At 38.1% G+C, this 57,671-nt stretch carries 49 protein-coding genes (1 of these 49 running past the window's edge); 23 read left to right on the top strand and 26 right to left on the bottom strand.

The window, feature by feature from the left end:
• A protein-coding gene (gene nadB, locus J7E57_RS14415) for an L-aspartate oxidase (protein ID WP_215165121.1) crosses the window boundary here: on the top strand, window positions 1–718 show its end. It extends 869 nt beyond the left edge of the window; 718 of the gene's 1,587 nt are visible here — the last part of the coding sequence; its start codon lies off the left edge, out of view; the stop codon is at window positions 716–718.
• 100 nt (window positions 719–818) lie between these two features.
• Entirely contained in the window at window positions 819–1,331 is a 513-nt protein-coding gene (locus J7E57_RS14410) for a gamma carbonic anhydrase family protein (protein WP_215165120.1), read from the top strand.
• 104 nt (window positions 1,332–1,435) lie between these two features.
• On the opposite strand, the gene J7E57_RS14405 is transcribed toward J7E57_RS14410, so the two are convergent.
• The 7 genes from J7E57_RS14405 to J7E57_RS14375 form a co-directional block, all read right to left on the bottom strand.
• The gene (locus J7E57_RS14405) at window positions 1,436–3,079 is read right to left on the bottom strand and encodes an Ig-like domain-containing protein (RefSeq protein ID WP_215165115.1); all 1,644 of its coding nucleotides are present in this window, start codon (window positions 3,077–3,079) and stop codon (window positions 1,436–1,438) included.
• A 122-nt stretch (window positions 3,080–3,201) separates the two neighbouring features.
• On the bottom strand, window positions 3,202–5,064 hold the full coding sequence (gene mnmG / locus J7E57_RS14400) for a tRNA uridine-5-carboxymethylaminomethyl(34) synthesis enzyme MnmG (protein WP_215165113.1): 1,863 nt from the start codon (window positions 5,062–5,064) through the stop codon (window positions 3,202–3,204).
• 145 nt (window positions 5,065–5,209) lie between these two features.
• Window positions 5,210–7,072 (bottom strand): ABC-F family ATP-binding cassette domain-containing protein, encoded by a 1,863-nt coding sequence (locus tag J7E57_RS14395; protein ID WP_215165112.1) that lies wholly within the window; start codon window positions 7,070–7,072, stop codon window positions 5,210–5,212.
• Between the two features lie 840 nt (window positions 7,073–7,912).
• Window positions 7,913–8,350, bottom strand: coding sequence for an rRNA maturation RNase YbeY (ybeY, locus tag J7E57_RS14390; RefSeq protein ID WP_215165110.1), 438 nt, complete (start codon window positions 8,348–8,350; stop codon window positions 7,913–7,915).
• 68 nt (window positions 8,351–8,418) lie between these two features.
• Window positions 8,419–8,712 (bottom strand): type II toxin-antitoxin system RelE/ParE family toxin, encoded by a 294-nt coding sequence (locus tag J7E57_RS14385; protein WP_215165098.1) that lies wholly within the window; start codon window positions 8,710–8,712, stop codon window positions 8,419–8,421.
• Window positions 8,712–8,951, bottom strand: a complete 240-nt coding sequence (locus J7E57_RS14380; RefSeq protein WP_215165096.1) for a hypothetical protein — start codon at window positions 8,949–8,951, stop codon at window positions 8,712–8,714. The genes J7E57_RS14385 and J7E57_RS14380 overlap by 1 nt, the downstream gene beginning before the upstream one ends.
• A 30-nt stretch (window positions 8,952–8,981) precedes the next feature.
• On the bottom strand, window positions 8,982–12,299 hold the full coding sequence (locus J7E57_RS14375) for a DUF4175 family protein (RefSeq protein ID WP_215165094.1): 3,318 nt from the start codon (window positions 12,297–12,299) through the stop codon (window positions 8,982–8,984).
• A 270-nt stretch (window positions 12,300–12,569) separates the two neighbouring features.
• Here J7E57_RS14375 and J7E57_RS14370 point away from each other — a divergent pair, with 270 nt between their 5' ends.
• The 9 genes from J7E57_RS14370 (at window position 12,570) to J7E57_RS14330 (ending at window position 27,209) form a co-directional block, all read left to right on the top strand.
• Window positions 12,570–14,075 (top strand): glycerophosphodiester phosphodiesterase family protein, encoded by a 1,506-nt coding sequence (locus J7E57_RS14370; protein WP_215165092.1) that lies wholly within the window; start codon window positions 12,570–12,572, stop codon window positions 14,073–14,075.
• Between the two features lie 170 nt (window positions 14,076–14,245).
• Window positions 14,246–16,618, top strand: coding sequence for a phosphocholine-specific phospholipase C (locus tag J7E57_RS14365; RefSeq protein WP_215165090.1), 2,373 nt, complete (start codon window positions 14,246–14,248; stop codon window positions 16,616–16,618).
• Window positions 16,619–16,725: 107 nt separating this feature from the next.
• Window positions 16,726–19,590 carry a two-component regulator propeller domain-containing protein gene (locus J7E57_RS14360; RefSeq protein ID WP_215165082.1) on the top strand — a complete coding sequence of 955 codons (2,865 nt, stop codon included), beginning with the start codon at window positions 16,726–16,728 and terminating at the stop codon, window positions 19,588–19,590.
• A 35-nt stretch (window positions 19,591–19,625) separates the two neighbouring features.
• Window positions 19,626–20,252: a response regulator transcription factor gene (locus J7E57_RS14355; RefSeq protein ID WP_215165074.1), complete on the top strand. Its 627-nt coding sequence runs from the start codon at window positions 19,626–19,628 to the stop codon at window positions 20,250–20,252.
• Between the two features lie 105 nt (window positions 20,253–20,357).
• The gene (locus tag J7E57_RS14350; protein ID WP_029278084.1) at window positions 20,358–20,723 is read left to right on the top strand and encodes a VOC family protein; all 366 of its coding nucleotides are present in this window, start codon (window positions 20,358–20,360) and stop codon (window positions 20,721–20,723) included.
• A gap of 4 nt (window positions 20,724–20,727) precedes the next feature.
• A complete protein-coding gene (locus J7E57_RS14345; protein ID WP_215165072.1) occupies window positions 20,728–21,594 on the top strand; it encodes a helix-turn-helix domain-containing protein in 867 nt (288 codons plus the stop codon).
• Between the two features lie 291 nt (window positions 21,595–21,885).
• Window positions 21,886–25,062: a SusC/RagA family TonB-linked outer membrane protein gene (locus tag J7E57_RS14340; protein WP_215165071.1), complete on the top strand. Its 3,177-nt coding sequence runs from the start codon at window positions 21,886–21,888 to the stop codon at window positions 25,060–25,062.
• Between the two features lie 11 nt (window positions 25,063–25,073).
• Window positions 25,074–26,582: a RagB/SusD family nutrient uptake outer membrane protein gene (locus tag J7E57_RS14335; RefSeq protein ID WP_215165069.1), complete on the top strand. Its 1,509-nt coding sequence runs from the start codon at window positions 25,074–25,076 to the stop codon at window positions 26,580–26,582.
• A gap of 162 nt (window positions 26,583–26,744) precedes the next feature.
• A complete protein-coding gene (locus J7E57_RS14330; RefSeq protein WP_215165062.1) occupies window positions 26,745–27,209 on the top strand; it encodes a nuclear transport factor 2 family protein in 465 nt (154 codons plus the stop codon).
• A 192-nt stretch (window positions 27,210–27,401) separates the two neighbouring features.
• Here J7E57_RS14330 and J7E57_RS14325 read toward each other — a convergent pair whose 3' ends face one another.
• The 3 genes from J7E57_RS14325 to J7E57_RS14315 all read right to left on the bottom strand — a co-directional run bounded on the left by J7E57_RS14325 (window position 27,402) and on the right by J7E57_RS14315 (window position 30,867).
• Window positions 27,402–27,971, bottom strand: coding sequence for a DUF2911 domain-containing protein (locus J7E57_RS14325; RefSeq protein WP_215165060.1), 570 nt, complete (start codon window positions 27,969–27,971; stop codon window positions 27,402–27,404).
• A gap of 133 nt (window positions 27,972–28,104) precedes the next feature.
• The gene (locus J7E57_RS14320) at window positions 28,105–28,290 is read right to left on the bottom strand and encodes a hypothetical protein (protein ID WP_025141696.1); all 186 of its coding nucleotides are present in this window, start codon (window positions 28,288–28,290) and stop codon (window positions 28,105–28,107) included.
• A 72-nt stretch (window positions 28,291–28,362) separates the two neighbouring features.
• Window positions 28,363–30,867, bottom strand: a complete 2,505-nt coding sequence (locus J7E57_RS14315) for a glycoside hydrolase family 9 protein (RefSeq protein ID WP_215165058.1) — start codon at window positions 30,865–30,867, stop codon at window positions 28,363–28,365.
• Window positions 30,868–30,983: 116 nt separating this feature from the next.
• Here J7E57_RS14315 and J7E57_RS14310 point away from each other — a divergent pair, with 116 nt between their 5' ends.
• From J7E57_RS14310 to J7E57_RS14290, 5 genes are all read left to right on the top strand, one after another.
• Window positions 30,984–31,610, top strand: coding sequence for a TetR/AcrR family transcriptional regulator (locus J7E57_RS14310; RefSeq protein WP_215165056.1), 627 nt, complete (start codon window positions 30,984–30,986; stop codon window positions 31,608–31,610).
• On the top strand, window positions 31,607–32,926 hold the full coding sequence (locus J7E57_RS14305) for a TolC family protein (protein WP_215165054.1): 1,320 nt from the start codon (window positions 31,607–31,609) through the stop codon (window positions 32,924–32,926). Before J7E57_RS14310 ends, J7E57_RS14305 begins: the two co-directional genes overlap by 4 nt.
• Before the next feature lie 8 nt (window positions 32,927–32,934).
• The gene (locus J7E57_RS14300; protein WP_215165052.1) at window positions 32,935–34,014 is read left to right on the top strand and encodes an HlyD family secretion protein; all 1,080 of its coding nucleotides are present in this window, start codon (window positions 32,935–32,937) and stop codon (window positions 34,012–34,014) included.
• A gap of 8 nt (window positions 34,015–34,022) precedes the next feature.
• Entirely contained in the window at window positions 34,023–35,570 is a 1,548-nt protein-coding gene (locus J7E57_RS14295; protein WP_215165050.1) for a DHA2 family efflux MFS transporter permease subunit, read from the top strand.
• A 262-nt stretch (window positions 35,571–35,832) separates the two neighbouring features.
• A complete protein-coding gene (locus J7E57_RS14290) occupies window positions 35,833–38,418 on the top strand; it encodes a phosphoenolpyruvate carboxylase (RefSeq protein WP_215165048.1) in 2,586 nt (861 codons plus the stop codon).
• Window positions 38,419–38,686: 268 nt separating this feature from the next.
• Here J7E57_RS14290 and J7E57_RS14285 read toward each other — a convergent pair whose 3' ends face one another.
• The 6 genes from J7E57_RS14285 to J7E57_RS14260 form a co-directional block, all read right to left on the bottom strand.
• Complete coding sequence (locus J7E57_RS14285; RefSeq protein ID WP_215165046.1) at window positions 38,687–38,878, bottom strand: hypothetical protein; 192 nt, start codon at window positions 38,876–38,878, stop codon at window positions 38,687–38,689.
• A 50-nt stretch (window positions 38,879–38,928) separates the two neighbouring features.
• Window positions 38,929–39,177 (bottom strand): DUF6952 family protein, encoded by a 249-nt coding sequence (locus J7E57_RS14280; protein WP_215165044.1) that lies wholly within the window; start codon window positions 39,175–39,177, stop codon window positions 38,929–38,931.
• Window positions 39,177–39,485, bottom strand: coding sequence for a thioredoxin family protein (locus tag J7E57_RS14275; protein ID WP_025141703.1), 309 nt, complete (start codon window positions 39,483–39,485; stop codon window positions 39,177–39,179). The genes J7E57_RS14280 and J7E57_RS14275 overlap by 1 nt, the downstream gene beginning before the upstream one ends.
• A gap of 14 nt (window positions 39,486–39,499) precedes the next feature.
• The gene (locus tag J7E57_RS14270) at window positions 39,500–40,132 is read right to left on the bottom strand and encodes a peroxiredoxin (RefSeq protein WP_025141704.1); all 633 of its coding nucleotides are present in this window, start codon (window positions 40,130–40,132) and stop codon (window positions 39,500–39,502) included.
• A 276-nt stretch (window positions 40,133–40,408) separates the two neighbouring features.
• Window positions 40,409–42,793, bottom strand: a complete 2,385-nt coding sequence (locus J7E57_RS14265) for a S9 family peptidase (protein ID WP_251029924.1) — start codon at window positions 42,791–42,793, stop codon at window positions 40,409–40,411.
• A 171-nt stretch (window positions 42,794–42,964) separates the two neighbouring features.
• On the bottom strand, window positions 42,965–44,152 hold the full coding sequence (locus J7E57_RS14260) for a hypothetical protein (protein ID WP_215165042.1): 1,188 nt from the start codon (window positions 44,150–44,152) through the stop codon (window positions 42,965–42,967).
• A 187-nt stretch (window positions 44,153–44,339) separates the two neighbouring features.
• Here J7E57_RS14260 and J7E57_RS14255 point away from each other — a divergent pair, with 187 nt between their 5' ends.
• The 3 genes from J7E57_RS14255 to J7E57_RS14245 all read left to right on the top strand — a co-directional run bounded on the left by J7E57_RS14255 (window position 44,340) and on the right by J7E57_RS14245 (window position 46,871).
• Window positions 44,340–45,737: an aldehyde dehydrogenase family protein gene (locus tag J7E57_RS14255; RefSeq protein WP_215165040.1), complete on the top strand. Its 1,398-nt coding sequence runs from the start codon at window positions 44,340–44,342 to the stop codon at window positions 45,735–45,737.
• Window positions 45,738–45,873: 136 nt separating this feature from the next.
• Window positions 45,874–46,398, top strand: a complete 525-nt coding sequence (locus J7E57_RS14250) for a YfiT family bacillithiol transferase (protein ID WP_215165038.1) — start codon at window positions 45,874–45,876, stop codon at window positions 46,396–46,398.
• Window positions 46,395–46,871 (top strand): DUF6265 family protein, encoded by a 477-nt coding sequence (locus J7E57_RS14245; RefSeq protein WP_215165036.1) that lies wholly within the window; start codon window positions 46,395–46,397, stop codon window positions 46,869–46,871. The genes J7E57_RS14250 and J7E57_RS14245 overlap by 4 nt, the downstream gene beginning before the upstream one ends.
• 1 nt (window position 46,872) lies before the next feature.
• On the opposite strand, the gene J7E57_RS14240 is transcribed toward J7E57_RS14245, so the two are convergent.
• The 8 genes from J7E57_RS14240 to J7E57_RS14205 form a co-directional block, all read right to left on the bottom strand.
• The gene (locus J7E57_RS14240) at window positions 46,873–47,592 is read right to left on the bottom strand and encodes a heavy-metal-associated domain-containing protein (protein WP_215165034.1); all 720 of its coding nucleotides are present in this window, start codon (window positions 47,590–47,592) and stop codon (window positions 46,873–46,875) included.
• A 294-nt stretch (window positions 47,593–47,886) separates the two neighbouring features.
• A complete protein-coding gene (gene ygiD / locus J7E57_RS14235) occupies window positions 47,887–48,699 on the bottom strand; it encodes a 4,5-DOPA dioxygenase extradiol (protein ID WP_251029923.1) in 813 nt (270 codons plus the stop codon).
• A gap of 120 nt (window positions 48,700–48,819) precedes the next feature.
• Window positions 48,820–49,392: a YceI family protein gene (locus tag J7E57_RS14230; protein WP_215165032.1), complete on the bottom strand. Its 573-nt coding sequence runs from the start codon at window positions 49,390–49,392 to the stop codon at window positions 48,820–48,822.
• Window positions 49,393–49,514: 122 nt separating this feature from the next.
• Window positions 49,515–50,075, bottom strand: coding sequence for a helix-turn-helix domain-containing protein (locus J7E57_RS14225; protein WP_215165030.1), 561 nt, complete (start codon window positions 50,073–50,075; stop codon window positions 49,515–49,517).
• On the bottom strand, window positions 50,075–50,578 hold the full coding sequence (locus tag J7E57_RS14220) for a DUF3347 domain-containing protein (RefSeq protein WP_215165023.1): 504 nt from the start codon (window positions 50,576–50,578) through the stop codon (window positions 50,075–50,077). Before J7E57_RS14220 ends, J7E57_RS14225 begins: the two co-directional genes overlap by 1 nt.
• Window positions 50,579–50,589: 11 nt before the next feature.
• Window positions 50,590–51,402 (bottom strand): transporter, encoded by an 813-nt coding sequence (locus J7E57_RS14215; RefSeq protein WP_215165021.1) that lies wholly within the window; start codon window positions 51,400–51,402, stop codon window positions 50,590–50,592.
• 1 nt (window position 51,403) lies between these two features.
• Window positions 51,404–51,940: a heavy-metal-associated domain-containing protein gene (locus J7E57_RS14210; RefSeq protein WP_215165012.1), complete on the bottom strand. Its 537-nt coding sequence runs from the start codon at window positions 51,938–51,940 to the stop codon at window positions 51,404–51,406.
• Between the two features lie 114 nt (window positions 51,941–52,054).
• Window positions 52,055–52,456 (bottom strand): HYC_CC_PP family protein, encoded by a 402-nt coding sequence (locus J7E57_RS14205; protein ID WP_215165004.1) that lies wholly within the window; start codon window positions 52,454–52,456, stop codon window positions 52,055–52,057.
• Window positions 52,457–52,550: 94 nt separating this feature from the next.
• Between J7E57_RS14205 and J7E57_RS14200 the strand changes: the two genes are divergently transcribed.
• The 4 genes from J7E57_RS14200 to J7E57_RS14185 all read left to right on the top strand — a co-directional run bounded on the left by J7E57_RS14200 (window position 52,551) and on the right by J7E57_RS14185 (window position 56,541).
• The gene (locus tag J7E57_RS14200) at window positions 52,551–53,249 is read left to right on the top strand and encodes a peptidylprolyl isomerase (RefSeq protein ID WP_215165002.1); all 699 of its coding nucleotides are present in this window, start codon (window positions 52,551–52,553) and stop codon (window positions 53,247–53,249) included.
• A 213-nt stretch (window positions 53,250–53,462) separates the two neighbouring features.
• Window positions 53,463–54,230, top strand: a complete 768-nt coding sequence (locus J7E57_RS14195; protein WP_215165001.1) for an exodeoxyribonuclease III — start codon at window positions 53,463–53,465, stop codon at window positions 54,228–54,230.
• Between the two features lie 99 nt (window positions 54,231–54,329).
• Window positions 54,330–55,571: an imidazolonepropionase gene (gene hutI, locus J7E57_RS14190; RefSeq protein ID WP_215164999.1), complete on the top strand. Its 1,242-nt coding sequence runs from the start codon at window positions 54,330–54,332 to the stop codon at window positions 55,569–55,571.
• A 10-nt stretch (window positions 55,572–55,581) separates the two neighbouring features.
• Window positions 55,582–56,541 carry a formimidoylglutamase gene (locus tag J7E57_RS14185; protein WP_215164998.1) on the top strand — a complete coding sequence of 320 codons (960 nt, stop codon included), beginning with the start codon at window positions 55,582–55,584 and terminating at the stop codon, window positions 56,539–56,541.
• Between the two features lie 233 nt (window positions 56,542–56,774).
• Here J7E57_RS14185 and J7E57_RS14180 read toward each other — a convergent pair whose 3' ends face one another.
• On the bottom strand, window positions 56,775–56,933 hold the full coding sequence (locus tag J7E57_RS14180) for a hypothetical protein (RefSeq protein ID WP_157255332.1): 159 nt from the start codon (window positions 56,931–56,933) through the stop codon (window positions 56,775–56,777).
• 10 nt (window positions 56,934–56,943) lie between these two features.
• The gene (locus tag J7E57_RS14175; protein WP_215164997.1) at window positions 56,944–57,504 is read right to left on the bottom strand and encodes a 5-formyltetrahydrofolate cyclo-ligase; all 561 of its coding nucleotides are present in this window, start codon (window positions 57,502–57,504) and stop codon (window positions 56,944–56,946) included.
• Window positions 57,505–57,671 lie beyond the last annotated feature (167 nt).

Below are 57,671 nucleotides of genomic sequence, written 5' to 3'. Positions count from 1 at the left end.
AGCCCGTGCAGTAGATAATGAAATGAAGAAATCAGGTGATGACTTTGTTTACCTTGATATTACCATGCGCAAGAAGGCTGACATTCTGAAACACTTTCCTAATATATATGCCAAATGTTTATCGATAGGGATAGATATGACGAAAGATTATATTCCTGTTACACCTGCATCTCATTATATGTGTGGTGGTATTCTGGTTGATGAATATGGTCGCTCTTCAATTAAAAATCTTTATGCCTGTGGCGAATGCTCTTCTACAGGTTTGCATGGCGCTAACCGTTTGGCATCCAATTCCTTATTAGAAGCTACGGTTTTTGCACATCGTATTTACCAGGATGCTATTGAAAGCTTTAAGAATAATGTTATTCCAGATCATATACCTGAATGGGATTCGAAAGGGGTTACCCAAAGCAATGAAGATGTATTGGTAACGCATAACCTTAGGGAACTACAAAAAGTTATGGGCGATTATGTCGGTATTGTCCGTTCTGATTTCCGTTTGGAAAGAGCACATCGTCGTTTATTTTTAATTTATCAGGAAACAGAAGAGTTTTATAAAAAGAATAAGGTTTCAGTTAAACTTTGTGAATTGCGTAATGTAATTCAAACAGCTTATCTGGTGATCAAATCTGCCATGCAACGAAAAGAAAGCAGGGGATTACATTATACTACCGATTATCCTGAACATGCAAAAGAACTGGTAGATACTGTTTTTTAATGTGGAATCGTCATGCTGAATTTAGTTCAGCATCTACGTATCATATATACAATACATAAAAACACCCTGAAATAAATTCAGGGTGACGTAAAATAGAGTTATGCCTTTAATACTACCCGTAAAAGATAAATACCCTGAAATTGGAAAAGACAATTTTATTGCAGAGAATGCCACTATAGTTGGCGATGTAGTGATAGGCGATAAATGTTCAGTATGGTTTAATGCCGTAATTAGAGGCGATGTAAATGCCATTACGATCGGAAATGAATCGAACATACAAGATGGTGCGGTAATTCATGCAACTTACTTAAAAGCTTCTACACACATCGGAAATAGAGTATCTGTAGGGCATAATGCTATTGTACATGGCTGTACCGTTCAGGATAATGTTTTAATCGGTATGGGGGCCATTGTAATGGATCATGCGGTTATAGAAGAGTATTGTATCATTGCAGCCGGATCTGTAGTACTAGAAAATACCATTTGTGAAACGGGTTATTTATATGCCGGTACACCTGCAAAAAAAATAAAGCCCATTACTGATGAGCAAAGGGCTTTATTAAATAAGTTGCCCGATAATTATATCATGTATGCGGGTTGGTTTACCACGTGATAGACGTCATTTCGAGCGGAGTGCAACGTAGCCGAGAAATCTGTATAGGTAGATCTCTCTCCCGAAAGTTCGGGACTGCACTTCAGTCGAGATAACGGCTTTTTTTACTTAGTTGGAGGTGCGGGTATCACCAATGGATCTTCACGTTCCCAGTTCGGTTTTAAATCCATTAAAGCTTTTAAATACCATACTTTTTCGGGCTGATATCCTTCTTTAACATTTCCGGTATCCCAGATTCCATTTTTATTATCATCATAAATTACCCTGAGCATATATTTGCCCGCCGGATATTTAGAAAAAGTAACTTTTGAGTTTTTGCTGACTGGAAAAGATTTTATGATATCCTTTTTTTCATTTAAAAACTGCACAACATATCTTTTCGAAGTATCTGGAACAGTTACATTTAATACCAGAGTGGTATAAGCATCCGAACTTTCGAGTGAAAAACGTTTGGTTACATCTTTATTTTTAGCATTGAATATAGTTGTAAAAGCACCTGCAGCTAACTTTAAATCATAGGTTCTTTTATTTTTCCAGGGATATTTAATGTAATATTTAAGAAAATCAACACTGTCTTTTACTACCTCAAAAGTCGTCCGTTTTACTGAGTCTTCTAAAAGTGTGATTTTAGATGGATCTGCAGCCGCCGTTGGAAAAGGAAAGGTTAGGGTTAACTGTTGGAAAGGGTTTAACTTGCCGCCCAATAAATTATCAGAAATAGTTACATCGCGTGTGTAAGTGTCTTTTTTACCCCGGGTAAAGTTTAAGGTCTGTAAAACTTTACCTTGATCTTGTATGGCAACTTTAACCGAATCGAAGCTTAAGTCTTTTAGCCATATTTTGGCGGTATCATTGTTTTTAGAGAAATGGACAAACTTGCCTACGTCTACAGCTGGTGGGTCTGTAATGGTTATTTTAGGGCTTTTAAGCTGCTGGTTAAAGGTGATTGATATACTGCCGTCATTATTTAGTTTTCGGTCTAATACGCGGAATTCTGGTGCTAACTCTTTAAAAATCTGCAGATCTACGTTCTCTATATTTTTATCTATTACAATAGGCTCTTTTACAAATCCAACTTCGTCCGAAATCTGCTGGTATATTTTATCACCTCCTCCGCTACTTTCTTTAACCGCATATACTTTATAAGTACCTTTTCTTAGGTTATTTAATTTGTACGTTCCGGCACTATCAGTAGTGGTATAAATTGACGGACGTTTTTTTCCAAAAATGGTATCTCTTTCTAAAGGCAGAATAAATACAGTAACTTCCTTCTCAGGTTCGTCTGTTAGCGAATTAATTACCTTGCCGCTTAATGATAACGAATCTATTTCTGGGCCGGTAGAAAAAACATAAGATAAATTTTTAACTACGTTTCCTTCGTTAACATCAGCTACAGACTTTCCGAAGTTTAAGGTATAGGTCGTATTTTTTTCTAAAGAATCCTTAAGATTAATTTCTAATCTTTTTTGCCTCTTTTTTAACTCAGGAGTTTTTTCCTGATCGGGTGAAATTGAAAATTCTTTAAACTCATCTTTAAGATTAAAATATTCATCAAACTCGATTACAATTTTTTTAGCATTAAAATTCCTCGTTTGATTTTTTGGAGTCATGCTTAAAACTTTTGGCGGCTTTGTATCTTTTGGCCCACCTTGTGGTGTTTGTATACTTGCACAACCAAAAAATAGGAGCAGGGTTGTAATAACCGCTAAATTTTTAAGGTTAAAATACTGAGCTTTTAAATTTGGCATATTTTAAACGTTCTGACGAATTTTTATACTTTTTGGAACCGTAATATTAAAAAATCTTTTTTTTGGTCTGTATCGCTTTATTTTAAGTCTGTTTTTAAAGTAGTTAAAGCATTGATAATCAATTACTTATTAATATAAACCATTAAAACTGATATATCTGAAGGTGAAACGCCTGAAATCCGTGATGCCTGACCTAAAGTACGCGGTTTGATCTTAAATAATTTTTCTCTGGCTTCTTTTGAAATGGAAACAATTTTATTGTAATCGAAATCTGGTTTAATTTCTTTGTCTTCCATCTTCAGCATCTTGGCTACAATTTCATTTTCCTTTTCAAAATAACTTTCGTATTTAATTTTGATTTCTGCTTGCTCAATCGTCTCGTTGTCTAAATCTTTTGTGGCTTCCGCAAGCGCTTTGCTTACTTTAATCAGATCAGGTAAACCAACATGAGGTCTGCCAACCAAACTGTGTATTTTTACATTTTGATTTAAAACGCTCGATCCTAAACTTTCTAGCATTGGATTCGCATCGCTCATTTCGATACCTTGGTTTCTGGTGAACTTAACCAAAGCATCAGCATTTGCAATTTTCTGATTTACCTTTTCTAAACGTTCATCCGAAATTAAGCCCAGCTCATGGCCGATAGGAGATAAGCGGATATCAGCATTGTCTTGCCTCAATAACAAACGGTGTTCGGCTCTCGATGTAAACATACGATAAGGTTCTTCTGTTCCTTTTGTTACCAGGTCATCAATTAAAACACCAATATAACTGTCAGATCTTTTCATGATCAGTTCATGTTTATCTGTGATTTTTTGATGTGCGTTTATACCAGCCATGAAACCCTGACAAGCTGCTTCTTCATATCCTGTAGTTCCATTGATCTGTCCGGCTAAAAATAAATTGCTGATCAATTTGGTTTCTAGTGTTAAAGACAATTGGGTAGGTGGGAAGAAATCGTATTCGATAGCATAGCCTGGTCTGAACATTTTTGCTTGTTCGAAACCTGGTATTAACCTTAGGGCTTTAAATTGTACATCTTCCGGAAGTGATGTTGAAAATCCGTTTACATAAATTTCACAAGTATTCCATCCTTCAGGTTCAACGAAAATCTGATGCCTGTCGCGTTCAGCAAAGCGGTTAATTTTATCTTCAATGGATGGGCAGTACCTTGGTCCTAAACCTTTAATTCTTCCAGTAAACATTGGTGATTTTTCGAAACCTTCTTTTAAAGTTTCATGAACATCTCCATTAGTGTAAGTGATCCAGCAACAACGTTGATCGGTCGACACTTCGGTATTAGTATATGAAAATTTACCTGGGTTTTCATCTCCCCACTGTTCTTCCATTTTGGTATAATCCAAACTTCTTCCATCCACACGTGGGGGAGTACCGGTTTTCATTCGACCTGCTTCCATGCCTAATTCAACCAGTTGTTCTGTAATTCCTGTTGATGCTCTTTCGGCAGTTCTACCTCCTCCAAATTTCTTTTCTCCAATATGCATTATGCCATTTAAGAAAGTTCCATTGGTAAGTACTACTGCTGTACTTTCTATCTCGATACCTAAAGATGTTTTAACACCATATACCGTATTATCTTTTACCAACAGTCCAACAACACTGTCCTGCCATATATCAAGGTTAGGTGTTCTTTCTAAAGCTAAACGCCATTCTTCTGCGAAACGCATTCTATCAATCTGTGCTCTTGGGCTCCACATGGCAGGGCCTTTTGACTTATTAAGCATTCTAAATTGAATAGTCGATTTATCAGAAATAATACCTGAATAACCACCCATGGCATCCACCTCGCGAACGATCTGTCCTTTAGCTACGCCACCCATGGCAGGGTTACAACTCATTTGGGCAATCGTGCCCATGTTCATTGTTATTAATAAAACAGATGATCCTAAATTGGCAGCGGCAGCAGCAGCTTCACAGCCTGCATGACCAGCACCAACAACAATCAAATCGTATTTTGAAAACATTTTATTTTATATTTCTTTAATGTTCCACGTGGAACAATTGGTTTTTATACTATATTACGTCGTGTTAAAAATAATTTTTGCACAGCGATTGTGTGATGTTCCACGTGAAACATAACGTGGAAAACATCTTTCAATTATACTTTGGTTATTCTGAAAGCTCGAGCCAACGTATGGTTAACTCGTCAAGCTTTGCCTGAAGCAATTCTATCTCGTTGGAAACTTCCTGAATTTTTACATAGTCGGTCGCGTCAATTTTAACTAAGCTTTCGTTAAGCGAAGCTATTTTATTCTCCGTTTCAGTAATGCCTTTTTCATTCTCTTCCAATTCTTTTTGCTCCTTGAAACTTAATTTTTTTGCTGCTTTAATTGGTGCTTGTTCTACAGCAGGGGCAGGGGTTTTCTTGGTTTCTGTTTTTGCTTTTGGTTGTTCTAAGCTTAAACGGTATTCAGAATAATTACCATTATAAATTTTAACCACACCTTCGCCTTCCATGATAAATAGTTGATCACTCATTTTATCAAGCAGGTATCTATCGTGAGAAACCAGCATTAATATACCAGGGAAGTTTTCTAAAAATTCTTCAAGAACGTTTAGGGTGTCGATGTCAAGATCGTTTGTTGGCTCATCCAAAATTAAAAAATTTGGATTTTGCATTAGCACTTTCATCAAGTTCAAACGTTTCTTTTCACCACCACTTAATTTCTCAACCATACCATGTTGTTTCTTCGGAGGGAAGAGAAATAGGGTTAATAGGGCAGAGGCCGTAATCACCGAACCGTCAGCCATCTTAATATATTCAGCATCCGATTTTACAATATCAATTACTCTTTCTTTTGGATCGAAAGTTAAACCACCTTGTTTGTAATAACCAAAAACGGTTGTATCTCCAGTGTCAACTTTACCAGCATCTGGCTTTAATTGACTTGTAATGATATTTAGCAAAGTAGATTTACCCGTTCCATTCTTTCCTGCTAAGCCAATTCTGTCTCCTTTTTTAAAGGTGTAACTAAAATCGTTGATTATTGGGCGCCCATCAAATGCTTTTTTAATGTGTTCCATTTCAATAATCTTCCCGCCTTGACGAGACATCTTCATTTGGAGGTTAATACTCTGATTATCAGACTTTTTCTTTGATTTTTCCTCCAAATCGTAAAAAGCATTGATTCTGGCGTTAGATTTGGTTCCGCGTGCCTGCGGCATGCGTCTCATCCACTCCAATTCTTTCTTTAATAGCTGTTGGTTCTTATGTAAAACCGTTGCGTCTAAAGCTTCCCTTTCCGATTTCTTCTCTAAATAATAAGCATAGTTTCCATTATAGTTGAAAATTTTACCTCTATCTAATTCAACAATGGTATTGCAAACATTATCCAAAAAGTATCTATCGTGGGTAACGAGTAAAATTGTTTTCTGTCCGGTGGTTAACAATTTCTCCAGCCATTCAATCGTATCAATGTCCAAATGATTCGTCGGTTCATCAAGCACCAAAATTTCTGGATCTTCAATTAAAAGTTTAGCCAGTGCCAAACGTTTCTTTTGTCCGCCAGATAGGGTAGATATTTTCTGCTGAAGATGAGTAATGCCCATTCTGTTTAAAATGGTTTTAATCTCATGTTCATATTCCCAGGCATTGTGTTCGCTTAATTCTTCATATAAACGATTAAGCGTTTTTTCGTCTGGATTAGGGTCTTCAATTAATTCTTCATATTCCTTAATTAACTGTTGTTGTTTATTCTCAAGAGAGAATATGTGGTCGCTAATAGAAAAACCTTCAGTAAATTGTGGTTCCTGATCGAGAAAACCGATTTTAACAGCTTTATTTTTTACAATTTTACCTTCGAGCGGAGGGAACCTTTCTGCCAATAATTTCAAAAGTGTACTCTTACCCGCACCATTAATTCCAACCAACGCCACGCGCTGACCAGAGTTAATACCCAAGGTTAAATTTTTAAATAGCCATTCGTCATGATAACCATGACCTAAGCCTTCTGCCGCAATTAGTGTGCTCAATTTTTTTGTATTTCGGATTTATAAAGGAAAATTAGTGCAAAAGTAAGTATAAAATATTTGGAACGGCATAATCAAATTGTAAAGCAATCTGTATCAGTTAAAAATGGCAGAATATTGATGGATAAGTTTATTGGTTAAATAACCCGATTTATCATTGGCTGTGTTGATGTAGATTAACTTCTTTAGTCACAGGATAAGGTTTAATACGAAGGTTATTTATCTTTTGTATCTGTTTTAAAAAGAAAACAGCGGTTGGACTCGCTCCACCGCTGCTTCAATCATTAACTAAAACTAAACTTTATCTTGTGTGATGCTTAGAAAATAGATTCTAAACATCATCTTAATTTTTAAATCTTTTTGCTACTGTTTTGAATATAAGACTGCGGTAGACAAAAAAAGTTGCACAAGGTTTTGATGTATTATACAAGTGCAGACTAATTGTCGACGAACACCCGTAACTGTTAGACGAACGGGAACCAAGGGGTCGGAAGGATGTCCCAAACAAATTGATAACAATAGATTTAAAATTACCTGTTAAAATACATACCGTACTGCGAAGTCTGATTGAAAGAACTGGCAAAAAACTTATGGAGAAATAACAGTTGAGACGGGTTTAGTTCGGAGTTGGTTCGGACTTAAGACGGAGTTGTGACAATGGTACCCGAACAAAGCCTGCTTAAACTCCGAGATTTATGCATTACAAAATGCAAGTAATGGTTTACTTGAATGGAAATTAATAATATGGAAGTAATTTGCTTTGGTCAGTTGGTTCTGCCATGCGAATTATAAAAGGCTAGTAGATAAACTGAAAATGAATGTAATGTGTAACTAAAGAGAAGCTTAGATTAGGTCAACCTCTACTCTATACCCTAAATGCTCATCTTCTTTCTCGGTCATAAGGGTTTTAGCCGCTTTTCCTTTGTCTTTGTAACCCAATAAATGCAGGGTGCCGTGAATCATAATGCGGCAAACCTCATCAAATTCCAGTGTTTTGAAGGTTTTGGCATTTTCTTTAACGCGTTCGATACTAATGAAAATATCGCTTACAATCTGTTTTTCTTCTTCAGAGTTATCGAAAGTAATGATATCGGTGTAGGTATCGTGGTTTAAATATTGTTGGTTGATGCCCAACAGGTATTCGTCGCTACAGAAAATGAAATTAAGTTCCTGCAATTTAAAGCCTTCTTTTTCAATGGTAGCTTTAATCCACCTTTTCACCTTAAGTTTTTGAGGAAGACTATAGCTCACTGATTCTGTGAAAAATGATATTGCAGGCATATTGTGGTATTTATGGCTGCAAATTTAAGAAAATATTAAACGTTAAAAGGCATCTGCTGATTAGGAGATTATTTTCTTTTGAATTTTAGTTTGGGGTTTCTTGCTGTATGAAAAACTGCGAAGATTATAATTTCCTCTCCTATAATCTCAAATATTAGTACGTATGGAAATTTGTTCAGGACTAAATGGCGGTAATTCTTTTTTAGTTTTTGGTAATAAAGTGGATTCTTTTCTAATTTAGTATAGCATCTACTTAGTTCTGCCAGAAATAAATCTCCTAGGCCTACTTTTTGTTCTTCATACCAATCATAAGCATCTTTTGCCATTTGAATAGCAAGGGGCTTTATCTGAATGGTGTACATTACAGTGTTTTAAGGCCTTTAATAATATCCAAAGAATCCTGTTTATTGTAAGATTTAGTTTTGCCATTAATATGAAGTTTTCTTTCTCTATCAAGAATCTCTAAATGTTCTTCAGACAGGGTAAAAGACTGTTCGTCCTCAATTTCCCTCTCCAGGAGAGTATAAATCGCCTTTATCTTATTGTCTTCTGCATCAGATAAATAGGTGATCAATCTTTGTCTTATTGCTGTGCTTGTCATAATATCAAATATAATAAAAAACCCCGTGGCTTATCGCTCCATATTCAACGATTTCAAATACTCAGCAATTTTATTTTTATAGTAGTAGTTTAAACTTGGCGGCAGCTTTTGCAGCATATCATTACCGTTTTGTTGTTGTTTTTTAAACTGATCGACCATTTTTTGGTATGATGGCGGAAATTCCTTAGCGGCCTTACTTTCTCGTTTAGCATCTTCTTCCTGATCGCGTTCGGCTTTTTCTGCCTCTAATAGCTTGGTTAAGAGGTCTTTTTGCCTGTTTAGGGTTTCTTGTTGCAAACGTTTGTTAACCAGATCGCTCTCGGTCTGTTTCATTTCTTTAATGGCTTCATTTAGGTTGCCCATTTTACCTGTGCCGTCTTTGTTCTCTTCACGATTGATCTTTTCGAGCGCCTGACGGATCATTTGTTGCTGCTGAGCCATCTTACCAAACTCCTGGCTCATTTGTCCTTTGCCAACTTTTCCTTGATTATCTCCCGATTTTTGCATTTGCTCCCGGGCTTTTTGCATGCTTTTGTTCAGCTGTTCCTGCATCTGCGAAAGCTGCTTCATCCCTTGCTTTTGTTTCTTTCCACTGCCACCTTTACCGTTTTTCTGCATATTTTGCAGCTGACTTAGCGCTTCACTCAACATCAAGATCAGATTATTGATAGAAGTCATGGTAAACTGCTGAAAACGATTAGCCTCAGGCGTTCTTCTATCACCCAAACTTTCCAAACTTTTATCCAGGTTGAAATTGATTTTGTTCATCTCCTCGTTAACCGTCGATTCTATCTGCGGAACGCGTTTGCTTAAACTGTATAAGCTATCGGCAATAGTTTTAAGGTTATCTTTAATGCTGCGCTGTTTCTGAACGTTGCTGGTATATGAAGGATCGGCCGCGGTCATTTTCTTTAAAGTAAGCATTACTTTTTCCTGATCGAAAGAAGTGGTCAATAAGTTTTCCAAGAGGCGGCGCAACTCTTTAGCATTGAGGTTGTTTTCCATTTCTTCACCCTGTTGCTGCATATCGCTCATTTTTTTAGAAAGCTTTTCCATCTGTTCGCCAGCTTTTTGCTGTTTCTGGCTTGCATTTTTCGAATCTTTTTTATCTAAAGCATCTTTACTGCCTTGTTGTTCTTTTTGTATATCCTGCATCTCTTTTTCAGGGTTTTCGAAAGGATTTGGCCTTTCAAGGGATTGATTTTTTTCTTCCAGCTTTTTTAGATCATCTTTCAGGTCTTTCATCTCCTTGTTAAGTGCATCCTGTTTTTGCTTTAACGATTCGTTATCCAGCTTTTTATCTTTGGTTTGCTCAGCAAGTTCCTTCTGTTCTTTAGCCATTTCATTAAAACGGTCGATATCAGTTTGAAGGTTTTGTTCAAATTCTAGTTGCTTATAGAGCTCTAAGATCCTGTCGAGTTCGTTTTTAAGGGTTTTATTATCCAATTGCATTTTCGAGAGTTCGTTCTGCGTTTGGTCTTTATTTTTTTCATTCATCAGGTTTTGCAGCTTTTGCAAAAGTTCTTTTGTTTTCTCATCCAGTACATTATCAAACAGGTCTTTAATCTGTTTCTGTTTTTCCAGAAGCTCTTCAGTTTGCTTTTGATCCTCCTGTTGCTGGATATTTTTATCGTTCTGCTCTTTTATTTCTTTTACAGCTTCATCAAGCTGTTTTTGTTTGTCTAGCAGGGCTTCAATCTGTTTTTTATCTTCGAAAGAAATCTGTTTTTTATCAATGAGGCTTTCGGCCACTTTTTTACTTTCTTTTTCGATGGTATTGGCCAGGCGGATGGCCGATTGCATTTTCTGTTTTAAAGCCTGGTTGCTTGCATTTACCTGTTCGGCAGTTTCTTTTTTAGTAGGCTGTTTAAAGGTTTTTATTTCCGAACGGGTAACTTTTGCTCCATTTACGCCGTCATTATCAGCTACTTCAAAATAATATTCAATTTCCTGACCAGGTTTGGCCGATGCTGTTTTTAAATCCCAGAAATAGAAAAAGCTATTTTCTGTTGCATTGCTTTTAATGGCAATGTTCTTGGCAACCGTACTAATTATGTGGTTATTTTCTTTGATGTTGTACTTAAAACTTAAGCGGCTAAAACCATAATCATCAGTAACCTGACCACTGAAATACAAGGCTTTATTACTCACAGAGTCAGGCTTTTCTTCAACGTTGATACCCGGCGCTTGGTCTTTAACAACGGTAATTTGGTGTGAAAGTGAATCCCTGATTGTTACGTATTGATTTTTAGGCGTGATGCTATATTTTGAATTATTCCTGATGGTTGCATTAAAAGCGGATTCGTTATCCTCAACTTTTAAAACATTTTCAGTTCCATTTAAAATAAACAGCAGTGAACTGCTCTGGCCGGTTTTAAAGTTCCAGGTAACTTTTGTGCCTTCGGGTAGGAGCATATCGCCAACATTGGCAATCAGTTCCTGTTTTTTGCCCAGATAAGCAGGGTAATTTAAAGTTGCGGATGCATTTAGTAGTTCAGGGCGCGGTTTAACCGAAACAGTAAACACAGCTGAACTAAAGCCACCACCTTTAAAAACCAGTTTTTTATCGCTCTGTATATTCTTGATACTGTAATTAAACTTGCTGATATTTTCTTTTTCGAGTTTATAGGTGTTTTTTCCGTCTTCAACGTAAATTTCGGCAGGAAGTTCATCACCTGCCAGTTTAACGTTTAGCGTTAAATCATCACCCTGGGTAACAGTTAAACTCTTATTTAAAACCGTGAAACTGAAAGGTGCTTTAGGCGCAATGTATTCATCATACTTAAAAAAACTGTTTGTACCCTCGCGTAAAATAGCAGGTGCGATAATGGCAATTAGGAGAATAATAGAAAGGGGAACAAAAAGATATTTTAAATATTTCCGGTTATCGTTAATGCTAACAGCGGTGTAAAATGGAACAGGTTTAAGCTCCAGAATTTTTTGATCGATACTGGCGAGAATGAGGTGGTTGTTATCAGGATGATTTTCAGATAAATGATGAAGTTGTAAGGTATTTAATAGTTTATCTTTAATATCGGAAAAGTGATTTCCGATGATAACCGATGCTTCGTCGAAAGTAAGGTGTTTGCCCAATTTGAGCATCGAAAGTAATGGTTTGATGATTAGAAAGCCAACAAGTAATGCCCCGATAAGTAAATAGGCAAAAAATACAAAGGTTTTAAAACCCGCAGTTGGATTGAGGTAATAAAGACTCAAAAAAACAACTAGATACAGGCCTAAAAGGATGGTTGCGGCATAAATACTCCCACGCAAAATTTTATTCAGGTAAAATTTGCGGATAAACTCGTCAATCTTCCGTAATAAATCGCTGTAGTTATTGCTCACCATATCACCGTAAATGTAAAAATAGTTCTAATCAATTGAAAGAAATCTGCAATAAGGTAACGTGTTTATTTCAAATGGCTTATAATTTCCGCTTCAATTGCAATTATTTAATAAGGAGCGGAACTTTGGTTAATCATCATCACCAAAAATTAGCTATAACAGCACATTAATTTAAAAAATATTATCTTGTTATAATTAATATAAAGGTTACATAGATTTTAAACGAGTATTCTTATAAAAATCTACTTTTGATTTTTTGTATATCATGCCATTATGAAACGAGTATTTATTTCTGCACTAATGTTGTTCATTTTTACCGCCTCTTTCGCTCAAAAATTTAACCGGAACAAAAACCAGGTAATTGCCCACCGCGGAGCATGGAAGAAAAATAATTTTCCTCAAAATTCTATCGCTTCTTTAAACGAAGCCGTAAAGCTGGGTTGTTATGGATCGGAATTCGATGTGTGGATGACTGCAGATAATGTTTTGGTCATTAATCACGATCCTGAATTTCAGGGATTGGTTATCGAGAAAGTAAACTATGCTGATTTATTGACCAAAACGATGAGCAATGGCGAAAAAATTCCAACGCTTGAGGCTTATTTATTGGAAGGTAAAAAGCAAAGAACAACCAAACTGATTTTAGAGATCAAGCCTTCATTAGTCAGTAAAGAACGTGGAATTGAGGTGACCAATAAATGTGTTGAAATGGTTCAGAAACTCAAGGTAGTGGAGTGGACGGAGTATATCAGTTTTGACTACGATTACTGTAAAAGGATTTTAGCGCTCTTGCCAAAAGCAAAAGTGGCCTACTTAAAAGGCGAAATCAGTGCTGAGCAAATGAAAGCAGATAAATTAACCGGGGTTGATTATCATTTTAGTGTTTACCAAAAAGATGGGTGGATTGAAAATGCCCACAGATTAGGCTTAACGGTAAACGCCTGGACCGTAAACACTATTCCCGAAATTCAATGGCTTTTGGCGCATCAAGTTGATTATATTACCACTAACGAGCCAGAGTTAACTTTCGAAGAGCTTAAAAAAACACCAGTTGCAACAGGTTGGAAGCTTAAGTGGGCTGATGAATTTAACGATGCCGGATTACCTTTGGGAAAAAATTGGAGTTACGATGTAGGCGGAAAGGGTTGGGGCAATAATGAGCTTCAATATTATACCGATGCAGATAGCTCAAATGCTATTGTAAAAAAAGGGAGTCTGAATATTACTGCGGTAAAAGCAGACAAGGAAAACAACCATTACACTTCTGCCAGATTGGTAACAAAAAATAAATTCGATTTTAAATACGGAAGGGTAGAAGTTCGCGCCATGTTGCCAAAAGGCAGGGGCTTATGGCCTGCCATATGGGCTTTACCAACCGAAGGGAAATACGGTGGCTGGCCAAAGAGCGGCGAAATTGATATTATGGAACATGTAGGTTATGATCCGGATAGCGTTCATGGTACGGTACATACCGAAAAATTTAACCACCTAATCAAAACACAGGTAGGCAAGGCCTTAAAGGTTGATAATCCTTATACCGAATATCATATTTATGCGGTAGAATGGTTTGCAGATAGAATAGATTTCTTTATTGATAACCAAAAATACCTCACGTTTAAAAATACCAAAAAAGGGTCTGGCGATTGGCCATTCGATCAAAACTTCCACCTTATTTTAAATGTAGCCGTAGGCGGTGGTTGGGGCGGAAAAAAAGGAGTAGACGAGTCTATTTTCCCCGCAAGTATGAAGGTTGATTATGTAAGAGTGTTTCAGAAGTAATGGTTTGTTAGTTCAAGAGTTCATCGGCCATTAGTTTATTAGTCGACGGTCATAATTAAATTGACTAAGAACCTGATGCTGATTAGCACTATAAATTAACTGTCGACTGAAAATTGCTAATTGACAACCGAAATTATAACTTGCGGTATCTAAGCTATATTGTATAATTTATGGACTCACGTAGAGAATTTTTAAAAAAAGCGGCCTTGTTTGCCGGAGCCACTGGTATGGCCAATACCTTGCCCAGTTCGGTGCTAAAAGCCATGTCGATTAACCCTGAACCGGGCAGTACATTTTACGATGCCGAACACATTGTTTTCCTGATGCAGGAAAACAGATCATTCGACCATATGTTCGGTAAAATGAAAGGCGTTCGCGGATTTAATGATCCACACCCACACATTCAACCTGATGGAAACAAAGTGTGGTTGCAGAAAGATGGTCAAGGGTATACCTATGCCCCTTTTCATGTAGATATTAACAAAACGAAAATCACCTGGCAAGGCGGGTTACCACATTCGTGGAATGATCAGGTTGCCGCACGGAATGGTGGCCGGTACGATAAATGGCTGCCTGTTAAAACACCAATGACACTGGCTTATTATGATCGGAATGATATTCCTTTTTATTATGCCATGGCCGATGCTTTTACCATTTGCGATCAGCATTTTTGCTCATCGCTAACGGGAACAACACCAAACAGACTGTTCTTTTTTACAGGAACCGTTCGTGGAGAAAAAAGTGCAAACCGGGTTGCGGTGGTGAATAACGATCAGGCCGAATCGCAAAATAATGTATTTGTAGATTGGCCAACTTTTCAGGAAACATTAGAAGATAATGGTATCGATTGGCGCATTTACCAAAACGAATTATGGACCTCGAAACTTCCCGAAGGCGAAATAGATGATTGGTTGGGTAATTATGGCGATAATCCTGTAGAGTACATCAGTAGGCACAACGTTAAATTATCGGCTTACTTTAGAAAAAATGGAGATAATACCGTTAAACCGGCTTTAACCGCAAAAGATGTTCAGGAGAAATACGATAAATTATCACAAAAGGAAAAAAACTTAGTAGATAAAGCGTTTACCACAAACATTTCTCAAAAAGATTATCTCGATCTTGAACCATTTACTTTTAAGAACGATCAAGGGAAGTCTGAAACGATTAATGTGCCGAAAGGCGATATTTTCCATCAGTTTAGAAAAGACGTAGATAGCGGAAAATTACCAACGGTTTCGTGGTTGGTTGCGCCTCAACGTTTTTCTGATCATACCAGCTCACCATTGTATGGAACCTGGTATGTAAGCGAAGCGCTGGATATTTTAACCAAAAACCCAGAGGTTTGGAAAAAAACAATTTTTGTTTTAACCTACGATGAGAATGATGGGTATTTCGATCATCAGCCACCTTTTGTGGTGCCAAACCCTGATGATTCAACCAGTGGAAAGGTATCTGAAGGAATAAATTATGCCACTGATTTTGAAGCAAGAAAAGGAAGCCCGATCGGCTTGGGCTATCGTGTTCCTTTGGTTATTGCCTCACCTTGGAGCAAGGGTGGTTTTGTAAACTCACAGGTTTTCGATCATACGTCATCATTAATGTTTATGGAAAAATGGTTGGCTAAAAAAACAGGCAAAACCATTAAAAGTAATAACATTAGCGATTGGCGAAGGAATATCTGTGGCGATTTAACCTCAGTGTTCAGACCGTACAAAGGAGAAGAAATTAAATCTCCTGAACCACTAAAACGCGATGTGGTAGTAACCAACATCGGTAATGCAAAAAACAAACCTGCCCAGGTTGGTCCTACGGCACTTAATAAAACAGAGGTTGCAAAAATAAATAAGTTCGAAGCCTTTTCTGCAGAAACATCTAATCATACCCCTAAACAGGAGAACGGAACAAAACTTGCTTGTGCATTACCTTATCATTTAACTGTTGATGCAAATCTGGTTAACAATGAAATAGTACTTACTTTTCAATCGGCAAAAACTTTGTTCGGTAGCGAAATAGAAACTGTTGGTGCGCCTTTCAACATGAACACCATTGCTAAATTTAAAGGTGTTGCGGGTAAAACATGGGCCTATGCTGTAAAAGCTGGCGATTTGTTAAAAGACAGTATTAAACTGGATGATTTTGATAACGAAGTTTATGATCTTACAATAAGTGGTCCGAATGGTTTTTACAGGCATTTTGTAGGCGGCAAAAAAAATCCTTCCGTTATTGTAAAAGCATATCCAGAGCAAACTGGTTTGGTAAGCAAAAAACTTACGGGTACCTTGGTTTTCGCTATTGAGAACAAGGGCGCCAGTTTAGTTACGCTTCAAATTGTAGATAACAAATACAAATCGGGAAGTAAAACGGTAACAATCAAGCCAAAATCGGGTACAAATATTTCTTTTAATCTGGCTAAAAATGCGAATTGGTACGATTTCAGTATTGTGCAGACCGGCAATACCACATTTAAGCACCGTTATGCAGGTAAAATAGAAACCGGAGAAATTACCCAAACAGATCCATACATGGGCAACGCATCATAAATATCCCCCAAAAAGGGGGATGGCTTTTGAAAGAAATTATGCTTATTTTGTATTACATGTGCAGTAAACTGTCTATAATCAAAATAAATTTCATAGTTTCTTTCATTTTGCTTTTTAGCCTTAAGCTATCGGCCCAAAGCTATAATTTTACCAATTACAGCCTAAAGGATGGCTTGCCTCAATCGCAGGTAATGGTAATTTATCAAGCAAAAGACAGGACGCTTTGGCTTGGCACTTTCGGTGGGGTAAGTAATTTCGATGGCAGGCAATTTACCTCGTACAGCAAAGCCGATGGGTTAGGATCCAACTCTGTAAACTGTATTACAGAGGATAACCAGCGCCAAGTGCTTTTTGGTACCGAAACAGGTATCAGCGTTCTTAAACGCGGAAAAATAAGCACACTGTTTTCGGGTAAAGGGGTAAGCCATTTGCTTAAAGACAAGCAGGGTGTTATTTGGGGAATAAGTGAACATAAGCTTTTCAAAATTGAAAAGGATAAAATTATTTTTTATTCCATCGCCGGTAAAAAAATCCATACCATAAACAGCGATAGTGCTGGAAACCTATATGCCGCTGTATCAGGAAAGGGGATTTATCAATTAGAAAATAACAACTGGGTAATCTACCAGGAGTTGCCGACAGCCATTAATACTTTATCTATCCAGAAGATTTTATTCGATAAAACAGTAAAAAACAAGGCCTATCTCTTAACCTCCCGTAGCGGAATTTATGTGTTGGAGAACGGAATAGTTAAACCGTTTTTTAAAAAAGCAGGCATTGATACCTATTATTCCATCGCGCAGGATCATCGTGGAAATATGTGGGTAGGCTCTGAAAAAGGAGCTTACTTTATCAATAAAAACGGTTCGATCATAAATTTTAACGGAGAAAATGGATTGAGCGATAACCAGGTTAACGAAATATTTAGCGATGCTGAAAATAATATCTGGATATCTTGTTTTAGTGATGGTATTTACAAATATGAAGGCGATGCTTTTATTCGTTACAATAGGTTTAAGGGCAAGAATCTGGCTTATCCAATAAGCGGAATAGCGGCAGATAAAAATGATAACCTCTGGTTTGGCACTTTTAACAAAGGTGTTTTTAAGTATGACGGTAAAGATGTACAAAACATTGATATCCCTGCTTTTAAGGATAAAAAAATCTACTTTGTTTATGCCGATAAAGCCAAAAACATTTGGTTTTCTACCTATGGTAAAGGCATTTGGAAATTCGACGGAAAGAAATTTAGCCAGGTACTAAAGCCAGATAAATTTGATAACAGCTCGATAGCTGAAGATGAGGAAGGAGGGATCTGGATAAACGGACTCATGTCATCTACTTATTTAAAGGATGGAAATACCGAAAGAATAAGCGGATTTGATGGTTATTTATCGTGTATTTACCCATTGGGGAAGGATAGCGTATTTCTTGGCACCTCAAATGGCGTTACACTTATTAAAAATAAAAAGATAGATAAAACATTTCGCATCAAATCGCTCACCAATGTTTACGTACTGAGCATTATAAGGCAGGGTGATAATTTGATTTTTGCTACGCTTGGCGATGGGATCATCACCTGGAATTTAAAAACGAAAGCCATTAAACGTTATGTTGTTGCAAATGGGTTAAATTCAAATGATATTTATAGCCTTGCAACCGATAAGAATAATAATTTATGGGCCGGAACAGGGCGGGGGATTAACAAATTAACTTTTAATAGGCAACAACAAAGTTATGAAGTTTTTAGAGATCATCCGCTAATTGTAGAATGTAACCAAAACGCAATTATCAATTACAAAAACAGCATATTGGTAGGCACCATAAATGGACTTATTCAATGTAAAACCAATCCGCTTACGGAGAACAAAAAGAATCCTTTTATCCATATTCAACAGGTTAGTGTTTTTCATAAAAATGACCGGGCAAAGGATATTTCAGTAGATCTGAACGGAAAAGGAGATAAATTTTATAAACTTAACTACAGTCAAAACCACATTTCTATAAGTTTTAAAGGGGTTTACCTCACCAATCCAGAAAGCGTACTTTACCGCTACAAACTGGTTGGGGTAGATAACGATTTCAGCAAACCTGTACCCAACACAGAGATCGAATACTCTGCCATAAGACCAGGTAGTTATACTTTTCAGGTTTATGCTATCGCAAATGGCCAGCAATCAAATATAGAACAGTTTAGCTTTACCATTGTACCGCCGTATTATGATACCATTATATTTAAGATTGGCGCATTTTTGGTGCTTATTTTCCTGATCTGGCTTATCTTTTACCTCATTTTTAAAACCAGAGAACGTAAAAAACATCAGTTCGAAAAGTTAAAGTTAAAAGAGCAAGAAAAAATAAGAAAACAAACTGCAGAAGATTTCCATGATGATATTGGCAATAAACTGACCAGGATTAATGTTTTATCCGAAATTTTGGATAAAAAGGTAGCAGGAACCGAAAAAGAGCAAAAGGAACTGATCAGGCTAATCAGAGAAAACGCCAGTTTGTTATATACTGGAACTAAAGATATTCTTTGGGCGCTAGACCCACATAGCGATAATCTTTTTGAGATATTGATGCACATTAAAAACTTTGGAATCGATCTTTTCCAAAACACAGGCGTTACATTTAAAATGGAAGGCGTGTTAAGCAAATATCAAAAACTACACCTATCGATGGAGTTTAACCGAAACCTAACATTAATTTTTAAGGAGATGTTAAATAATGTGTTAAAACATGCCAAAGCGAGCCAGGTATTGATTATGGTTATTGAAACCGATCATGATACAGTAAACATCTTAACAACCGACGATGGCGAAGGTTTTGATCTTGAAACGGTACAGAAAGGAAGAGGATTAAACAATATTCAAACACGCTGCAAACGTATAAAATCGACCTTTCAGATTTCTTCTATAAAAGGGAAAGGCACCACTACAACAATTTCTACCAGAATTCCTGTTACAAAATAGCACTAAAACCGTCTTAATTAAAACCAACCACAAAAATGAGCCAGAATTTACGAATTGTTCTAATCGAAGATGACGATATTTTAAGAATGGGTTATGAATCGTTATTAAGCGATGTTGAAGATTTTGTAGTCGTTAACGCTTATGCATCATACGATTTGGCCAAAAAATACTTAGAGGCCGATCATCCAGATGTGATTTTGCTCGATATCCAGATGCCAGGCACCAACGGGCTGCAGGCTTTACCTTTTATCAAAAAAGCCTTACCTAACGCGAATATTATTATCCTCACCGTTTTTGATTCGCCCGAACTGGTTTTCGAAGCTCTTACCATGGGCGCAGGTGGCTACCTCACCAAAAATTCGAGCGCCTCAAAAATTATAGATGCCGTAAGAGAAGTGAGTACCGGCGGGGGCGCCATGAGTACAAATGTAGCGCGCATTGTAATGCATTCTTTTCAAAAAAACCTGAATTCTCCTTTAACTAAACGCGAAACCGAAATATTAGATCGGATTGCAAACGGACAAACAAAATCTCAAATTGCCAATGATCTCTTTATTGATCAGGAAACCGTAAGAAGCCATGTAAAAAATATTTACATCAAACTCGATGTAAACTCCAAATCAGAAGCGATTAAAACAGCCAAAGAAAAGCGCTTTATTTAATCTATACCTATATTTTGCTAAAAAATAATGCGAAAATCACCCTTTTTGGGTGATGCTTTGGGTTCAATTTCAGTTTAATTTTACATCATACAATTAAACAAGGCAATGAACCAATCTGCAAAATTCTTTTATGTGCAAGTAAAGCAACTAAATGATGCAGATGCATTTTATGCCAACTGTTTAGGGATGCCAACAGAATCGACAATGATTTCTGAAAAGGAAAAAGGAATCATGGTTAAGGCAGATCACGAGACCAATATTTTCCTGTCAGAACAAAAGCACCAAAACCAGACCAATAAAATTGTATTAACCAGCGATGACTGTTTAGAAGATTACTGCAGACTAAAATCGAGAGGGGTTATTTTTAAAAACAGACCAGCTTACTTAAGTGAGGGCTTGAGTATCGAATTTTCTGATCCTTATGGTAATCATTTTATCATATTGGAACAACGTAACTACAATGAGGATTAATGTTATGAGGTACGTAAAAGAATTAAGCAATAGGAATAAAATTATAAGCGAAAGCACCTGTGAGGCCATTTATGAGCAACAGAACGATGCTTATACCATTAAATTCGTTTTTAACGGAACCGAAAATTGCGAAATTAACAAGCGTAAGTTTAGCATTTATCCCGATACTTTCGCGGTAGTAAATGCCGGAACAAATTTTAGCAGCAAAATAGATTCGATAAGGCCGGTAAATACATTTTCCGTTTCTTTTGGCGAAAACTTTATTAAAGATTTTCACCATACCTTTTCGAACAGCAATGAAAGTTTGCTTGCCGGAAAAGAAGCTGGGGAAACACCTCCTTTTATCGAATCACTTTATCCGTTTTCTGGCGATATGCGTTTTAATGTGCTGCATTTAAAAAGTCAGCTCGATAAAGGTTTGAAAGACGAAATGCTGATTAATGAATACCTGTACCACTGCCTTTTAAACTATTATAAAATTTATGATAAAGAGGTAGCCCAGAAATTGGATAAACTCAGTTTTATCAAAACAAAAACCCGCGAAGAGGTTTTAAAAAGATTAACACTTGCTAAAGAATACATTAGCAGCAATTACAATCAAAATATAACATTAGAAAACATTGCCGAACAGGCATGTTTATCGGTTAACCATTTGCTAAGAACATTTAAAGAAGCATATGAGATTAGCCCATACCAGTTCTTAGTGCAGTTAAGATTAAACAGGGCTAAAAAACTATTGCAAACTACCACTTATTCCTTAAACGAAATAGTCGGTTTAGTAGGTTTTGAATGCCCAAGTTCATTCATCAGGTTATTTAAACACACGTTCAATATTACCCCGCTAAAATATAGAAAGAGTAGGTTGAACTAATTATAAATAGTGATTTCTGCATATTTAGAATGTTGGGATGAAACTATTTTTGAAGCTCTTGCAGGACAATTTGTAGAAGTTTTTTCCTGTTTAGGTTAATAATGATTAAAAAAGCAAACTGCCAGGATTGGGGTTTGCTTTTTTGCGTTTAAAGCCAACTTCTATCCAGAATGGTGATTTTCGCACATTTTTGGATTTTCACAGCGCCTAAATTGCTTATTGATTTGGTTTACGTGCACATCTGCTAAGAACCTACTGAACTAATTAATTACTAACTATTTATTCCCAAACATGAAACAAAAATTACTATTGATTTTAATGGTGACGGTTTTGTCTTATCTTAATGCCGTAGCGCAAAATAGAACAATTACCGGAAAAGTGGTTGATGCGGATGATGGCTTACCATTGCCCGGCGTATCTATAAAAATAAAAGGAACCGCACAATTAACCCAAACCACCGGGCAAGGGACCTTTTCGATTTTGGTACCAGCAAATGCAGAGAGTTTAGTGCTAAGCTATGTTGGTTACACCGAGCAGGAAGTAAGAATAACTGGCGAAACGTTAAATATCCGCATGGTTTCATCTTCTAAAAACCTGCAGGATGTAATTGTTGTAGCCTATGGAACAAGCAAGAAAGAGGCCATTACGGGCTCTGTGGCTACTTTGAGTGCCAAGCAATTAGAGAATCGGATTATCACCAATGTTACCAATGTGCTGTCGGGTGTTGCACCTGGCGTGGTAACAACTTCCGGAAACGGCCAGCCGGGCAGCAGTTCTGCCATCCGTATCCGTGGATTTGGTTCGATATCAGCATCGAATAGCCCTCTTTTTGTATTGGATGGCTCAGTGTATGATGGCGAGCTTGGGGATATAAATGCCAACGATATAGAAAGTATTTCTTTGTTAAAAGATGCATCCTCATCAGCACTTTACGGTTCCAGAGCTGCGAATGGAGTGGTAATTATTACCACAAAAAAGGGTAAATCGGGTACACCGACATTAAATGCAAGCTACAGTCAAGGCTTTTCTAAACGAGGTATACCGGAATACGATCGGGTTGGGGCATTAGATTATTATCCTTTAATGTGGCAGGCTTTAAAAAACAGCCTGGTTTATCCCGCTACAGGAACTGGTATAAGCGAGCCGGCGGCAGCTACGCAAGCTTCTAATACCATTCAAGGTCAATTGATATATAATCCGTTTAACGTGCCGAATAATCAGATTGTAGGTGTTGATGGCAAGCTGAACCCTAATGCACAATTGCGTTACGATGACTTTGATTGGTTTAAGCAAGCTTCGCGCGTTGGAAAACGGACCGAGTTTAATGTTAACTCGAGCGCAAAAAGTGAAAAAACGGACTATTACTTCTCTATGAATTACCTGAAGGATAATGGTTATTTAATTAAAACCGATTTCGAGCGATTTAATGCCCGTGTTAATGTCAATACCCAATTACGACCTTGGTTAAAAACAGGTGTAAACCTTTCGGGAAGCTTATCGAACGGAAATTTAGCACAGGACGCATCAACCGGGAGTGCCTCTGCTTTTGTGAATGTTTTCAATTTTGCAAGAACTATGGGGCCAATTTATCCAATACATGCTTTTGATGCCAGTGGCAACCCGGTATTAACCACCACAGGCGAGCAATGGTATGATTACGGAGGACATCCTGGTTCTGTTAATAGGCCGCAGGGCGCTTTAGCTGGCCGAAATGTAATTTATGAAACTTTGCTAAACGATGTATTGAGCCGCAGGCTTGCCTTAAATGGTAGAGCATATGCCGAGATCAAGTTTTTAAAAGATTTTACTTTTAAACCGACCTTCAGTATCGATTTCATTAATGCGTACAGCAGTGAATACCGAAACCCGATTGTGGGGGATGGAAGTACCGTTGGTGGTTCATCTACCAAACGGAGTACGCCAACGCAGAGTTATACATTCAATCAGGTATTATCGTACAGCAAAACATTTGGCAATCATAGTGTAAATGCTTTGGCTGGACATGAAAATTACGATTACGATTGGCGCAGGCTAAGTGCAACTAAACAAAGCCAGATTTTAGATGGAAATACAGAATTCCCGAATTTTGTAACTCCTAGTGATGCAGGAGGATATAAAGATACCTATCGCGTAGAATCTTATTTCGGTAAAGTGGGTTACAATTATCTGGAGAAATACTTTGTAGATGCCTCTATCCGTCGCGATGGTACTTCTCGTTTATCATCAAAGTCTAGATGGGGAACATTTTTCTCGGCGGGAGCATCATGGGCGGTTAACAAAGAAGATTTCATGAAAAACATGGATTGGATCAGTGATTTACGCTTGAAGGCTTCGTATGGAGAGGTAGGAAACGATAATTTAGTTGATGCAAACCTGGTTGAGCACAATAGCCTTTATTACAACTATCAGGCTTTTTATGAGCTAGGCTGGAACAATGGCAGTGAGCCAGGCTTGTTATTGGCCACAGCAGCAACACCCGAGTTAAAATGGGAATCGGTAAACACTTTCAATACCGGAATAGCTTTTGGTTTATTTAGGAATCGCCTAAGAGGTGAGATCGAGTATTTTAAACGTGGTTCATCAAATTTGTTGTTTGCCGTACCTCAGCCGTTGTCTGATCCAATTACTTCTATCCGTCGAAATATTGGTTCTATGTATAATACAGGGATCGATCTGCAATTAAGTGGTGATATTTTAAAATCTGAAAACTTCAACTGGAACTTATTAAGTAATTGGTCTTGGTTAAAAAACAAAATCACCAAAATGCCGGCAGAAACACCAACTGTAACCAGCGGAACAAAAAGATTAGAAGTTGGACGCGATATTTATGCTTATTACCTTCGTCAATGGGTCGGAGTAGATCCAACAGATGGCTCGGCTTTATTTGAGCCTAATGCTGGCGTAACAACTAATCTTCGTACGGTTAATGGCCGTGTTTTAACTACAGATATTAACAATGCCCGTTCTGATTATTCAGGCTCAGCTATTCCAGATTTATACGGATCGGTTACCAATACTTTCAATTATAAAAACTTTGGGCTATCATTCTTGATAACCTACCAGATAGGAGGTAAATTCTACGATCAAAACTACCAGGGGCTAATGGCTACTACCTATGGTTCGGCGCTGCACATTGATGCGTTAAACTCATGGATGATACCTGGCCAGGTTACCGATATTCCACGATTGGATATTGGTCGTTCCGGCCAATTTAACGGTACTTCGAGCCGCTGGTTGGTTGATGCCTCTTACATTGCTTTCCGCAACGTAAATCTATCTTATACTTTGCCACAAAGCTGGATTAAAGGCGCCACGTTAAGCAATGTTAGGGTGTTTGCAGCAGGTGAGAACCTAGGCTTAATATCCAAACGCAAAGGAATGGATCCGACAGAATCGTTTACGGGTTTAAACACAACTAATTACGTGCCTTCTAGGATGATTAGTTTCGGAATCAATGTTTCACTTTAAAAGATACGATCATGAAATATAAAAAATATTTACTCTTTGCAGGTTTCTACCTATTAAGCATTACGGCCTGTAAAAAAGATTATCTCGATACAAAACCGACAGATCAGGTTGATAATTCGGCTTTATTTACTTCGGCAGCAAATGCAAAAAATGCCTTAAACGGTGTTTACAGGTATATGTACGAACGTACAACAACAGTGGTATCAACATCGGCACAGAATAAGCCGGGTGTAGGCGGAATAATGCTTTATATGGACTTTATGGGTGAAGACATCGGTATATCTTCATCCAACTGGTATACCTCTGATGGTGGCTCCTGGATTAGCCACCGTACCGATAATAGCACCATGCTCGAGTATATGTACCGTACCTATTACCGAATTATCGGAAATGTGAATTACATCATCGATAATATTGATCAGGCCTCGGGTGCAGCTGCAGATAAAAATACTGTGAAAGCTGAAGCGCTAACTTTAAGAGGATACGCTTATTTTGGTTTGGTACAGCTTTTTGGTAAACGTTACGACGGGGCAGCGAAGCCGAACAATCAGCTTGGTGTGCCACTTTTATTGGCCTCAACCGATACCAATAAACCACGCGCAACTGTAGAAAGTGTTTATGCTGCAATTATTAGCGACTTGGAAACGGCTATTTCGCTTAATGCCACAGCCTCGAATAAGAGCCATGCAGGTGCAGCGGTAGCAAAAGGCATTAGAGCGAGGGTTGCCTTGGTTATGCAGGATTATCCTAATGCTATTAAATATGCCAAAGATATTGTAGATGCCAATCAATATCCGCTGTTGTCTGTTACTGATTATCAGGCGGGTTTTAATAACGCTACATTAGGCGAATTTATATGGTCTTCTATGCCGACATTAGACCAAGGTGATACATTTGGGTCATATTTTGCACAGATCGCTTACAACGCCAATACAAGCTTTATGCGTGGCAATCCAAAAAGGATTAATTCTGCATTATATAATCAGATATCAGCTACAGATGTTCGGAAAAAAATGTGGGAACCAGTACCAACAACAGTAAATTTCCCATTACCTGCCACAAATTTTGCCCGCCAGCCCTATATGAGCCGTAAATTTTCAGTTAAAGAAGTAGGTGGCCCATCTTTAGGCGATGTTCCTTTAATGCGTACCTCAGAAATGTACCTGATTTTGGCTGAGGCTTATGCAAAAACTCCCGGAAGTGAGGCTGCGGCCAAAACGGTTTTATTTAACCTGGTTAAACAGAGAGACCAAAGTGCGGTGGTTTCGGTAAATACAGGACAGGCCTTAATTGATGAGATTCTTTTTAACAGAAGAATTGAACTTTGGGGAGAAGGCCACAGGTGGTTAGATTTAAAACGTTTAAACCTACCGCTGGATAGAACGGTTGTTCCTAATTATGTTTCTGCTTCTGTTGCAGGTACATTAACTATACCTGCCGGAGACGTTAAATGGCAGTTTTTAATACCAAGGGCAGAAATGGAAGCTAATTCTGGCTTGGCCGGACAGCAAAATCCATAATAATTTAAAGCCCTGAAGAAAGGTTATGTTATCGTTTAATTAAACAAATGGGAACATAACCTTTTCTTTTTATCACATTTTAGTTACCTCAGCATTATGGTGTTATCGGCATATTATTTTCTTTTATTCCAGCCGACCTTTAATAAAAAAACACAGATAGTTATGAGACTAAAAGCTTTGGTGATTTTATTACTAGGTATTACAATCACAAATAATGTTTTTGCAGCTGAAAAACCAACTGCAAGCCATAAATCGGTTATCAATTATTATATGGACAGCTATATGAATTCTGACTATAAAAAGTTAAAAGCTGTTTTAAGTGAGGATGCTGTTTTTACGTCGAATAGAGATGTTAGGGTAATTAAACATAAAGCAAGTGATGTGTTAAATCAAATGAAGAAAAATGAAGGCGTAATTCAGAATGATTGCAACATCAGCTCTTCAATCGTTTCTGAAACCGATGCCCTGGTAATTGCACGTGTAGATATTAATTACGAATTGTTTAATGGCGCACAACAAAACTTTGTGATCATCGAAAAAGATAAAGAAGGCGAATGGAAAATCACCCAGGTTTACAAAGTATTCATCACCGGCGAAAGCGAGGCTAAAAAACTCGTTTCAAATTAATCTAAAAGCCCCTTCGCGTTGCGCCAGCTTCCGTTAAAAAGTAAAAAGATCTCTCTCCCGAAGGTTCGGGACTGCGCTTCAGTCGAAATGACAACTGATTTTTATAATCTGTTTGATAGGTGCATGAAGATAAAAAGCGATTAAACAATAAAGTCCAGGTTTTTGCCTGGACTTTATATTTTTCTTTTCGACTTAAAAGTTAATCGGTAATTCTACCTGCGTTCTGTCCCAGCCAATAACCAGATTAGCACCTCCAGTAATCTCTGTAAAGGTTAGAGAGAAATATTCGATCGGTTTAGCCAGGAGCTTAACCGGAACATTTACACGAACAATATCCTTAGCCTGATTGTAAGTAAAAGCACCCCATTTATCGGTTTCGCTATTTACAATAATCGTCCAGGTATCTTTGTTTGGAATGGCGAATAAGCTATAGGTACCTGCTTTGATTTTTTTGCCGCCAATGCTTACTTTTTTGAAGAAACGAATCTCTGTACTTTCGTTGGCACCAAAACGCCAAACATTTCCGTACTGTTCTAAAACGCCAAAAATATCACGTCCTTTTTTCTGTGGGCGCGAATAAACAATCTTTATAACCGGTTTTGTTGGGTCGCCAGCCTTTACCTTTGGGGCATTAAGGGGAAAATAAACAATATCTGCAGGACTTGAGTCTGCAACAGGAAATTTTACTTCAGCGGTAGGGGCCTGTTGAGCCCTTGCGCTAAAACAAAGAAGAGCGAAAACAACAACGAAGATATTTTTCATTTGTAGGTTTTTGTTTTCAGTAGCGATGAGCAATCATGATTTTACAGCTATTGGTAAAATCATAACGGTCTCATGTGCTGTGGAATTAAATTTTTAATCCTTAAAGGATCTAATTGTATAAAGGACTAAAAAACTAGTATTTTCTTCCTTTTACGATAGCGTTTAAAAATAAGCCTGCCGTTAACAAACCTAAAACACCACCTAACAAAGCGAAGATGTAATTTTGTGTAATGATTGCTCCAGTTAAAACTCCGAAGAATAAACCTAAAGCATAATATAACCAGTTGAAATTATTGCTGCTGTTCTCTTGTACACTCATGTTTTTTGTTATTTGGAGGCAAAGTTAATATTTATTTTAAATTTTAATTTGTCATTGTGCCCAATATTCTAATTAATTATCAATTCTAGCCAATTTATAATCAGCCTTTTTCAGATAAGTAATCAATTTTGCCAACTTGTTATAAAATTTATCAGTTCTTCTGGCATCGGTACCGATGTGCAACAGCAAGATAAAACCATTTAAACCATTGGTTTTTGTTTCGTTAAAAGTTGTAATCGATCTGTATATCTCATCGCTCGATCGATAACTTTTTCCCATTTCGGGGTAGGTATAATCAGCATTAGATCGCGTGCCCGGAGTGAAATTAATCAATTGTAAGCCTTGGGCTTTGGACCAGTTGGCTATGGTTTGGTTGTACCATTCGTAAGGAGGCAAAAAATAGCCCGCCGCTTCTTTGTTAATCCCAAAACTGGCCATTGCCTGATAATTGTTGCTTAAATCGGTTTCGAAAACTGTTTTTGTAACCAGGAGACTGTCGCGTTTATTCCAATCGCAGTACAATAAATGCTTGTCAGAATGTGGACCCAGGTAATGCCCATCGTTTTTCAGTTTTTTAATCAATGATTGGCAATTAGGGTTCCGATAAAAATTTCCGGTAAGAAAAAAGGATGCTTTAACTTTCTCCTGTGCCAGCACCCTGCTTATTTTTTCGCCGCCATCCGCATATTCGTCACCTGTAAAAACCAGGTAGATTTTCTTTTGGGTAGAATCGCCACGAATGTTCGCACCGAGGCTATAAGTTTTATGGTCGGGTAGAGGTTTAGCCTGTGCTTCTTTTGCCGCTAATAAGTAAATAAGAGATGCCGTTCCGTCCATTGTGGGTTCATTGGTGCTATAATCGCCATAATCATCGTGATAAACGGCCAGACCGCTCTGAAAGTCGGCATATTCATCAACGTCATTGAGTTTGATCCCGATTAAACCCTTATAAATATTGGTGTAAACAGGTCCATCAACCAATCCGCCGTTTATAGGATAATTTTTTAAATGGGTAAAGGCCGAGTGTGGATCGGTTGGTGTATCTCCCCATTGAGGCAGGCCGTAAACCATACTCGTTCCCCATGGATTACAGCCAAAAAGCCAATCGAAATTAGCCTGATCCAGCTCCGCATAAGTTTTATCGCCACTTACTGCCGAGTACCAGCTACACTGTATGGCAAAGGCAACCGTTAAATTATTGCTGCACCAAATAAAAGGAATGCCACGATAAAAGGCATTGTTTTTTGCACGGCTCCAAACTTGCTTTATTCCCTGTTGATAATAGTTGATGGCTGTGTTGTCTTTCGAATCTTGCTTGGCAATTTCGTAATGGCCGAGGTTGACGAAAGGATAATATTGATAATGCGCTGCGGTATCTTTTTGTAGCCAGGGCGTGATGCTTTCTTGCTGGGCGTAGTTTAAGGCCTGCGTCATTTTCTTTTGATCGATCTTTTCTCTTCCGAAATTGAATGATGTTTCGGCTAGCTCCATGTCATCAACCCAATTGTCTTCAGCATAAATGTACGGCGATTTTACAGAGGCTGTTTGCGTTACCCCAGGTTTTTGTAATGCAAATTTATAGGCTGTTTTGGCTTTTTTAACAAGTAATCTGGAGTACTCACGATCTACATCTTTAAATAAAACCGATCCTAAATTAAAAGCACTCGTAAATTTAGCTGCAGTAGAGCTGGTACCGGTGGTGTTGTTCATAAATTTGCCCCGCTGCTGTGTTTCGCCGGTAATAAAATAGAGCGGGCGCTCAAAACCTTTTCCATATTGACTGTCTTCTTTTGGAATCCGCATATTGATGTGATCACGGTCATCGGCCAGTTGGTTAAACATGATATTTTTTTGTGGATGCATTTTCAACAGCCAATCCAATCCCCATTTAGCTTCGTCCAGAACATCAGCTAGGCCATTTTTTCCATCCAAACCATTTGCCTGTTGCCGGTCGCTAAATACTTGAGGAAAGTCGCGGTAAGCCATTAGTAAGTGATAGGTCGCATTTGCCGAAGTAGTTGAATATTGGAGGTAGTCGCTGGCATCGTGCCAACCGCCGGAAGCATCAAAGTGTGTACTGTCTTTAATACCAGCTTTGGCGCCATATAAAACAAAGCCATCGTGGGTATGGCAGCTATCCTTTAAGTACGGGTTAAAACCACTTCGTTGCTGGCGCATATATTGTAAGCAGAAATCAGCTGCACTTTTGTACACATCGTTATTGATCAACAACAGGGGAGAAACAATACCATTTGCCCTGAGGTAGAAACTCCCTGTACTTTTAAAATCACTGAAATTTAATCGGGCAGTTTGGCTGAAGGGGCCATAACTGCCAAAACTTTTAATATTGGCTGAGGTATAAACCACCTGATTGGTCTCTTTTGCTATAATCTCAAATTTGGTAGGAATCTCGCCTGTTTTGCTTGCCCATATAGCAACTTTAACACTTTCGGTGGGGTAACCTAGCAAATTAATTCTGATCCAACTTTGCTGAATTTTTCTTTGGGTGCCAATAAAAGAACATAAGATCCATAGGGCAAACGAGAAAGTTAAGGCTAAGAATAACTTATTTTTCATTGGAATGGGTGATTATTTTATTTAAAAATAGGGTTTTATCAAGATAATGTAAAAGAAGCGCGTAAACATTTGGAAGTTAATCAATCGTTTGATTAATTTTGTGTCGTTAAAAAGAAATGAAAACAGAAAAAGTAGATAAAAGACAGGCCATTCTTGAGGCAGCTGAAAAGCTGTTTTGCGAGACGGGGTATGAGGGTACTTCCACTCGCCAGATTGCTAAGGAATCTGGAGCGAACATGGCGATGATAAATTATTATTTCGGTTCTAAAGAAGGGGTTTTTGTAGAGATCATGAATGAGCGTATTGCAGGCTTTGCATCTCAATTAAAAATCATCAATGAAGATAAGATTTCGGCATTAGAAAAATTGCACAGGGTTATAGAGGGATATGTAAATAGAATACTGAATAACACGGCGTTTCATAAAATGATGCACAGAGAGCTTTCTTTAACCCAAAGGCCAGAAATGTATGATAAGATAAAAGACGCCATGAGCCACAACATGCAGCTTATCGATCGCATTATTACAGATGGGATTGAAGATGGGACCTTTAACAAGGTTGACGTTCGGATGGTAATCGCCACTATTATGGGCACCATAACCAACATTGTTATCTCTCCCCATAAGGTGATATCATGCTCCAACTTCGACTTGAATAACCCGAAAGATAAAAAAATGATTAAGGAGCGGACAATTGCTCACTTACAAGATCTAACAACAGTTTATTTAACAACAAAAAAATGATACCCAGATCAATTAGATTAATGCTTGCGGCATCATTAATTCCGGCAGCTTTATTTGCACAGAGCTCGAAAGAATTAAATATCAACCAGGCAATAGAACTTGGCATAGCCAATAGCAAAAACTTAAAACTTTCCCAAAACAAGATCGATCAGGCCGTTGCACAGCTGGAGGTTGTAAAAGACAATGTTTTGCCTACCGCAAATGCAAGTTTTATGTACAACCACGCTGAAATTCCAACAAGCACTTTTACTTTGCCTGGTGGAGGATCATCTTTAGAATTACCTAAAAGAGCTGATGCTTTTGTAGGAACTGCAGCAGTGCAAGAATTGGTGTATGGTGGTGGTAAATTAAGATATGCAAAAGAATCGACCAAATTACTGGCAGATGTTGCACGTTTAGATGCGGATAAAAGCAAAGAAGAAATTACTTATGCTGTTATTAATACCTATTATGCTTTATACAAAGTATTGCAAAGCAGAAAAGTGGTTGATCAGAATTTAGAATCAATTGCCGCACAGATTAAACAGGCACAGCGTTTCTTCGAGCAAGGTATTGTAACTAAAAACGACGTGTTGCGTTTCCAATTGCAACAGGCAAATGTTTCACTAACACAAATGGATATCGAGAGCAACCGTAAAGTGATCAACTATAACTTAGATATCCTTTTGGGTTTACCTGAAGATACCGAAGTTAAAATTGTTGATCCAACCCTGGGCTTAAAAACACCAGGTTCGTTAAACGAATACATTGGTCAGGCAATGGCTAACCGCCAGGAGCTAAAACAACTTGATGTGCAGAACAAAGTGGCTGATTTTAACATCAAAACCATTAAAGCTAATACTTTACCTACCGTTGGCGTTGGCGCAAACCTATATTACATTAACCCAAGCGGTAACTTTATTCCGCCCACAAACCAGTATTTAATGCCAATTACATTGGGCGCTACGGTTTCCTGGAATATCGGAAATCTTTGGACCAATAAGAACAAGGTAAGTGAAGCAAAGATTCAGCAAAGTGAAATTACCATTCAGAAAGATATATTATCTGATCAGGTAAAAACAGATATCAACAAAAACTTTCAAGGTTATCAGGTGGCGATGAACAAAATCCAGGTATTGGAAACTTCAATTGCCCAGGCTACAGAAAATGATAAGTTACTGGCATCTAAATATAAAAACAATGTGGCTTCTGTTACCGATCGTATTGATGCAGAAACTTTATTGTATCAGGCAAAAATAAACTTAGAGATAGCTAAGGCAGACGCAGGTTTGGCTTACTATACCCTATTAAAATCAACAGGAAAAATAACGCAATAAATACAGCAATGACAACTGAAAAGAAAAAAAAGAACTTAGTAGTACCCATCATTTTAGGTGTTTTACTAGTAATAGGTATAATCTTCGGGATTACAGAGTGGAATTATTATAGCAAACACGTAGATACGGATGATGCTCAGATTGATGGCGATATCAGTCCTGTTGTTGCCCGTGTTGGTGGTTATGTTAAGGATATTAATTTTGAAGAAAATACACATGTAACTGCAGATCAGGTTTTGGTTAAACTTGATGATAACGATTACAAAGTTAAATTAGAGCAAGCGCAATCTGGTCAGAAAGGTGCAAGTGCAGGTGTTGGTGTTGCAGAATCGCAAATTGCAGCTACCCAAGCCAATACTGGTACAGCAAAAGCAAACGTTGATGCGGCAAAATCAAATGTGCAGGCTGCAAATGTTAAAGTAAATTTAGCGCAGAAAGATTATAACCGTTATGAAAACCTGGTGAAAGATGGTTCGATAACACAACAAGCTTTCGATCAGGCAAAGGCCAATAAGGAATCTGCAGAAGCAGCAAGACAATCTGCTCAGGCAGCATATCAGGCAGCGCAAGATCAATACAATGCTGCGGTTAAACAGGTTGGTACCACACAATCGCAATTGGCGGTAAGTAGCAATGTAATCAGCCAACGTCAAAGTGACATCGATTTTGCCAAACTTCAATTATCATATACTGATATTAAAGCACCTGCAACTGGTATCGTTTCTAAAAAGAATGTTCAAAAAGGACAATTGGTTCAGGCAGGCCAATCTTTATTCTCTATCGTGAACGATGGAAGCATTTATGTAACGGCAAACTTTAAAGAAACTCAATTGGAGAAAATTAAAGAAGGTTCTAAAGTAGAAATCGAGGTTGATGCTTATCCAAACGAAAAAATTGAAGGTGAAGTGTATAATTTCTCTCCAATTACTGGTGCAAAAGGCTCTTTATTGCCTCCTGATAATGCTACTGGTAACTTCGTTAAAGTTGTGCAACGTGTTCCGGTAAAAATCAAAATCCATCCATCCAAAGAACTGTTGGCTAAGTTGCGCCCAGGAATGAGCGTTAAAGCATCAGTATCTACTAAATAATATTAAAAATGGCCGAAGTAGGTTTAAAAAAGTGGATTATTACATTTACGGTAATCACAGCTTCTTTGTTGGAGCTGATTGATACGACTATCGTAAACGTGGCAATTCCACAAATACAGGGAAACCTGGGCGCCACCCTTGAGGATGTTGCCTGGCTTTCTACCGGCTATGCGGTAGCGAACGTTATCGTGTTGCCAATGTCCGGCTGGTTGGGTAACCGATTTGGCAGGAAAAATTACTTTCTTACCTCCATCATTGTTTTTACACTGGTTTCCTTTTTGTGCGGAAACGCCACCTCATTAAATGAGCTTATTTTATTTAGAATTTTGCAGGGTTTAGCTGGTGGTGGTTTAATATCAACAGCGCAAGCAATCTTAATAGAAACCTGGCCACGTGAAGATGTGGGTATTGCAACCGCCTTATTTGGTTTGGGTGCGGTAGTTGGACCAACAGTAGGGCCAACCATTGGTGGATATATCTTAGAAATCAGTTCTTGGCCCTGGATTTTTTATGTAAATATTCCCGTCGGAATACTCGCGGCCTACTGTACGTACACCTTTGTCCGGGCCACTCCGAAAACGGGGCAGGGTCAACCTGTCGATTGGTGGGGTATCGCATTATTGGCTATTGCAGTAGGTAGTTTACAAACATTGTTAGAAAAAGGAGAGAGCGAAGATTGGTTTGCTACACCATATATCACCGCATTGGCTGTTGCTTCGGTATTTGGGTTGTTGCTCTTCATTTGGAGAGAGATGACCACCGACCACCCGATTGTGAACTTTAAAATTATGAGACACAGGAGTTTCTCTGTGGGTATGTTTACCTCATTTATTTTAGGTTTCGGTTTATATGGTTCGGTATTTGTATTTCCGGTATTCTGTCAGAATTTGTTAGGATTTTCACCTTTGCAAACCGGAGAAATCTTGTTCCCAGGTGGATTATGTACCATTGTAATGATGCCGTTTATTGGTATTATGCTTAAAAAAGGTGTTCCGGCACAAATTATGGCCACCTTCGGGATGTTGGCATTCTTCATTTTCTGTTGGATGTTGAGTAATTCGACTTTACAATCAGGAACTGGCGATTTCTTCTGGCCACTGGTAATCAGGGGTGTGGGCATGGCCTTATTGTTTGTGCCTTTAACAACACTTGCCATCCAGGATTTAAAAGGACCAGAAATCGGTCAGGGATCAGGTTTGAACAATATGATGCGCCAATTGGGAGGCTCATTCGGTATCGCAGCTTTAACTACATTAATTCACGTCCGTTCGGGTTTCCACAGAAGTGTTTTATTGGCAAATGTGAACGATTATAACCAACCATTTGTGGATCGTTTTAACGGATTGATTAAAGGTTTTATGGCAAAAGGACAAACTTTGTTCGATGCCAAAATTATGGCGGCAAAAGCGATGGAAGGAATTGTAACCAGACAAACCATGTTACTTACTTATGACGATGCCTATTGGGTTGCAGGATTGATCATGTTGTTCTCGATTCCGCTACTTTATCTTCAAAAGTTTAAGAAAAATGCAAACATTCCTGCCGATGTGCACTAAAATTTGCAAAGAAATGCCATAAAAAATGGCAAAAAACAAAAACAGCCGATGTATTTTATTACATCGGCTGTTTTAACCCAAAAAATTAACAATCAATGCAATGCCCTTAAACATTGCAAATGTTCTTACTTAACCACATTGTGGCCAAATAAGATTCTAAAATTAAAATTTATTCTACAATTTTCCAAATTGTAAGCCTTAGAATTTTAATACCTTACGCATTTTTTGTAGTATTACGGTATACAAAACTATTGCATAAGCTATGCCTAAACTTCGTTTAACTACGCAACGAGAATCTATTTTTAATAATGAGGTAATCTCAAAATTCGAACTATTTAACAGTTTATTTCTCACCTTGCCTTTTTACAAAATTAAAGATACCGGAACATTGCTTCCGCTGTTTTTTAAGAGCTGTGAAGAAGGCATTGCAAACGGAGAAAAACCTGCACAGATTATCGAAGAATTTTTTGCCAAGTATACCAGTTATACCGAGCGCAAAGATATTATTGACCTGCTTTTCCGTTTTATCCAGTATATCGAACGTCAGGTGGTACTTTTTGATGCCGTAGAAGATGCTTCTTTTACCAAATTAAATACAACAGACGAACAGAGTACATTAGCGTTTATTTTAAAAAAGAATGCTGATAACAAACCGATGTTATCCAAAATTGAGAAGTTGATTGATGAACTTTCGCTTCGTTTGGTTTTAACCGCACACCCAACACAGTTTTATCCCGGAAGTGTGTTGGCCATTATTACTGATTTAACCAAGGCCATTCGTGACAACGACCTTACTTCGATGAACTCCTTATTGCAGCAATTGGGTAAAACGCCTTTTTTTAATAAAAAATCGCCAACACCGGTTGATGAGGCCTTAAACCTGGCCTGGTTTTTAGAGAATACATTTTATTTTGCTGCGGCGAATATTCAGGAAGAGATAGACCAGAACCTTGATGAATACAACCTGGAGACCAAGAAAATTTTAGAGCTGGGTTTCTGGCCTGGGGGAGATAGAGACGGAAATCCGAACATTCATGCTGATACCACTTTGGAAGTTTCCAAAATGTTGCGCCAGATCCTTTTCCGTTGTTATTACCGCGATTTCAGGGTAATTAAACGCCGCATCACCTTTAGAGGTGTTGAAGAAAATATCGCAAAACTGCACGATGTACTGTATCTGAATGCTTTCGATCAAACTTGCGAGCTTCAGGATATTTCTAGTGAACTTAAAGAAAACCTAAATAAAATTAAAGATACGCTGCTGGAGGAGCACGACGGTTTGTTTGTAGATCTGGTTAACGATCTGATCCGCAAAATAGATTTATATGGTAACTACTTCGCTTCGTTAGATATCCGCCAAGATAGTCGTGTGCTGAGGAATGTGCACGCATATTGCCGCGCCAATAAGCCTATTTCTTCGCTGTATCCTGCCGATTACGATAAACTATCCGAAGCAGAGAAATTAGCTTTAATTTCTTTTAAAGAAGCAACAGTCGTTTACGCTAGCGAGCCTGATGCCTTGACAAAAGATACAATCGAAGTAATTAAAGTAATTAAAGGCATTCAAAGACGTAACGGTGAAAAAGCCTGCCACCGTTTTATTATCAGCAATTGCCAGCAAGCAAGCGATATTTTGCAATTAATTGAACTTTTCCTTTGGAATGGCTGGAGTAAAGAATCGTTGACTATTGATTTTGTGCCGCTTTTTGAAACCGTTAACGATTTAAAGGGAGCAGCTGCAATTATGGATACGCTTTATAGTAATCCATTCTATAAGGCACATTTAGCCAGCCGTGGAAATAAACAGGATATTATGCTTGGTTATTCTGACAGCACCAAAGATGGTGGTTACTTAATGGCCAACTGGTCTATTTTTAACGGAAAAACATCATTATCTGCGGTTTCTGCCAAACACAATATTCAGCTGGCGTTTTTTGATGGCCGTGGTGGGCCGCCTGCACGTGGCGGAGGTAAAACACACCGTTTTTATGCTTCTATGGGTAAGGAAATTGCGAACAAGAACATGCAGCTAACCGTTCAGGGGCAAACCATCAGTTCTCAATATGGTTCGGTAGAAAGTGCTGAATTTAATATCGAGCAATTAATCAACGCCGGATTAACCTCTGGATTAAAAGAGAAACACAATATTCTGTTAGATCCTGAAAATAAGACCTTGCTTGATGAAATGGCTGAAGAAAGTTATAAAGCTTTTGTCGACTTGCGCGAGCACCCATTATTTGTGAGTTATTTAGAGAAATTATCTCCTTTAAAACTATTGTCGCAAGCTAACATTAGTAGCCGCCCGGTTAAAAGAAACGGTGGAGGCGAAATGAAACTCGAAGATTTAAGGGCCATTAGTTTTGTAACGGCCTGGAGTATGCTGAAACAGAATGTTCCGGGTTTCTATGGAATGGGAACAGCTTTAAAAAATCAGGAAAAAGCTGGAAATTGGGATAAAGTGCTTAAAGTTTACCAGGATTCTGATTATTTAAAAACTATTGTAGATAACTGTATGATGAGTATGAGCAAATCAGACTTTACCATTACAGCGCATTTGGCTGCAGATAAAGAGTTTGGTGCTTTTTGGACCCAACTACATAACGAATTCGAATTAGCTAAGGAGATGCTTTTAAAACTATCCGGACAGCCAACATTAATGGCTAATTATCCTGTAGATAAAAAATCGATCGCCACCCGCGAAAAAATCATTTTGCCATTGGTATTGATTCAGCATTTCGCTTTAGAAAAACTGCAACATGATCAGAACGAGAAAGATCAGCATGCTTTAGAAAAGCTGGCGGTAAGAACAGTATTTGGTATTGTAAATGCCGGTAGGAATTTGGCTTAAAGTTTCATTTTTAACCTCGCAGGTTTGCCAAACCTGTGAGGTTAAAAAAATAATCCAAGGTCTGTGTCCTCACAGACCTTTTTTTTGCGAGAATGAATTCGGTCGTCACCCTGAATTTATTTCAGGGTATTTCACGCTAAAAAGATGCTGAAATAAATTCAGCATGACGCAGGAAGGTCTGTCGATTTTCACTGCATTCAGGATTACAAAACCCTGCCATCTAAACCTGACTGGACGAATGCCGATTTAAGCATCTGTTTTTATTTACTTATGGTATGCTTGCTTGTTTCACAGGTTTTCTATCGGCAGCAGGGAAAACGGAACCTTGTTTTCCAAAAAACATGACAAAATAATCTTTAAGGAAATGTTTTGCTAAAAGTAGGAAAGATTGCTTCGTCGGCTGAAAAGCCTTCTCGCAATGACAGATATAATTAAACAAAAATCCCCCGCTGATTTTCATCAACAAGGGATTTTATATTTCGAAAAAGCTAGATTAAAGCTTTAAGACGATTATCGATCAATCGAACCCATTACTTTTTGGCCGAAAGCATTTAATGCATCCTTTTCGGTAGCACCTTCGCTTACCATTTGATGTACTTCTAAGGCACCACAGATATTGGTAATCATTTCGCCTGCTACATCAACCTCGTGCTCACTAACCCCTCTAAACTCGCAAAAAGCCTCTAAAACCTCCAAAGTGGTCTCCAGTTGTGCTGGAGTGGTGTTTTGAAATAATTGTCTTATAACCGGAATCTTCATTACTTTATCTTGTTAAATAGTTCTATTAAACCTTCTGCTTTGTTGGTTTGTACCTGATCTACCAAGCTACCGCCTTCAAAAGCTGCGAAAGTTGGTAAATTATCAACGTTTGCAAATTTGCGTGAGTTTGGAAGTTTTTCGGCATCAACAATCAAGAAAGCTACATCTTCATTTTCTGAAGCCAATTTTTTAAACTTAGGCTTCATGATTCTGCAGTTTCCGCACCATGATGCAGCATACTGAACCATAACCTTTGAGTTATCGGCCAAATATTGTTGAAGATTATCTTCTGTTAATTCTAAAAACATAACGTTTTGTTTAATTAGTTAGCGGCTAAATATTCAGCAACACCAGTTCTGTTCGCATTCATTGCTTCTTTTCCTTCTTCCCAGTTTGCAGGACAAACTTCGCCATGTTTTTGAACGTGAGCGTAAGCATCGATTAAACGTAAATATTCTTTAACGTTTCTGCCTAATGGCATATCGTTAACACTTTCGTGGAAAACTTTACCAGTTTCGTCGATTAAATAAGTAGCTCTGAAAGAAACATTTGATCCTGAGAAAGATTCGTTTCCTTCTTCGTCATAGTTAACTTCCTGATCTAAAATATCAAGGATGCCAGATAATTGTCTGTGTGTATCAGCTAAGATTGGATAAGTAACACCTTCAATACCGCCGTTATCTTTTGGTGTATTTAACCATGCGAAGTGAACTTCGTTGGTATCACAAGATGCACCGATTACAATTGTATTTCTTTTTTCAAACTCAGGTAAAGCAGCTTGGAAAGCATGTAATTCTGTAGGGCAAACGAAAGTAAAATCTTTTGGATACCAGAACAATAACACTTTGCTATTTTTATTTACTGCCTCTTCAAATACGTTGATTTTCAAGTCATCACCCATGTCTGACATTGCATCAATACTAACACTTGGGAATTTTTTGCCTACTATTGCCATAATTTTTTTGTCTTTAATTTTATGCCACAAAGGTAGGGCTAAAACAGATGTCAATCAACCCTGTTTTACTAATTGTTAATTGTATTTATTGATAACGATATAGATGAAAACTATATTTATTTAAAAAGATATAATAGATTTCTATTCTGATATTGAGGGATGCTTTTCAGGATCGTCATTTCGACCGTAGTGGAGAAATCTTTGAATTAAATATCGTTCAAAGATTTCTCCGTTCCGCTGTGCTCCAGTCGAAATGACGACTTAATAAAAAAGGGGCTACTTCTTCAACGTATTTTCATACAGCTTAAATATCCTTTTATACTCGTCAGTCCAGCTGCTAGGCTCGATAAAACCGTGGTCTTCAACGGGGTAAACAGCCAGTTCCCAATTGTTTTTGCCCAACTCTATAAAACGTTGACTAATACGAACAATATCCTGAAAGTGAACATTCACATCAACCATTCCATGCGCCATTAAAAGGTTGCCCTTTAATTTATCGGCGAAATAGATCGGCGAGCTTCTTTTGTAAGCAATAGGATCGTTAAACGGTTCATTTAAAATGTTCGAAGTATAGCCATGATTATAGTGCGCCCAATCGGTAACTGAACGTAATGCTGCACCACTGGCAAAAACATCCGCTTCATTGAACATTGCCATCAAAGTAATAAAGCCGCCGTACGAGCCGCCATATAAACCAACGTGCTGAGGATTAACGCCGTATTTCTCCACCAAAAACTTAACGCCATCAACCTGATCGGTTAAATCTTTTCCACCCATGTGACGGTAAATACCTGTACGGTGATCGCGGCCATAACCGGAGCTTCCGGTATAATCGATATCGATTACCGTGTAACCATTATCGGCCAGTAAATTATTGAACATAAACTCGCGGAAGTAGGTGCTCCAGCCGAAATGCACATTTTGAAGATAGCCTGCTCCATGAACAAAAACTACCGCAGGGTGATTAGGGTGTGGATTATCAGATTTATACACCCTCGCATAAACATCTGCACCATAACGGTTTTTGAAGCTTACCATATCCGGTTGACGCCACTTGTAAGAATTAAATTCGGCAGAGGTAGATTGGGTAATTTTTTCGGCTTTGGCACCAACCTTATTTGGCTGAAGATATAACTCTCCAGGTTTGTCTATAAAGGAATAATTAATGGCTATGTATTTTTCGTCAGGAGAGAGGGTGATATCATTTAAGCCTTTCAGGGTTGTAATCTGAACAAGCTCACCACCGTTTACACTGATTTTAAAGAAGTTTGTAATCCCTGGGTGCTCCCTATTTGTTTTAAGATAAAATGTACTTCTATCCTTTGAGAGCTGAACAGATTGCACTTCCCATTTGCCAGAAGTAAGTTGTTTTTTATCACCTGTGGCAGCATTAACTACATAAAGGTGTGAGAATCCGCTAGCTTCGCTTTGGTAGTAAAAGCGGTTATTGTCTATCCATCCGGTGCTACCTTGGTAAAAGCCACTAATGCCCGGGCCACCAATCCAGGCTTCATCGCGCTGACGATCTATTAGAGAAAACTTCCCTGTTGATGCATCCAGTTTTAAGATCCAGCGGTCTTTATTGTCGGTTGAAGTGGCAACTACGATTGCGGTACTTCCGTTATCGTTCCAAAGCGGGCCGAAGAAATTTACAGGTCTGTCTGCGTTTTTCTTTTTTAGCGTATCCAATTCTTTTGGATAATCTTTAAGGTAATCGGGAAGATCTTTAATGCCCGGTATGGTAGCAGTCTGAATGGCATAAACAGAATCTTTTTGGGTATCGTAGATAAAGCCCTGCGAAATATTTTCATTTTCCCCAACCTTTGTTCTGCCAGGAATATCTTCGGTATAGCCTGATGATGTGATATAATTCGGAACAACAGTGCTATGGTTATTCTGGGCTGGCGTGGTTAGCTTATAAGTAATAAAATGCCCATCGGGACTAATGGTTACACCATTTAAAAACTTATCTTCTGTATAAAGCTCTTTTAATGGTTTTGAATCAGCAGATGTTGCGCCAGAACGGCCTCTTCCACCGCGGGCGCCACTTCTGGTTTCTGCATTTCTTTTTTTAATGATATCGAACAATTCGGTTTGCTGTGTCTTTAGCCATTTATCCTGCTCGGTAAGCGGCTTGGTTTCCGGTCGGCCTGCTTTTTTACCTTTAACGAAATTAGTGAGTTGTTTGGTTTCGGCAGATTTTAAATCCACTTCGAAAAGATTATCGCCCAATTGATAAACGATATTTCCATTGGTTAAAAAAACAGGGCTGTTTTCTCGCTCTTGCGTGCTGGTTAGCCGCGTTTCTTTATTGCTTTTGAAATTCTGTAAATAGATATCGCCACTTTTTTCGATTAAACCGAGCGAGCGGTCAGTGTTATAGGTATAGTTTAAACTTAAAAGCTTTTCATCTTCCTTTTCTGCCGCTTTAACGGGTTTGGTAGCTGCTGCCGAAACTTTAAATAACTCTTCTTTAGCTTTATTTTCAGGATTCCAGTTGAAGTACAGGGTTTTGCTATCCGCAGTCCACCGGAAGTTAGTCGGTGCAACGCCCATCCACTTTGGATCGCGCATTATCTTTTCGACGGTTAAAGGCGCTAATTGTTGCGCAAAAGCATATTCGCCTGTGCAAAGCAAAAGGAAAAGTAAATATTTCTTCATGAATTTTAGGTTTGGCTGCAATTTAGGGAATGGACTTGCTAATTTTAACAGGAAATGGAAATGTTACAAGTGCCGTTTTTAATTAACCACAAATAAAAAGGATGAACCCGGATGAAATTTTGGAATTACATATCAGATATGTGTTTATCTGTGCCCATCTGCGGTTAAATCCTAGCGGATTACCCCTCCGGTTTTATCTACATTCACATCATCGAAAGGCTTTAAGTACTCGTTGATGATTACTGCAAATTCTCGCCTGGTTAACACTTTTTTAAGGTCGTATTTAGAAGCGAATTTATAATTTTTGTTCCATTTTTTTTGCAGTTCGGTTTTGATTGCCTCAACCGATTTATTGCCCACATAACAAACCATCGCAATGGTATTTTCTAAATTGATGGGAATATTCTGATGATCATCAAACCAGATCTGAGCCTTGTAATAATAATCTTTGATTGGCTGCTTAATTTCATCGTAAGTAATCTCTTTTTCTGGATTGAAATAGGCTTTATCTTGTTTTATTTCTGCTTTGATAATTCCCGTTATACCCACTTTTTGGATGGCCAGCCAGTTAGAATCAATCGCTTTTACATCCTCAAAAGGCATTAACGTATGTTTATAGGCTAATAACTCACCCTGGATCCTTTTTAAATTTGACAAACTGGTTTTGGTATCGAAAAATGCAGCATAGGCTGCGATTGCACCTGCAGCAGGGCCAATTTCGAACTGATCGGCAGAAATATATAAAAGGTTTTCTTGGTTTGGGATGAGCAGGCTGTATAATGATAAAAAATTTGCCCCTTTGGACAAAACACTGGCTACTGTTGTTCTATATAAATTCTCACTATAATTTAATTGATTTGAAGTTGCAGGATTTAAGCCCGTAATTTTTAATGCAGTCATTAACTTTTCTGGATTGTCGGCTATAACCAGAACTTTTGCTTTAATGCTTTTGTCTTTGGTGAGCTTCACTTCCCAGCCATTGCCTGACCGTTTAATTTCGGTGTAAGGAATACCATGGATTACATTTAAAAGCTGAGTGCTATCAACTGTTACTTTTAGTGGTTTCTTTTTGTCTGGCTTTGGTTTAGGTGCATCTAAGTTTTTAGCGTTTTCAATCTCCCTTTTTAAAAAGCTTTGATAAAAAAGAGTTACTTCTTTGGGCTTGCTATCAGAAATTTTCTTAAGATCAAGCTGTTCCTTTTGCGTAAGCAGAATTGTTTTAACACCTGATTTGAATGATTGAAAAGATGCTGAATAAGCGGCATCGCCACTACCAATAACCAATACATCTGTTTTTAGGGTTTGGGCATGTATAACCATCGGAATTACAAATGCGAAAACAAAAAACAATCTTTTCATCTTGAATATTAAAATTTGCTGCAATATGCTTTAAATGAATGAATTTTTAATGAAATGGGTGCATTTTAACTAAAATTAACGCACAACGCTAGCTAGCTCGATTAATCCCTTAATTTTCATATAACCTTACGAACCACATATTTTCTTAAATTGCTTATACAATAAAAATTGTGAGCCTTTGTTAATTATGGAAGAACAGATAAAATCAGTTTTCGCTTTACAGCAGCAACATAAATTCGGGTTGCGCAAAACGGATGCTAAAACACGCATTGGAAAACTAAGGCAGCTTAAACAGGCACTAGAAAATGCCGAGGAAGAAATATTTGCCGCATTGAAGAATGACTTGCGCAAAAGCCGTTTCGAAACCGCAGTAACTGAACTGTTTTTTACTTATGCCGAAATAAATCATGCCATAAAAAAGCTGCGTAGCTGGATGAAACCAAAATCGGCAGGCAGGACCATGAGCAATCTTTTTGCCAGCAATAAAATTTATTATGAACCAAAAGGTGTTTGCCTGATTATTGCACCCTGGAATTATCCATTGCAATTAATCATGAGTCCGTTGATTTCTGCCATAGCAGCTGGCAATTGTGTAGTCCTGAAGCCGTCTGAACTGAGCGGAGCAATGGCGGATGTGATCAGTAAATTGATTTCAGATAATTTTGATCCAAAAGAAATCGCCTGTTTTGAAGGTGACGTTGATGTTTCCACCGAATTGTTGAAGCTCCCATTCGACCATATCTTTTTTACAGGAAGTACAGCAATCGGTAAAGTGGTGATGGAAGCTGCAGCAAAAAATCTTGCTTCAGTTACCTTAGAGCTTGGTGGTAAATCGCCAGCTATTGTAGATGAAACTTGTGACCTACAAAAAGCTGCAGAAAAAATTGCCTGGGGTAAATTGGTAAACGCAGGACAAACCTGTATTGCCCCGGATTATGTATTAATTAAAGAAAATAAGTTGGCCGATTTTGAAATGCACTATAAGGCAGCGGTTCAAAAAATGTTCTTTAGCGAAGCGGAAATTAACAAAAATGATTATGCTAAAATCATCAATCCAAAGCAGTTTCACCGCTTAAATAAATTGATTGAAGAAGCCCTTCATGATGGTGCTGTACTGGCCTTTGGTGGAAAATCGGATGAGCAAGATTTAACCATTACACCAACACTTTTAATTTCGGTAGCTGAGGGCAGCGCGATCATGCAGGAAGAAATTTTTGGACCAATTTTACCTGTAATTACTTACAAAAATCTACAGGAGGCAATTGATTTTGTGAACAGGAAAGAAAAGCCTTTGGCGCTTTATATTTTCTCAGACAATAAACAGAACCAAAATAAAATTATTACTGAAACAAGTGCAGGCGGAACCTGTGTAAATGATGTATTGGTCCATATCGGTAATCCTAATTTGCCTTTTGGTGGGGTAAACAATAGCGGCATAGGCAGTTGTCATGGTATTTTTGGTTTTAAAACCTTTTCGCACGAAAGGTCAGTGGTTTTCCAGTCGAATTGGGGGTTAACCAAAATGATTTATCCGCCTTACGAAAAAAAAATGAGCTTGTTAAAATGGCTAAAGAAATTGATGTAGATTTAGTATCCCGCAGATCTAAGGAGATATACGCAGATTTTGTGTTTACAGTATGCGACCACCTCTGAGGACTCTGCGCCTTCCTCTCTGTGATCTTTGCGGTTAAAAACTCAATAATTCTCCTTATTTTGGGTTCATGGATTTAGAACAGCTTAAATATCCGATCGGTCAATTTTTAATGCCAGAAATTTTCGATCAAAAACAAATCGACGTGTGGATTTCCGAAATAGAGGCTTTGCCTAATCAGCTTAGGAAAGCTACCGAAAATTTGACCGAAAAAGAATTAAACCAAACTTATCGCCCGGAAGGATGGACGTTGAGGCAAGTTGTTCACCATATTCCAGATAGCCACATCAATGCTTATATCCGTTTTAAACAAGCCATTACCGAAGATATTCCCGTAATCAGGCCATATTACGAAGAACGCTGGGCAGAAACAGGGGAAGCAAAAAATGGTGATATCAAATTATCTATAGATTTATTGGCTGCTTTGCACCAACGTTGGGTTGCTTTTTTAAAAACATTGAAACCAGAATATTATCAGCGAAAATACATTCACCCAGCTCAGGGAAAAGAACTTACATTAGCAAACATGTTGGGTATGTACGCCTGGCATGGAAAACATCATTTAGCACACATTACAAATACAATAGCAAAATGAAAAGAACTCGTTTAATTTTTATGGCCTTAATCCTTATTGGGTTTTGCACTAATGTTAACGCACAAAAAAATCCTTCAAAAACCTTTGCTTTCATTTTAGGTTCATGGGAAATGCAAACGCCAAAAGGAAAAATTATAGAGCAGTGGGTGCAAAACCCGGATAAAACACTCAGCGGCAAAAGCTATCGAATAAATGCCAAAGGTGATAGTTTGCTTACCGAAACCCTTCAGATCAAAAGGGTTGGAAAAGATATTTTTTACTGTTCAACTGTAACAGGACAGAACGAAGGAAAAGAGACTTGTTTCAAACTTATTGCCACAAAAGATGAGACCTATGTTTTCGAAGATAAAACACACGATTTTCCGCAGCGGATAGTTTACCAAAATCAGGGAAAAAATGATTTACTCGCCTGGATTGAAGGCGAGCTTAATGGTAAAAGCCGAAAATCGGAGTTTAGGTATAAACGGCAATAGTTTACATTAAAATCAGCATTGCTGCGCTCATGGCAATCATAATGGCATCTTCAACAATGGTTACGGTACTCATGGGTAAGTTAAAAACCGCACCTAAACAGGCACACTGAATCTTTTTCTTGTTTAAAACACTTTCCAAAACGCCAAGGATGCTTACCGTCATTACAATTAGCGTAACCCAGTTTACAACTACGGGTGATAGGTTTAATGCAAAAGATAAGCCTAATCCAAGTTCGATAAAAGCATAGATATATCCCCATACGCTAAATTTTTTGGCTATGATATCGTACATGGCATAACTTTCGGCAAAAGCTTTCAGATTAAGCATTTTAAAGAAAGAGAAGGTGAGGAAGAAACCCGCCATAAAAACGCGCATGAACACCATGAAATTAATTCCGCTTGATTGCCACGAAACCACAAGTGATATGGCAGTAACATAACCGAATATCAATAAAATGGGTTTATAAGTTTCGGCCCACGATTTTGCTTCTTCAAGTGTTTCGCTATGGTGGGCGGCAGAAATTTGATATTTGCTTTCTGATCCGCCCAAAGCTTGTTGGAGTGTATCTAAGCCAATATGTTTATCCATGCTAATGGTAGCAGAATTGGTAACTTTCGAAACCTCAACAGAAGTTACATCTGGTAAAACGAGCAGGTTACTTTTTACTTTATTTTCGCAACCGCCACAAGTCATGCCGGTAAGTTGATAGGTGTGTGTCATGATTAAAATCTTTATACAAATTTACCGCTTCATAGGGCCATAAGCGTTACAGAATAATCATAAAGTTTTATAGAATTTTAGGGTATTGACATCCTGCGAATAATCGTCGTTTCGAGCGCAACCGAGAAGTCTATAGTATACTTCCTAATGTACTTAATTTCTCAATGGTAAAGAGAGTTACTTTGTTTTTCATCATTAAGGAGTTAAGAAAATTAAGGTTTCAGATAAAAAACTAGTTTTAACGATCTGTTCCTCCCTAAGCCCCTGCTTATCCCACCAAAACCGAAGTCATGGTTAACGAACCGCCAACAGCTTTGTCATTAAAGAAAGAAACTTCTTGAAAGAAACTTCTTCCTTGTCGTTTTTCATTCCGAGGGTATAAATTAATGGTAAATAATGCTCTGGGGTAGGGATGGCCAACATCGCATCGGTACCTAGGTTACGATAGTTGATCAAAGGTTTATGGTCGCCGTTGGCAATTAAATTTTTAAACTTATTATTCATTTCAATTGCCCAATCATAACCGCCACCATTAATCATTTCCCAGCTTAACATGCGGAGGTTGTGTACCATATTGCCACTACCGATAACCAGTACGCCTTTTTTGCGGAGCGCATAAATTTCCTTAGCAATTTCATAATGTTGTGCAGGTGATTTGGTGTAATCGATACTCAATTGCAAAACTGGAATATCTGCATTTGGGTACATGTGTTTAACTACTGTCCAGGTGCCATGATCCAAACCCCAATCGTGGTCTAAACCAACAGGGGTAGAGTGAATTAAATTCGGAATTTCTGCAGCCAGTTCGGGATCGCCCGGGGCAGGATATTGAACATCAAAAAGTGCTTGCGGAAAACCTCCAAAATCGTGAATGGTGCTTGGAAAATCCATCGCGGTGACAAAGGTGCCATGAGTGTACCAATGGGCCGATACCACCAGCACGGCTTTTGGAACAGGAATATTTTTTGCCAGTTCTGCCCAACTCTGGCTAAACTCATTATTTTCGATACCGTTCATTGGCGAACCATGACCAATAAAAAGTGTTGGCATCAACTCGGTTTGAGGCAAGCGCTGAGTAAAACTTCTGAATTGAGATAGTGTAGACATGATTTTCTATGGGATGATCGTCATTTCGAGTGAAGTGGAGATCTTTAAAGCTTATAAGCCATCGTAGGTTAAAAGATTTCTCGATTCCGCTGTGCTTCACTCGAAATGACGATTTATATATTATTTCCCCTGAACAAATTCCAGGTTTAATTTAATAGCAACATCTTTTGCAACGCCAGCGCCTGTTGGATCGTATTTGATATTATAATCTAAACGGTTAATGGTAGTTGTAGCACCAAAGCCAGCTTTGGTATTACCTTGTTGATCTTTAGCGGTGCCGCCATAAACAACAGCAAATTTTACATCTTTGGTTACATCACGGATAGTCAATTTACCACTTAATTCGTAGTTGTTGCCATTTAATTTTTTGAAAGAAGTGCTTTCGAATTTCATGGTTGGGTAAGTTGCCACATTAAAAAAATCGTCAGTTTTTAAGTGACCATCTCTCATATCGACACCAGTAGTAATGCTATTTACATCAACAGTAAAACTGATTTTAGCATCCGTTAAATCTGGTTTAGAAGCCGTTACTGTTCCGTCGAATTTTTTAAAAGAACCATCAACGAAAGAAATGCCCATGTGTTTAACCGAAAAGTTAACAAACGAATGCATAGGATCAATTTTCCAGCTTGTTTGTGCAAATGATGCCACACTAATTGAGGTAGCGATCAGAAATAAGAATAATTTTTTCATACCTAATAGAATTTAGTTAAGTACAAAGTTATCACACAATCAGCCGATTAGTCTTGATTTATGGTAAGAAATTTGGTTAATAGTTGATGGTCTATAGCCATCAACTATTAAATTTTACATTATTATATTTCGTCAAGCGTTTTCCTGCTATCTGTTGATGTGGCCTTATAAACTGAAGGGGTAATTCTGGTTACTTTTTTAAATTGTGCTGATAGGTGTGCAACGCTGCTGTAATTTAGCTGATAGGCAATCTCGCTAAGGGTAAGTTCGCCATAAGTAAGCATCTCTTTTGCTTTTTCTATTTTTTGAGCAATGAAATACTTCTCGATAGTTTGATTTTCCACTTCCGAAAAAATAGCACTTAAGCTCGTATATTCCAGTTTTAACTGCTCGCCGAGATAGGCAGAAAGATTGATTTTTAATGGCTCTTGGGTATAGTGTACCAGATTAATAATGGCGGTTTTAATCTGCTCTGCAATCTGGGTTTTCCTATCCTCAAGTAATTCGAACCCAAAATGAGTCAAATTATCCGATATCTTGATTTTATCCTCCGGAGAAATGTTTTCAGCCAAGGTAACTTCGCCCAGTTCAACCAATAATGGTTTAAAGCCGAGTTTTTCCAGCTCAGCTTTAACCACCATTTTACAACGGTTGCATACCATGTTTTTGATATGCAGTTTCATTATTTTGATTTTATAGTTTCAGCAACATCCCCGCAATCAAACATCATACTTCCATAGTATGGATTTTCGATGTTTTCCTTTTCGTTTAACCAGCTTGCCTTAGCCATTGGGCAATGTTGAACATAAACGGTTTTGTTATTAAATTTTAGGCTCTTTAAGGTTTTAATCATGGCATAAGAAATTCCTTCAAAAGCTTTTCTTTGTGTTTTGATGTCATTCGAACCCGCAAGTTGTGCGGCTTTATTTTTAATGATGGCCGCTTGTTCCATAAATGTTTTATGCTGATCGGCAGGTAGATCTTTATGGTTCACTGCATTTACTTTTGCCGATAAAATCTTTACTTTTTCGATGGCTAAGTCTTTTTTATCTGTTGCTAAAGCATTTTTTACATCGTAATAAGCTGTTAATGCCTGATTTAAGGCTACATCTGTTTTGCTTTGTGCATAGGTGAAAGCTGTTGTTGCGATTGTTATGACGGCAACTATTCCCAATATTTTTTTCATTTTGCTGTATTTTATTTTAAAACGTTAAAGAAATTAAATTCTGCTCGGAGCAGATACATGTTTTTGGTGTACCGGTTATCCATATTTCCTGTGGCCTGAAAACGATAGCCTAAATCGATACGGGTTGTGCTGTTCAAAACCATCTGTATGGCCGGAGCGATATCCAGGTAAGACTGGCCACTGCTCGGGTCTGTTTTGCCCAATAATTCTAAATATACATTGAAATTTGGCTGATTGTAATCTTTATAAACAACCGGTAATACCAAATATCCTGACGATAAACTGTATGATAACATATTTTTAGGCTGAGGCATTCCCGCAATTTGCCTATCGCTGTTTTCGAAAGCATGTGCATAACCCAAAGTGGTTGATAGTGCCAGTTTGTGCAAAAGCTGCGTGAAAATTAATCCACCCTGTATGCCGCTATTATCACCTTCGAGATTAATATCTCTGGTGTAGGTTGGTCTTTTGCTGGTGCTTACCCTCCCAAAAGCTGCTGCCCTAAAGTGGCTATGTGTTTCATCTAATGATAAAAACCGATACTTGGCATAAAGACTTCCACCCTCTAAACGGTACTTTCCATCCATATCAGATAAAAAACCTTGTGCATGCATCATCAGGTTTTTGTTGAATCCGATCATTACTTCCGGAATGGTCCTGCTTACAAAACCAGGATTGTTGAACATGCCTTCATTCGTAATTCTTACACCGATCGATTTGGTTGGCATATTACTGGCAGGCTCGGTAAATACATATAGTTCTTGTGCAAAACCATTTGTATAGACGCCAATAATCATCAGCGCCAATACGAGTACCCTTTTCATCTTAAGAAAGAACTAAGTGATAAATACGCGTTTTTTTTCCGTTAACTACGCCAGTACCACTCGCATAAGCATCAGAATTAGCAGTTGTGGCTTGCTTCTTAAATGCTGAACCGGAAATGAAGTTTTTATCAACCACACTGGCTTTTACAGTCCCGTTAAGTGTTTTGCTTTTCGCATTTACAAAACGATATACATTGCCATCAACAACTGCCTGACCTTTATCGTCTATTTTTACCTGGTTAAAATTGAAACTTGCGGTTAAACCACCAACCGAAAAACCAGCATCCTGAACCTTTTTGCGAACTAAATCAAGATTGATATTTGCATCTTTTTTAAAAGTTAGAACAAAGGTGTTTTTGTTTAAATCTGGTTTTACGCTGCTGATAAAGGTTAGCGTTTCTAACGATTTTTGTGTTGCGTTAGAACACATAGAACAGGTTAAACCGGTTACCTGTAAATCAGCTGTAGATATTTGTTGTGCCGAAACATTAACGGCGAAGAATAGCATAATGATGCTGAATATTTTTATTGCTTTCATGATTTTTTTGAATTAGAATAATTTTTAGCTATTGTCTCCCTTTGATTCATTTCAGGGGCACATAGCAAAATGGATCCTGAAACAAGTTCAGGATGACGAAGAGATTAGAAAATCCTAAATCCTAAAAATACAATTGAAAATGTGCAAGGCAATCCGCGAGGAGAGTGGTGGAGCTTTATTCGAAATTTTACTGAAAAACTTCGGCGTAATGTTAGTCAGAAATTCTAAAAGCGGAGGATGAAGAAAAAGTTGGATTGAAAACAACTTTGGCATTTGTACCTGTGCCGCTGTTTGGTGACTATCTTTAACTTTAACGGTTACCTGGGTATTTTTGCAGCAACCATCATCTTTCTTTTCGGCAGGAATGTCTTTGCAGAATTTGCATGAAACCTCATTGCTAAAAAGTTTAACATTTTCTAGTTTGCCACCACAGAAATGGAGACTTAAAGCCAAACCCATAACACTAACTGCATAGAATACAGCCAAAGAAAGTGCTATTTTTTGTTTTAACTTCATTAATACAAATGTAATGGAAAAAATATCGAATAATGCCGATAATTATTTATTGAATTTCATTTTTTAGCTTACTTTAGCCTTAAACACCAATTAAATGAAGAAAATATTATTATTCCTCTGCACCTTTTCGATACTTTCAGCCTTTGCTGCAAAGCCCGAAAATCAATATGTACGCATTAAAACCGAATTTGGAGAATGTATAGTTAGGCTATATAATCAAACCCCTTTACACCGCGATAACTTTTTGAAATTAACCAAATCGGGATATTACAACGGTGTTTTATTTCACAGGGTGATTAAAGATTTTATGATTCAGGGTGGTGATCCAGATTCTAAAAATGCCAAGCCAGACTCCTTGTTGGGTGAAGGCGGGCCTAAATATACCATTCCAGCAGAGTTTAATGATAGTTTGTTCCATAAGAAAGGCGTTTTGGCTGCGGCAAGGGAAGGTGATGATGTTAATCCGGCCAAAGCATCTAGTGGTAGTCAGTTTTACCTGGTTCAGGGTAAAGTTTTTACCGATCAGCAATTGAATAGCGTAGAAGAAAAACGCCTGAAATTCAAAATTCCTGAATGGCAGCGTGAGGTATATAAAACGATAGGTGGTACGCCTCATTTGGATAGAAACTATACCGTTTATGGCGAAATAGTGCTTGGTTTGGATATGGTAGATAAAATAGCTGTTCTGGCAACTGATAAAAACAATCGTCCAAAGCAAGATGTAAAAATGGAAGTCACGGTTTTGAAAAGAAGAGCGGCGAAAAAGTTAGAGAAACGACTATTGATGGGTTGATCAAAGATAATCGTCATTTAGATGATAATTTCCCTGGTTGGCGTCATCTCGAGCGGAGTGCAACGTAGTCGAGAGATCTATTGAGGCAGATCTCTCCATTCCACTGCGTTTCAGTCGAGATGACGGTTGCTAATAAATATCATTAATTGGATTACTAAGCATTTATTCAATTAATTTCTAAATTTACCGTCCACAACAATTGAAATTTACTGAATGAAGATTATCTCCTATAACGTTAATGGGATTAGGGCAGCAAGTACCAAAAACTTTTTTGGCTGGCTTCAGGCTACAGATGCTGATATGGTCTGCCTGCAAGAAGTAAAGGCGCTGCCTGTACAGATTCCAGAAATTATTGGCCTAATTGAGCAACTTGGCTACCATCATTATTGGTTCCCCGCTGAAAAAAAGGGATATAGTGGTGTGGCAATTCTGACCAGAATTAAACCGAATCATATCGAATTTGGCTGCGGTGAAGAATGGATCGATAAAGAGGGTAGAATTTTAAGGGCAGATTTTGATGATTTTTCTTTAATGAGTCTCTATATGCCATCTGGCTCAAGCGGAGATGAACGTCAGGTTAAAAAGTACGAATTTATGCGGTTTTTTGATGTGTATATTGGAGAATTGCGCAAAGAGATCCCAAATTTAATTGTAAGTGGCGATTATAATATCTGTCATACCTCCATCGATATTCACAACCCAAAATCAAACGCCAATTCATCGGGCTTTTTACCGGAAGAACGGGAGTGGATGCAGTTATTTTTGGATAATGGTTTCATCGATACTTTCCGTCATTTTAATAAGGACCCGCACCATTATACCTGGTGGAGCTACCGCGCCGGTTCGAGAGGAAAGAATCTGGGTTGGCGGATCGATTACCATTTGGCCACAAAGCCTATGGAAAGCCGATTGAAAAATGTTAGAATCTTACCCGACGCGATACATTCAGATCATTGTCCGGTTCTTTTAGAGATCGATTAGGTATTTGGTTAACTGGTTAATTGTTTAAATCGGTTAACTGTAACCAAAACTCAATTAACCAATTTGCACAGTTTAAACAATTAACCTTAATCTAACCGAATGCTAATCACAAATATAAAAGGCCTGATGGGCTTACATTCCAAAGATAAATTAGTGCTGCGTGGCGGTGAATTAGATTCGTTACCAGTTCTTGAAAATGCCTGGCTTTTAATTGAAAGCGGTTTGATCAAAGATTTTGGTAAGATGGATTCAATCCCATCTCATATCTCAAATCTCTCGTCTCAAATCTCAGCAGAGGGCAGATATATTTTCCCCTCCTGGTGCGATAGCCATACACACATTGTTTTTGCTGCTTCGCGCGAGGAAGAATTTGCAATGAAAATCCAAGGCAAAAGCTACGAAGAAATTGCCGCGGCGGGTGGCGGGATTCTAAATTCGGCTAATAAACTCCAAAAAGCTTCGGAAGATGAATTGTTTGAAAGTGCATCTGTGCGGTTAAAGCAAATGATCCGTCTGGGAACCGGTGCCGTTGAAATTAAAAGCGGATATGGATTAACCACGGAGAGTGAAATCAAAATGCTCAGGGTGATCCGCAGGCTAAAAGATCAGTTCCCGATTCCTATAAAAGCAACTTTCTTAGCCGCACATGCTTATCCGGCTGAATTTAAAAACAACCATCAGGGTTACATCGATTTAATTATTAATGAAATGTTACCTCAAATAGCAGAAGAAAAACTGGCGGATTATATTGATGTTTTTTGCGAAAAAGGGTTTTTCTCTGTCGGAGAAGCCGATCAGGTATTAAAGGCGGGTGCAAAATATGGACTAAAACCAAAAGTACACGCCAATCAACTTTCCGTTTCGGGGGCAGTAGAGGTCTCTGTGCAAAATAGAGCCATTTCAGTTGATCACCTCGAAGAAAGTGATGAAGAAACGATCCGAACGCTAAGAAATGCTGATACCATTGTAACATTACTCCCTTCTTGTTCGTTTTACCTAGGTATTCCTTTTGCTGATGCCAAAAGCTTTATAAGAGCCGATTTGCCGGTTGCTTTGGCTACCGATTACAATCCGGGTTCAACACCTTCAGGAAATATGAATTTTGTGGTGTCACTTGCGTGTATTAAAATGAAGATGTTTCCTGAGCAGGCGATAAATGCTGCAACATTAAATGGTGCGGCAGCGATGGAGATGAGTGAAGATTATGGAAGCATTACCGTTGGTAAAAAAGCGAACCTGTTTATAACCAAACCGATGCCTTCAATTGCCTATTTGCCATATAGTTTTGGTGAAACGCAAATAGAGACAGTTATTTTAAACGGTGAAATTTATAATGGATAACCTTTTTATAATGGATAACCTTAAAATATATTCGCAGGGCGACATCGACCGTTTAATCATCGCTCGTGATGGCGAAACCAAACTGGGCGAAAAAGTTGCTGTCTTATCCTCATGGGATGAACTGAAAGGGGCAAGTGCGAAATTTGTATTGTTGGGTATTCCAGAAGACATAGGCGTGCGTGCAAACTTAGGTATTGCGGGCGCGGCCTCTATGTGGCGGCCAAGTTTGGTGGCTTTTTTAAATACCCAGAGCAACCGCTTTTTAAATGGCGAGGAGGTTTTGATTTTAGGCCATTTCGAAATCGATGAGCCCGAAGATCCTTCCATAATGGGTTTAAGAAACAAAGTTGCACAGATTGATGAGCTGGTTTATCCTGTAATTGAAAAAATAGTAGCTGCAGGCAAAATACCTATTGTAATTGGCGGTGGTCATAATAATGCCTACCCAATAATTAAGGGTACTTCTTTCGTACATAAAAGCCCGATAGCGGTCTTAAATGTGGATGCGCATGCTGATTTAAGAGAACTGGAAGGTAGGCACAGCGGGAACGGATTTTCTTATGCGTTAAAAGAAAACTACCTGAATAGTTATTTCATGTATGGCTTGCATCAAAATTATAATAATGAAGCTATTTTAAATCAAATAGATACGAACCCAAAGCTTAAGGCTGTGTTTTTTGACGATATTTTAACTGGGGCTGACTTTACTGACCTGGTGAATGAAATAGGTTCAGTTGCGGGTTTGGAAATCGATTTGGACTGCGTTCAAAATGTACTTTCCAGTGCTGAAACACCATCTGGTTTTGCTGTTAACGATATTAGAAAACTCATTCTAACCAGTGTGAAGAAGTTTTCTTATCTACATATTTGTGAAGGCGCAGCCCGAATGTTGGATGGGAGGGTGAGTAAGTTAACGGCTAAACTGGTTGCTTATCTGGTGAGTGATTTTGTTAAAGCACAGAGTTCTTAGGCCTTTTATCCTTAGCCACGGAGGAACAGAACGAACGGATTATTCCTGTGGTGAGTTGTCCGCCAAAGCCGTCATTTCGAGCGGAGTGTAACGCAGCCGAGAAATCTGTCTCGAGCTACTTTTGATTTAGATCTCTCCGTTCCAGTCGAGATGACGAAAAATCGGGGAAGGGTGAAGACTTTTTTATAAAGCACCCAGACCAAAAAATTAAAGGCCACTGAACTACTGAGCCCTTACAGGTGCTCAGCTTCGTACTTCTCACCAGCTTTCAGCATCAATTCAATCTGTTTCAGGTCTTCAGCGGTTAATTCTTCCTTTTCCTGTAACTCGAATACCGCAATCATATTGTCTTCGTATTGTTTTTCGGTTTTGATAACGATTTCCTGTGGCATGCTGGTAAGCTTAAAATTTTATAATTTCTGTTGGCGTAATGCAAAAATCCAACCTGATGTCGTGTTCATTTACATCATCGATTTTTTCAATAGCAGGGCACAAAGATAAGCCTATTTTTTGAGCATTTATATCCTGTAAAAAACGATCGTAAAAGCCCTTGCCATAGCCCACCCGGTAACCTTGTTTATCGAAAGCTAAAAGCGGAATAACAACAAGATCTACTTCGCCCTCATGTAGGTTTCCTTTTTGCGGTTCCAGGATGTTATAAAGGTTTTTCCTTAAATCGCCTACACCTAAATATTCGTGATTGGTCATTAAAGCGGTTTCAAAATCGGCTTTAGGTACAATGATTTTAATTTCTGGGTGATTTTTATTAAGCCACTCGATCAGTAAGAAAGTATTGGGCTCCTTTTTTTCTGTAATGGGCAAAAAGATGTGGAGGGTTTTAATTTGGCTAAAATCGAGCGATTTAAACTCATTTAAGAGGGCTTCGCATAGGCTTTCGTATTCTGTGTCGCTCAGCAATAATCTTTCTTTTAGCGCTTGCTTTCTGATTTCGGCTTTTAACATAATAACAAAGATAATGATTTTCAAACCTCGCAGGTTTCGAAAACCCGCGAGGTTTTGTGACCTAAAACCTAAAGGCTTTGGTTAAATAAACCCGATAGCAGCGTAAAATCCGAAGGTGAGGCACGAGCCAAGGTTTTGAAGCGAATAGGTACTGTCTTTAAAAGCAA

The organism is Pedobacter sp. ISL-64, from assembly GCF_018613605.1.
In the GTDB taxonomy this organism is placed as follows: domain Bacteria; phylum Bacteroidota; class Bacteroidia; order Sphingobacteriales; family Sphingobacteriaceae; genus Pedobacter.
This window is presented reverse-complemented; position numbering and strand designations above follow the sequence as displayed.

Excerpts from the sequence above, each read along its gene's own strand:
- J7E57_RS14410 (WP_215165120.1), top strand. The coding sequence starts at position 819 with ATGCCTTTAATACTACCCGTAAAAGATAAATACCCTGAAATTGGAAAA.
- J7E57_RS14405 (WP_215165115.1), bottom strand. The coding sequence starts at position 3,079 with ATGCCAAATTTAAAAGCTCAGTATTTTAACCTTAAAAATTTAGCGGTT.
- mnmG (WP_215165113.1), bottom strand. The coding sequence starts at position 5,064 with ATGTTTTCAAAATACGATTTGATTGTTGTTGGTGCTGGTCATGCAGGC.
- ybeY (WP_215165110.1), bottom strand. The coding sequence starts at position 8,350 with ATGCCTGCAATATCATTTTTCACAGAATCAGTGAGCTATAGTCTTCCT.
- J7E57_RS14385 (WP_215165098.1), bottom strand. The coding sequence starts at position 8,712 with ATGTACACCATTCAGATAAAGCCCCTTGCTATTCAAATGGCAAAAGAT.
- J7E57_RS14380 (WP_215165096.1), bottom strand. The coding sequence starts at position 8,951 with ATGACAAGCACAGCAATAAGACAAAGATTGATCACCTATTTATCTGAT.
- J7E57_RS14375 (WP_215165094.1), bottom strand. The coding sequence starts at position 12,299 with ATGGTGAGCAATAACTACAGCGATTTATTACGGAAGATTGACGAGTTT.
- J7E57_RS14370 (WP_215165092.1), top strand. The coding sequence starts at position 12,570 with ATGAAACGAGTATTTATTTCTGCACTAATGTTGTTCATTTTTACCGCC.
- J7E57_RS14365 (WP_215165090.1), top strand. The coding sequence starts at position 14,246 with ATGGACTCACGTAGAGAATTTTTAAAAAAAGCGGCCTTGTTTGCCGGA.
- J7E57_RS14355 (WP_215165074.1), top strand. The coding sequence starts at position 19,626 with ATGAGCCAGAATTTACGAATTGTTCTAATCGAAGATGACGATATTTTA.
- J7E57_RS14350 (WP_029278084.1), top strand. The coding sequence starts at position 20,358 with ATGAACCAATCTGCAAAATTCTTTTATGTGCAAGTAAAGCAACTAAAT.
- J7E57_RS14345 (WP_215165072.1), top strand. The coding sequence starts at position 20,728 with ATGAGGTACGTAAAAGAATTAAGCAATAGGAATAAAATTATAAGCGAA.
- J7E57_RS14340 (WP_215165071.1), top strand. The coding sequence starts at position 21,886 with ATGAAACAAAAATTACTATTGATTTTAATGGTGACGGTTTTGTCTTAT.
- J7E57_RS14335 (WP_215165069.1), top strand. The coding sequence starts at position 25,074 with ATGAAATATAAAAAATATTTACTCTTTGCAGGTTTCTACCTATTAAGC.
- J7E57_RS14330 (WP_215165062.1), top strand. The coding sequence starts at position 26,745 with ATGAGACTAAAAGCTTTGGTGATTTTATTACTAGGTATTACAATCACA.
- J7E57_RS14325 (WP_215165060.1), bottom strand. The coding sequence starts at position 27,971 with ATGAAAAATATCTTCGTTGTTGTTTTCGCTCTTCTTTGTTTTAGCGCA.
- J7E57_RS14320 (WP_025141696.1), bottom strand. The coding sequence starts at position 28,290 with ATGAGTGTACAAGAGAACAGCAGCAATAATTTCAACTGGTTATATTAT.
- J7E57_RS14315 (WP_215165058.1), bottom strand. The coding sequence starts at position 30,867 with ATGAAAAATAAGTTATTCTTAGCCTTAACTTTCTCGTTTGCCCTATGG.
- J7E57_RS14310 (WP_215165056.1), top strand. The coding sequence starts at position 30,984 with ATGAAAACAGAAAAAGTAGATAAAAGACAGGCCATTCTTGAGGCAGCT.
- J7E57_RS14305 (WP_215165054.1), top strand. The coding sequence starts at position 31,607 with ATGATACCCAGATCAATTAGATTAATGCTTGCGGCATCATTAATTCCG.
- J7E57_RS14300 (WP_215165052.1), top strand. The coding sequence starts at position 32,935 with ATGACAACTGAAAAGAAAAAAAAGAACTTAGTAGTACCCATCATTTTA.
- J7E57_RS14295 (WP_215165050.1), top strand. The coding sequence starts at position 34,023 with ATGGCCGAAGTAGGTTTAAAAAAGTGGATTATTACATTTACGGTAATC.
- J7E57_RS14290 (WP_215165048.1), top strand. The coding sequence starts at position 35,833 with ATGCCTAAACTTCGTTTAACTACGCAACGAGAATCTATTTTTAATAAT.
- J7E57_RS14285 (WP_215165046.1), bottom strand. The coding sequence starts at position 38,878 with ATGAAAATCAGCGGGGGATTTTTGTTTAATTATATCTGTCATTGCGAG.
- J7E57_RS14280 (WP_215165044.1), bottom strand. The coding sequence starts at position 39,177 with ATGAAGATTCCGGTTATAAGACAATTATTTCAAAACACCACTCCAGCA.
- J7E57_RS14275 (WP_025141703.1), bottom strand. The coding sequence starts at position 39,485 with ATGTTTTTAGAATTAACAGAAGATAATCTTCAACAATATTTGGCCGAT.
- J7E57_RS14270 (WP_025141704.1), bottom strand. The coding sequence starts at position 40,132 with ATGGCAATAGTAGGCAAAAAATTCCCAAGTGTTAGTATTGATGCAATG.
- J7E57_RS14265 (WP_251029924.1), bottom strand. The coding sequence starts at position 42,793 with ATGAAGAAATATTTACTTTTCCTTTTGCTTTGCACAGGCGAATATGCT.
- J7E57_RS14260 (WP_215165042.1), bottom strand. The coding sequence starts at position 44,152 with ATGAAAAGATTGTTTTTTGTTTTCGCATTTGTAATTCCGATGGTTATA.
- J7E57_RS14255 (WP_215165040.1), top strand. The coding sequence starts at position 44,340 with ATGGAAGAACAGATAAAATCAGTTTTCGCTTTACAGCAGCAACATAAA.
- J7E57_RS14250 (WP_215165038.1), top strand. The coding sequence starts at position 45,874 with ATGGATTTAGAACAGCTTAAATATCCGATCGGTCAATTTTTAATGCCA.
- J7E57_RS14245 (WP_215165036.1), top strand. The coding sequence starts at position 46,395 with ATGAAAAGAACTCGTTTAATTTTTATGGCCTTAATCCTTATTGGGTTT.
- J7E57_RS14240 (WP_215165034.1), bottom strand. The coding sequence starts at position 47,592 with ATGACACACACCTATCAACTTACCGGCATGACTTGTGGCGGTTGCGAA.
- ygiD (WP_251029923.1), bottom strand. The coding sequence starts at position 48,699 with ATGTCTACACTATCTCAATTCAGAAGTTTTACTCAGCGCTTGCCTCAA.
- J7E57_RS14230 (WP_215165032.1), bottom strand. The coding sequence starts at position 49,392 with ATGAAAAAATTATTCTTATTTCTGATCGCTACCTCAATTAGTGTGGCA.
- J7E57_RS14225 (WP_215165030.1), bottom strand. The coding sequence starts at position 50,075 with ATGAAACTGCATATCAAAAACATGGTATGCAACCGTTGTAAAATGGTG.
- J7E57_RS14220 (WP_215165023.1), bottom strand. The coding sequence starts at position 50,578 with ATGAAAAAAATATTGGGAATAGTTGCCGTCATAACAATCGCAACAACA.
- J7E57_RS14215 (WP_215165021.1), bottom strand. The coding sequence starts at position 51,402 with ATGAAAAGGGTACTCGTATTGGCGCTGATGATTATTGGCGTCTATACA.
- J7E57_RS14210 (WP_215165012.1), bottom strand. The coding sequence starts at position 51,940 with ATGAAAGCAATAAAAATATTCAGCATCATTATGCTATTCTTCGCCGTT.
- J7E57_RS14205 (WP_215165004.1), bottom strand. The coding sequence starts at position 52,456 with ATGAAGTTAAAACAAAAAATAGCACTTTCTTTGGCTGTATTCTATGCA.
- J7E57_RS14200 (WP_215165002.1), top strand. The coding sequence starts at position 52,551 with ATGAAGAAAATATTATTATTCCTCTGCACCTTTTCGATACTTTCAGCC.
- J7E57_RS14195 (WP_215165001.1), top strand. The coding sequence starts at position 53,463 with ATGAAGATTATCTCCTATAACGTTAATGGGATTAGGGCAGCAAGTACC.
- hutI (WP_215164999.1), top strand. The coding sequence starts at position 54,330 with ATGCTAATCACAAATATAAAAGGCCTGATGGGCTTACATTCCAAAGAT.
- J7E57_RS14185 (WP_215164998.1), top strand. The coding sequence starts at position 55,582 with ATGGATAACCTTAAAATATATTCGCAGGGCGACATCGACCGTTTAATC.
- J7E57_RS14180 (WP_157255332.1), bottom strand. The coding sequence starts at position 56,933 with ATGCCACAGGAAATCGTTATCAAAACCGAAAAACAATACGAAGACAAT.
- J7E57_RS14175 (WP_215164997.1), bottom strand. The coding sequence starts at position 57,504 with ATGTTAAAAGCCGAAATCAGAAAGCAAGCGCTAAAAGAAAGATTATTG.